Annotated in this window: 49 protein-coding genes, 1 tRNA gene and 7 pseudogenes; 21 read left to right on the top strand and 36 right to left on the bottom strand. The window is 50.9% G+C overall.

What is annotated here, in order from left to right; translation table 11 throughout:
- Positions 1-179: 179 nt before the first annotated feature.
- The 4 genes from pssA to rluD form a co-directional block, all read right to left on the bottom strand.
- Positions 180-1,124, bottom strand: a complete 945-nt coding sequence (pssA, locus tag A10D4_RS12025; protein ID WP_008489823.1) for a CDP-diacylglycerol--serine O-phosphatidyltransferase — start codon at positions 1,122-1,124, stop codon at positions 180-182.
- A gap of 212 nt (positions 1,125-1,336) precedes the next feature.
- Positions 1,337-3,910, bottom strand: coding sequence for an ATP-dependent chaperone ClpB (clpB, locus tag A10D4_RS12020; protein ID WP_008489822.1), 2,574 nt, complete (start codon positions 3,908-3,910; stop codon positions 1,337-1,339).
- A gap of 124 nt (positions 3,911-4,034) precedes the next feature.
- Positions 4,035-4,766 carry a peptidoglycan editing factor PgeF gene (pgeF, locus tag A10D4_RS12015; protein WP_008489821.1) on the bottom strand — a complete coding sequence of 244 codons (732 nt, stop codon included), beginning with the start codon at positions 4,764-4,766 and terminating at the stop codon, positions 4,035-4,037.
- Positions 4,738-5,703 carry a 23S rRNA pseudouridine(1911/1915/1917) synthase RluD gene (rluD, locus tag A10D4_RS12010; RefSeq protein ID WP_008489820.1) on the bottom strand — a complete coding sequence of 322 codons (966 nt, stop codon included), beginning with the start codon at positions 5,701-5,703 and terminating at the stop codon, positions 4,738-4,740. The genes pgeF and rluD overlap by 29 nt, the downstream gene beginning before the upstream one ends.
- A gap of 117 nt (positions 5,704-5,820) precedes the next feature.
- Between rluD and A10D4_RS12005 the strand changes: the two genes are divergently transcribed.
- Positions 5,821-6,576 (top strand): outer membrane protein assembly factor BamD, encoded by a 756-nt coding sequence (locus A10D4_RS12005; protein ID WP_008489818.1) that lies wholly within the window; start codon positions 5,821-5,823, stop codon positions 6,574-6,576.
- Positions 6,577-6,645: 69 nt separating this feature from the next.
- Here A10D4_RS12005 and glnB read toward each other — a convergent pair whose 3' ends face one another.
- The 22 genes and pseudogenes from glnB to A10D4_RS11895 form a co-directional block, all read right to left on the bottom strand.
- A complete protein-coding gene (gene glnB / locus A10D4_RS12000) occupies positions 6,646-6,984 on the bottom strand; it encodes a nitrogen regulatory protein P-II (RefSeq protein WP_008489817.1) in 339 nt (112 codons plus the stop codon).
- A 36-nt stretch (positions 6,985-7,020) separates the two neighbouring features.
- Entirely contained in the window at positions 7,021-8,661 is a 1,641-nt protein-coding gene (locus tag A10D4_RS11995; protein ID WP_008489816.1) for an NAD+ synthase, read from the bottom strand.
- Positions 8,662-8,751: 90 nt separating this feature from the next.
- Entirely contained in the window at positions 8,752-9,879 is a 1,128-nt protein-coding gene (flhB, locus tag A10D4_RS11990) for a flagellar biosynthesis protein FlhB (protein ID WP_008489815.1), read from the bottom strand.
- 45 nt (positions 9,880-9,924) lie between these two features.
- Complete coding sequence (gene fliR, locus A10D4_RS11985) at positions 9,925-10,707, bottom strand: flagellar biosynthetic protein FliR (RefSeq protein ID WP_008489814.1); 783 nt, start codon at positions 10,705-10,707, stop codon at positions 9,925-9,927.
- Positions 10,707-10,976 carry a flagellar biosynthesis protein FliQ gene (gene fliQ, locus A10D4_RS11980; RefSeq protein ID WP_008489813.1) on the bottom strand — a complete coding sequence of 90 codons (270 nt, stop codon included), beginning with the start codon at positions 10,974-10,976 and terminating at the stop codon, positions 10,707-10,709. Before fliQ ends, fliR begins: the two co-directional genes overlap by 1 nt.
- Positions 10,977-10,988: 12 nt before the next feature.
- Positions 10,989-11,735, bottom strand: a complete 747-nt coding sequence (gene fliP / locus A10D4_RS11975; RefSeq protein WP_008489811.1) for a flagellar type III secretion system pore protein FliP — start codon at positions 11,733-11,735, stop codon at positions 10,989-10,991.
- On the bottom strand, positions 11,735-12,043 hold the full coding sequence (gene fliO / locus A10D4_RS11970) for a flagellar biosynthetic protein FliO (RefSeq protein ID WP_237738550.1): 309 nt from the start codon (positions 12,041-12,043) through the stop codon (positions 11,735-11,737). Before fliO ends, fliP begins: the two co-directional genes overlap by 1 nt.
- Positions 12,044-12,113: 70 nt before the next feature.
- Positions 12,114-12,536: a flagellar motor switch protein FliN gene (gene fliN, locus A10D4_RS11965; RefSeq protein WP_008489809.1), complete on the bottom strand. Its 423-nt coding sequence runs from the start codon at positions 12,534-12,536 to the stop codon at positions 12,114-12,116.
- A 32-nt stretch (positions 12,537-12,568) separates the two neighbouring features.
- On the bottom strand, positions 12,569-13,633 hold the full coding sequence (gene fliM / locus A10D4_RS11960; protein ID WP_008489808.1) for a flagellar motor switch protein FliM: 1,065 nt from the start codon (positions 13,631-13,633) through the stop codon (positions 12,569-12,571).
- A 15-nt stretch (positions 13,634-13,648) separates the two neighbouring features.
- The gene (gene fliL, locus A10D4_RS11955; RefSeq protein ID WP_008489806.1) at positions 13,649-14,182 is read right to left on the bottom strand and encodes a flagellar basal body-associated protein FliL; all 534 of its coding nucleotides are present in this window, start codon (positions 14,180-14,182) and stop codon (positions 13,649-13,651) included.
- 112 nt (positions 14,183-14,294) lie between these two features.
- The gene (locus A10D4_RS11950; RefSeq protein WP_008489805.1) at positions 14,295-16,214 is read right to left on the bottom strand and encodes a flagellar hook-length control protein FliK; all 1,920 of its coding nucleotides are present in this window, start codon (positions 16,212-16,214) and stop codon (positions 14,295-14,297) included.
- A 156-nt stretch (positions 16,215-16,370) separates the two neighbouring features.
- Positions 16,371-16,820: a flagellar export protein FliJ gene (gene fliJ, locus A10D4_RS11945; protein WP_008489804.1), complete on the bottom strand. Its 450-nt coding sequence runs from the start codon at positions 16,818-16,820 to the stop codon at positions 16,371-16,373.
- An 18-nt stretch (positions 16,821-16,838) separates the two neighbouring features.
- Positions 16,839-18,164 (bottom strand): flagellar protein export ATPase FliI, encoded by a 1,326-nt coding sequence (gene fliI, locus A10D4_RS11940; RefSeq protein WP_008489803.1) that lies wholly within the window; start codon positions 18,162-18,164, stop codon positions 16,839-16,841.
- A gap of 2 nt (positions 18,165-18,166) precedes the next feature.
- Positions 18,167-18,928: a flagellar assembly protein FliH gene (gene fliH, locus A10D4_RS11935; protein ID WP_008489802.1), complete on the bottom strand. Its 762-nt coding sequence runs from the start codon at positions 18,926-18,928 to the stop codon at positions 18,167-18,169.
- A 39-nt stretch (positions 18,929-18,967) separates the two neighbouring features.
- A complete protein-coding gene (fliG, locus tag A10D4_RS11930) occupies positions 18,968-20,014 on the bottom strand; it encodes a flagellar motor switch protein FliG (RefSeq protein WP_040502933.1) in 1,047 nt (348 codons plus the stop codon).
- Positions 20,007-21,687: pseudogene (gene fliF / locus A10D4_RS11925) on the bottom strand (flagellar basal-body MS-ring/collar protein FliF). The gene fliG and the pseudogene fliF overlap by 8 nt, the downstream one beginning before the upstream one ends.
- 51 nt (positions 21,688-21,738) lie before the next feature.
- Positions 21,739-22,074, bottom strand: coding sequence for a flagellar hook-basal body complex protein FliE (fliE, locus tag A10D4_RS11920; protein WP_008489799.1), 336 nt, complete (start codon positions 22,072-22,074; stop codon positions 21,739-21,741).
- 87 nt (positions 22,075-22,161) lie between these two features.
- Positions 22,162-23,517 (bottom strand): sigma-54-dependent transcriptional regulator, encoded by a 1,356-nt coding sequence (locus tag A10D4_RS11915; RefSeq protein WP_008489798.1) that lies wholly within the window; start codon positions 23,515-23,517, stop codon positions 22,162-22,164.
- Complete coding sequence (locus A10D4_RS11910; protein WP_008489797.1) at positions 23,510-24,559, bottom strand: sensor histidine kinase; 1,050 nt, start codon at positions 24,557-24,559, stop codon at positions 23,510-23,512. Before A10D4_RS11910 ends, A10D4_RS11915 begins: the two co-directional genes overlap by 8 nt.
- Positions 24,560-24,671: 112 nt before the next feature.
- On the bottom strand, positions 24,672-26,150 hold the full coding sequence (locus tag A10D4_RS11905) for a sigma-54 dependent transcriptional regulator (RefSeq protein WP_040502938.1): 1,479 nt from the start codon (positions 26,148-26,150) through the stop codon (positions 24,672-24,674).
- A gap of 65 nt (positions 26,151-26,215) precedes the next feature.
- Positions 26,216-26,752 (bottom strand): DUF1285 domain-containing protein, encoded by a 537-nt coding sequence (locus tag A10D4_RS11900; protein WP_008489795.1) that lies wholly within the window; start codon positions 26,750-26,752, stop codon positions 26,216-26,218.
- Between the two features lie 3 nt (positions 26,753-26,755).
- Positions 26,756-27,382 carry a LuxR C-terminal-related transcriptional regulator gene (locus A10D4_RS11895; protein ID WP_008489794.1) on the bottom strand — a complete coding sequence of 209 codons (627 nt, stop codon included), beginning with the start codon at positions 27,380-27,382 and terminating at the stop codon, positions 26,756-26,758.
- Positions 27,383-27,526: 144 nt separating this feature from the next.
- Here A10D4_RS11895 and A10D4_RS11890 point away from each other — a divergent pair, with 144 nt between their 5' ends.
- The 4 genes and pseudogenes from A10D4_RS11890 to pdxH all read left to right on the top strand — a co-directional run bounded on the left by A10D4_RS11890 (position 27,527) and on the right by pdxH (position 31,853).
- Positions 27,527-28,498, top strand: coding sequence for a hypothetical protein (locus A10D4_RS11890; protein ID WP_008489793.1), 972 nt, complete (start codon positions 27,527-27,529; stop codon positions 28,496-28,498).
- A 45-nt stretch (positions 28,499-28,543) separates the two neighbouring features.
- Positions 28,544-30,209 (top strand): annotated as a pseudogene (locus tag A10D4_RS11885) (amidohydrolase).
- The gene (locus A10D4_RS11880) at positions 30,202-31,197 is read left to right on the top strand and encodes a DUF3369 domain-containing protein (RefSeq protein ID WP_008489791.1); all 996 of its coding nucleotides are present in this window, start codon (positions 30,202-30,204) and stop codon (positions 31,195-31,197) included. Before A10D4_RS11885 ends, A10D4_RS11880 begins: the two are co-directional and overlap by 8 nt.
- A gap of 11 nt (positions 31,198-31,208) precedes the next feature.
- Positions 31,209-31,853, top strand: coding sequence for a pyridoxamine 5'-phosphate oxidase (gene pdxH, locus A10D4_RS11875; RefSeq protein ID WP_008489790.1), 645 nt, complete (start codon positions 31,209-31,211; stop codon positions 31,851-31,853).
- Between the two features lie 16 nt (positions 31,854-31,869).
- Here pdxH and A10D4_RS11870 read toward each other — a convergent pair whose 3' ends face one another.
- On the bottom strand, positions 31,870-32,931 hold the full coding sequence (locus A10D4_RS11870; protein WP_008489789.1) for an Ldh family oxidoreductase: 1,062 nt from the start codon (positions 32,929-32,931) through the stop codon (positions 31,870-31,872).
- Between the two features lie 75 nt (positions 32,932-33,006).
- On the opposite strand from A10D4_RS11870, the gene A10D4_RS11865 reads away from it, so the two are divergent.
- The 5 genes from A10D4_RS11865 (at position 33,007) to A10D4_RS11845 (ending at position 38,777) form a co-directional block, all read left to right on the top strand.
- Entirely contained in the window at positions 33,007-34,053 is a 1,047-nt protein-coding gene (locus tag A10D4_RS11865) for an ATP-dependent 6-phosphofructokinase (RefSeq protein WP_008489788.1), read from the top strand.
- A gap of 126 nt (positions 34,054-34,179) precedes the next feature.
- Positions 34,180-35,112 (top strand): agmatinase, encoded by a 933-nt coding sequence (gene speB / locus A10D4_RS11860; protein ID WP_008489787.1) that lies wholly within the window; start codon positions 34,180-34,182, stop codon positions 35,110-35,112.
- A gap of 1 nt (position 35,113) precedes the next feature.
- On the top strand, positions 35,114-37,021 hold the full coding sequence (gene speA, locus A10D4_RS11855) for a biosynthetic arginine decarboxylase (RefSeq protein ID WP_008489786.1): 1,908 nt from the start codon (positions 35,114-35,116) through the stop codon (positions 37,019-37,021).
- Between the two features lie 137 nt (positions 37,022-37,158).
- Positions 37,159-37,234: transfer RNA gene (locus A10D4_RS11850), tRNA-Phe, on the top strand.
- 307 nt (positions 37,235-37,541) lie between these two features.
- The gene (locus tag A10D4_RS11845) at positions 37,542-38,777 is read left to right on the top strand and encodes an integrase domain-containing protein (RefSeq protein ID WP_040502937.1); all 1,236 of its coding nucleotides are present in this window, start codon (positions 37,542-37,544) and stop codon (positions 38,775-38,777) included.
- Between the two features lie 326 nt (positions 38,778-39,103).
- Here A10D4_RS11845 and cadR read toward each other — a convergent pair whose 3' ends face one another.
- Entirely contained in the window at positions 39,104-39,511 is a 408-nt protein-coding gene (gene cadR / locus A10D4_RS11835) for a Cd(II)/Pb(II)-responsive transcriptional regulator (protein ID WP_004364961.1), read from the bottom strand.
- Positions 39,512-39,606: 95 nt separating this feature from the next.
- Between cadR and A10D4_RS11830 the strand changes: the two genes are divergently transcribed.
- From A10D4_RS11830 to A10D4_RS11820, 3 genes and pseudogenes are all read left to right on the top strand, one after another.
- Positions 39,607-40,503 (top strand): cation efflux transmembrane domain-containing protein, encoded by an 897-nt coding sequence (locus tag A10D4_RS11830; RefSeq protein ID WP_008489776.1) that lies wholly within the window; start codon positions 39,607-39,609, stop codon positions 40,501-40,503.
- A 3-nt stretch (positions 40,504-40,506) separates the two neighbouring features.
- Positions 40,507-41,020 (top strand): annotated as a pseudogene (gene lspA / locus A10D4_RS11825) (signal peptidase II).
- 21 nt (positions 41,021-41,041) lie between these two features.
- A pseudogene (locus tag A10D4_RS11820) lies at positions 41,042-41,617 on the top strand (ISL3-like element ISPpu12 family transposase); the annotation flags it as partial.
- Positions 41,618-41,649: 32 nt separating this feature from the next.
- On the opposite strand, the gene A10D4_RS14595 reads toward A10D4_RS11820, so the two are convergent.
- Entirely contained in the window at positions 41,650-41,916 is a 267-nt protein-coding gene (locus tag A10D4_RS14595; RefSeq protein ID WP_008489773.1) for a MerR family DNA-binding protein, read from the bottom strand.
- 76 nt (positions 41,917-41,992) lie between these two features.
- Positions 41,993-42,067: pseudogene (locus A10D4_RS14590) on the bottom strand (hypothetical protein); the annotation flags it as partial.
- Positions 42,068-42,138: 71 nt separating this feature from the next.
- Between A10D4_RS14590 and A10D4_RS11810 the strand changes: the two are divergent.
- The 8 genes and pseudogenes from A10D4_RS11810 to A10D4_RS11780 all read left to right on the top strand — a co-directional run bounded on the left by A10D4_RS11810 (position 42,139) and on the right by A10D4_RS11780 (position 46,971).
- Positions 42,139-42,489, top strand: a complete 351-nt coding sequence (locus tag A10D4_RS11810) for a mercuric transport protein MerT (protein WP_001294663.1) — start codon at positions 42,139-42,141, stop codon at positions 42,487-42,489.
- A gap of 13 nt (positions 42,490-42,502) precedes the next feature.
- Complete coding sequence (gene merP / locus A10D4_RS11805; protein ID WP_000732292.1) at positions 42,503-42,778, top strand: mercury resistance system periplasmic binding protein MerP; 276 nt, start codon at positions 42,503-42,505, stop codon at positions 42,776-42,778.
- Positions 42,779-42,954: 176 nt separating this feature from the next.
- Complete coding sequence (locus A10D4_RS13995) at positions 42,955-43,236, top strand: MerC family mercury resistance protein (RefSeq protein WP_425541724.1); 282 nt, start codon at positions 42,955-42,957, stop codon at positions 43,234-43,236.
- Positions 43,237-43,287: 51 nt separating this feature from the next.
- Complete coding sequence (locus A10D4_RS14585) at positions 43,288-43,560, top strand: cation transporter (protein ID WP_474515757.1); 273 nt, start codon at positions 43,288-43,290, stop codon at positions 43,558-43,560.
- Complete coding sequence (gene merA, locus A10D4_RS11795; protein WP_474515758.1) at positions 43,475-44,974, top strand: mercury(II) reductase; 1,500 nt, start codon at positions 43,475-43,477, stop codon at positions 44,972-44,974. Before A10D4_RS14585 ends, merA begins: the two co-directional genes overlap by 86 nt.
- A gap of 17 nt (positions 44,975-44,991) precedes the next feature.
- Positions 44,992-45,141 (top strand): annotated as a pseudogene (locus A10D4_RS11790) (MerR family transcriptional regulator); the annotation flags it as partial.
- A 35-nt stretch (positions 45,142-45,176) separates the two neighbouring features.
- Positions 45,177-45,896, top strand: a pseudogene (locus tag A10D4_RS11785) (ISL3-like element ISPpu12 family transposase); the annotation flags it as partial.
- A gap of 328 nt (positions 45,897-46,224) precedes the next feature.
- Positions 46,225-46,971, top strand: coding sequence for a MauE/DoxX family redox-associated membrane protein (locus tag A10D4_RS11780; RefSeq protein WP_008489767.1), 747 nt, complete (start codon positions 46,225-46,227; stop codon positions 46,969-46,971).
- Between the two features lie 26 nt (positions 46,972-46,997).
- Here A10D4_RS11780 and A10D4_RS11775 read toward each other — a convergent pair whose 3' ends face one another.
- The 6 genes from A10D4_RS11775 to A10D4_RS11750 all read right to left on the bottom strand — a co-directional run.
- Entirely contained in the window at positions 46,998-48,308 is a 1,311-nt protein-coding gene (locus tag A10D4_RS11775) for an APC family permease (protein ID WP_008489765.1), read from the bottom strand.
- A gap of 21 nt (positions 48,309-48,329) precedes the next feature.
- A complete protein-coding gene (locus A10D4_RS11770) occupies positions 48,330-48,764 on the bottom strand; it encodes a YybH family protein (RefSeq protein ID WP_008489764.1) in 435 nt (144 codons plus the stop codon).
- Between the two features lie 17 nt (positions 48,765-48,781).
- Entirely contained in the window at positions 48,782-49,630 is an 849-nt protein-coding gene (locus A10D4_RS11765) for a copper resistance D family protein (protein ID WP_237738549.1), read from the bottom strand.
- Positions 49,627-49,977, bottom strand: coding sequence for a copper resistance CopC family protein (locus tag A10D4_RS11760; RefSeq protein ID WP_008489761.1), 351 nt, complete (start codon positions 49,975-49,977; stop codon positions 49,627-49,629). The genes A10D4_RS11765 and A10D4_RS11760 overlap by 4 nt, the downstream gene beginning before the upstream one ends.
- 26 nt (positions 49,978-50,003) lie before the next feature.
- Positions 50,004-50,747, bottom strand: a complete 744-nt coding sequence (locus tag A10D4_RS11755; RefSeq protein WP_008489760.1) for a copper resistance protein B — start codon at positions 50,745-50,747, stop codon at positions 50,004-50,006.
- 11 nt (positions 50,748-50,758) lie between these two features.
- Positions 50,759-51,628 (bottom strand): multicopper oxidase domain-containing protein (locus A10D4_RS11750; RefSeq protein ID WP_008489759.1); only part of this gene is annotated, 870 nt, incomplete at its 5' end.

Here is a 51,628-nt window from a genome sequence, read left to right as displayed (position 1 = left end):
ATTATAAGGATCATTGGCGTGGGTGCAAGGGGTAAATGACGATTTTTTTAAATTATTGAATCAATCGCTCAGATAATAAACAAAACGGCCAAAAATACGCTAATTCACGCACCTTTGACCGTTTAAAACTCTCGTCAGGTCAGTTGTACTCGCCTGACCTAACTATGTACTCGCTGACGTTACTCTTTACGAGACTCCTGCTTATCACTAGCGATATCACTATTGGTGTTCTCAGCTGACGATTTCTCCGCAGCAGTCTGGTGCTGTGTTGTTTCATGCTCAGACTTGCTGCTATCCTGCTGTTGATCAGCTCGCGCTGGAGCAAAGTCAGCATCGTCGTCATCGGTATCGCCAAGTACGTGCTTCAGTTCTAACTTATTAACACTCTTGATAGTTAATATTGGACCTGACAACGCATATAAGAAGAAAATCGAGAACAATACTAACGATGGTTCGGTGGCCACCACAACGAACGCCAACACAATTGCTAAAATCACTAAGAAAGAAACTTTACCACGCCAATCAATATCTTTAAACGAATGATAACGGAAGTTACTAACCATCAATAAACCGGCACAAATGGTAATCAGCGCGGCCATGTAGCTCACAAAACCGGCCTCGCCGTCGGCAACAGGGGTAACACCGTATTTACTACCGACCCATACCATACCGCCAACAATGGCGGCCGCACTAGGGATCGCTAAGCCTTGGAAAAAGCGTTTATCGGCAACGCCCAAATTGGTGTTAAAGCGAGCTAATCGTAACGCTCCGCCGGCGACAAAAATAAAAGATGCCAACCAGCCCAAATTACCTAAGCCGCTCAGGCCCCAATTATATACCACCAAGGCCGGCGCCATACCGAACGATACAATGTCCGCCATACTATCGTACTCAGCACCAAAATCACTTTCAGTATTGGTGATACGTGCCACACGGCCGTCCAAGCCATCAAAAATCATGGCGATAAATATTGCCACCGCAGCTTCTGCATAGCGGTCATTCATCGACGCTACAATGGCATAAAAACCAGAAAATAAACCGGCCGTGGTTAACAGGTTAGGTAACAGGTAAATTCCGCGGCGTTTAGCGTTTGCGTTGGCACCTTTATCAGTGTCATTCGCCATTAGTCGTGCTTCCTTTAAGAGTTGTGTAAACAGTATGCCTAGCTTCTGGTCGTTTTTTGCTCACGCAGGCGTTGCATCACGCGGCTTTGCAAGGCACGGCTATAATCAGCATAGCATAGACCGTTATCAGCTTGAAAATACTCCCGCCATACAATTAAAAACGCGGGCAAATGACTTTACCCGCGTAATACTGCCAGTTAATCATAGTCAGGCTACTGCGAAATCACCAACTGCTCATCGGTAACCGATACCTTTATCGGTTTATCCGGTGTTAACTCACCCGCTAGTATGCGCTGCGCCAACGGATTTTCCAGTTGCTGCTGGATAGCTCGCTTTAATGGCCGCGCGCCGTATACCGGATCAAACCCAGCATCGGCGATTAACGCCAGTGCGGCATCGTCCAACTGCAACTGGTAATCTCGTTCTTGCAAACGTTGCAGCAAGTTCTGTAACTGAATTTCGGCAATATGTTTAATGTTTGCTTTCGATAACGGATGAAAAACAACGGTTTCATCAACCCGGTTAAGAAACTCGGGACGGAAGTGATGCACCAAAACATCCATAACCGCCGCTTTCATTTCTTCATAAGTATGCTCATTAGCCTTCTCTTGAATTAAATCAGAACCCAAGTTCGAGGTCATAATGATCACCGTATTACGAAAATCAACGGTACGCCCTTGACCATCGGTTAAACGACCATCGTCCAACACTTGCAGCAAGATATTGAAGACGTCGGGGTGCGCTTTTTCGACTTCGTCCAATAAAATAACGGAATAGGGTTTGCGCCGTACGGCCTCGGTCAAGTAGCCACCCTCTTCATAACCGACGTAGCCCGGAGGCGCTCCAACTAAGCGCGCCACCGAATGTTTTTCCATAAACTCGGACATATCGATACGTACCATAGCGCTGTCGGTATCAAATAAAAACTGCGCTAACGCTTTCGACAGCTCGGTCTTACCGACACCCGTCGGCCCCAAAAACAAAAACGATCCAATCGGTCTATTCGGGTCGCTCAACCCCGCACGTGAACGCCGAATCGCGTTAGCAACGGCATCGACTGCCTCATTCTGTCCGACCACACGGCTATGCAGTTGCTGTTCCATCTGCAATAACTTCTCGCGCTCGCCTTCCAGCATCTTGTTCACGGGAATACCAGTCCAGCGCGATAGCACCTCAGCCACTTCTTCATCAGTGACACGATTTTTCAGTAGACTCATGTCTTGCATCTCAGCCTGCAAAGCCAGATCTAACTGCCGCTCTAGCGCCGGAATACGACCATACTGCAACTCCGACATACGGTTTAAGTCACCCGCGCGGCGCGCAATATCCATATCAGTTCGAGCTTGTTCCAACTGCGCTTTGATATTTTGCGTGCCCTGCACCGCTGCCTTTTCGGTATTCCAGACTTCTTCCAGCTCTTTAAACTTACGTTCCTGTTCATCCAATTCTTCTTGCAACAGGTCTAAGCGCTTTTTACTGGCATCGTCTTTTTCTTTCTGTAACGCTTGTTGCTCAAGCTTTAGTTGAATAATACGTCGCTCTAAACGGTCTAAATCTTCCGGCTTAGAATCGATTTGCATGCGAATACGAGAGCCCGCTTCGTCAATTAGGTCGATCGCTTTATCCGGTAATTTACGGTCACTGATATAACGATGCGACAGCGACGCCGCCGCGACAATCGCCGGATCGGTGATTTCGACCGCGTGGTGTAATTCATAACGTTCTTTTAAACCACGTAAAATGGCGATGGTATCGGCTACCGTTGGCTCATCAACGAGCACTTTTTGAAAGCGACGTTCTAGCGCTGCATCTTTTTCGATGTACTGGCGATATTCGTCTAACGTGGTAGCCCCAACGCAATGCAACTCACCACGCGCCAGCGCTGGTTTGAGCATATTACCGGCATCCATCGCGCCGTCGGCTTTACCGGCACCGACCATGGTGTGTAACTCGTCGATAAAGAGGATCACTTGCCCTTCTTCTTTGCTCAACTCGTTTAACACCGCTTTTAAGCGCTCTTCAAACTCACCACGGAACTTGGCACCGGCCAGTAGCGCACCTAAATCCAACGATAATACCCGCTTATTTTTTAAACCCTCGGGCACCTCGCCATTAACGATACGTTGTGCCAGCCCCTCCACAATGGCGGTTTTACCGACACCGGGATCACCAATCAATACCGGGTTGTTCTTAGTACGGCGTTGCAATACCTGAATCGTACGGCGAATTTCTTCGTCGCGGCCAATGACCGGATCGAGCTTGCCTTGCTCAGCGCGTTCGGTCAGATCGATAGTATATTTATCTAAAGCTTGCCGTTGTTCTTCGGCGTTTTGATCTTCAACCTTTTCGCCCTTACGAATATCGTCGATGGCTTTTTCCAGTGCGTTCTTAGTAATACCCACTTGTTTAAGTATGTCGCCCAACTTGCCCTTGTCTTCGCATGCCGCTAATAAAAACAGCTCGGACGAAATAAATTTGTCCTGGCGCTTTTGCGCGTACTTATCACACAAGTTAAGTAGCGTTGCGGTTTGTGGTGACAGCTGCACTTCGCCACCCGCACCAGATACCGTGGGTAGCGCCTCTAGCGCTTTAGCCAATTGTCCACGTAGCGCCGAAAAATCAGCACCAATCATGGTCAATAACGGACGAGTAGAACCGCCTTGCTGATCGAGCAAGGCCTGCATCATATGCACCGGCTCAATGAACTGGTGATCACGGCCTAACGCCAACGACTGGGCGTCGGCAATCGCCATTTGAAATTTGCTAGTTAAACGATCGAGTCTCATGCTCTATACTCCACGAGTTAACATCTATGTTTAACAATGTGGGTACTTTTTCGCCAACTTCAAGCGTCAGACGAGAGAAATTACACTGCTAATTGAGGATTATTGACGCCGATCAAAATGATACTTAAGCGCGCCATATCAAACTCAGCATTCGCCCACAGTCTGGCTGGCGTCGGTAGGAGTAAAAACGAGAGTCAGCATAGCTGCATAATTGACTTTGCTTGATCAGCGATACGCCAATCGCGCGTAAGCGTAGCTCCGCCAGCAGCGGTAAATTACATAGCCATTTTGCCGCTTGTGGTAACGCTTGAAAGGCTGTCGCCGCGGTTTCATCTCGTTGCACGAAAGCTTGGTACACATCGTCACCGACTTCGAAATGCTGAGCCGAAATGGCGGGACCAATCCAGGCTGACAACTGTTTTGCTGCACCGCTAAAACGCGCCACAGCTTGCTCGACAACACCCTGATATAAGCCTCGCCAGCCAGCGTGCACAGCCGCTAGCTGTTGACCATCTTGGTGGCAGAGCAAAATAGGCAAACAATCAGCGGTTAATATACCGCACGGTTTACCGCTATTACTGTATACCGCATCCGCTTGTCGCTTATCCAAACCTAGTCGACCGTACTGCGCCACCTCGCTACCATGCACTTGCTGCAGCCAGCTAGGAGCAGCCGGCAACGCCAGTAATTGCGTAAGGCTAATACGGCGACGCATCACCGAGCTAATGTCGTCGCCAACATGCGCCGCGAGATTACCAAAAGCCGCGCTTGAGTAGAATGCCTTAACACCGTCAGGCAGTTGCCAATCAGCTTGGTATAACCCCCGCTTAATCAGCGTGTTGGCGGCGGTCTTCACGCAATACCTCCAACAGTGCCACCATGTCGTCAGGCGTTGGCGCCTGCCATGATAACCACTCACCGCTAAGCGGATGATGCAGCGACAATTGTGCAGCATGCAATGCCTGCCGTTTAAAACCACGTAATGCGGTTAAAAAGGCCTCGCTAGCTTGTTTCGGCGGACGCGGCCGACCACCATACAGCGCGTCCCCAATTAACGGATGCCGAATATGCGCCATGTGCACGCGAATTTGGTGAGTGCGGCCGGTTTCTAAGCGTAACCGCAGGTGGCTATGGGCACGAAAACGCTCTGCCACCCGGTAATGCGTAACGGCAGGCTTGCCCATCGGATTTACCGCCATTTGCGTGCGCTTGGTACTGTGTCGGCCTATCGGTTCGTCGACCAAACCGCCGGCCGTCATCACGCCATTGCATACGGCTTCATATTCGCGGGTAATTTCCCGCGCCTGCATCGCACTGACCAGATGAGTTTGCGCCGGTAGCGTTTTCGCCACCACCATCAAGCCTGTGGTGTCTTTATCTAGACGATGTACGATACCCGCTCGTGGCACTTGGTCTATCGCAGGATGATGCGCTAATAGTGCATTTAATAACGTGCCATCGGGCTGTCCCGCTCCGGGATGAACAACCAAACCAGCAGGCTTATTGATCACCAAAATATCGTCGTCCTCATAAACGATATTGAGCGGAATTGCCTGCGCGACAAAGCGCTCCTCGCTCTCAATCTCGGCATCGACCGAGACCAACATCCCGACCGACACTTTCTCTCGAGGTTTATCAATCACCTGATTATCGATACAAACACTGCCGTCGAGGATCCAAGCCTTCAGCCGAGAACGCGAATAGTCTGGGAACAACTCCGCTAACGCTTGGTCTAATCGTTTGCCCGATATGCTGTCGGGAACTACTGCTTCTAAAGAAATTGCTTCGCTCATAATGTGATATTGGACTGTGCAAGCCTGAATGGCTGCGTTAGAATGCCGAATCACTGTAGTGTACCTGTTTGGCGCGCAACGCCAAAGCCTTAAATCATAAGGGACTTAGCAGCACCTATGAAAAACCGTATTATTTTAGCGCTGGCTGCCAGCGTCATGTTAAGCGCTTGCTCTGGCACACCGGACGAACCGCAAGCTCAAGCCAGTGGCCCCGAAGTGGCCTACGAACGCGCCCGCGAACTGATGGCGCAGGGTAATCTATCGATGGCCCGCGATGCGCTTAACAATTTGTCTAGCCGTTATCCATTTGGCGCTTATGCCAACCAAGTACAGTTAGACTTGATCTATTTAAACTACAAATTAGACGATACCGATAAGGCGTTAGCCACTATCGACCGTTTTATTCGGCTAAACCCCAACCATCAGGATATTGATTACGCCATTTATATGCGTGGCTTGGTCAATCAACGTGCCGAACATAACACCATTCAAGAGTTGGTCGGCGTTGAGCGTTACGACCGCGACCCGTCGCGCGCCCGCGATGCGTTTAAAGACTTTGCTGATTTAATTCGCCAATACCCTGACAGCAAATATGTGCCCGACGCCAAACAGCGTTTAGTCGCACTAAAAAGTCGCTTGGCTAAATATGAACTAGCCGCCGCCAGATACTATATGGACCGCGCCGCCTATTTGGCCGCCGCTAACCGCGGTAAATATATATTGGAATACTATCCAAACACTCCCGAGGTGGAGGAGGCATTAGCCATCATGGTAGAAAGCTATGATCAGCTTGATTTGCCAAAGATGCGTGATGACGCGCGTAAAGTATTACAGCTTAATTATCCCGAGAACCCGATGGCTTCGGCTGACTAAGTTAAGCGAGTTGAGAACCAAAAAGAGCGCCGAAAAGGCGCTCTTTTTTTATTCGTAACGGTCAATTAGCTACACCGCATCTTCGTTTTCTTCTCCAGTACGAATACGTATCACGCGCTCAACCGCGCTGACAAAAATTTTACCGTCACCGATTTTACCCGTTTGCGCAGTATCCATAATGGCCTCGATACAACGTTCAACTTCATCATCAGCAACAACGACTTCGACCTTAACTTTTGGTAAAAAATCGACCATATATTCAGCACCGCGATAAAGTTCGGTATGCCCCTTTTGCCGACCAAAGCCTTTCACTTCAGACACGGTCATACCGTTAATACCCACCTCGGATAACGCCTCGCGAACGTCATCTAATTTGAATGGTTTAATGATTGCTTCAACTTTTTTCACGGCTATACTCCTTGCTGTGCCTACACTCGGTCCAAATCACGCGTCCTGACGCTGCAGCTCATAACGATAATGGCTAGTTATCGGATAACGACGGTCACGACCAAAGTTCCGAGTTGTAATTTTTGGTCCTACCGCCGACTGCTTACGTTTATATTCGTTCAAATCAACCAAACGCACAATGCGACGAACGTCTTGGTCGTTAAAACCAGCAGCGATGATATCAGTAACCGACCAGTCCTGTTCCACATACAGAGCAAGGATACGATCAAGATCACTGTACGGGGGTAGCGAATCTTCATCAACCTGATCCGGCGCAAGTTCTGCCGATGGCGGACGCGAAATAACGCGTTCAGGAATGCAAGGCGATAAGCTGTTGCGATACTTCGCCAACTCAAACACCAATAATTTAGGCACATCTTTTAACGGTGCAAAGCCACCACACATATCGCCGTACAAGGTGGCATAGCCAACCGCCATCTCGCTTTTATTACCGGTGGTCAATACCAGCGCCCGATGTTTATTCGACAACGCCATCAACAGCACGCCACGGCAACGCGACTGCAAATTTTCTTCGGTCGTATCAACCTCGGCATCGCCAAATAGCGTCTGCAATTGCTGCATAAATGCATTAAACATCGGCTCGATAGATACTACCTGATAATCGACCGCTAGCTGGCGAGCCTGTTGTTCAGCATCTTCTAAGCTCATGCTTGAGGTATATTTGAACGGCATCATCACCGCGCGCACCTTATCCGCACCCAGCGCATCGACCGCCAACGCCAGCGTTAAGGCCGAGTCAATGCCGCCCGATAGCCCCAATACCACGCCGTTAAAACCGTTCTTTTGTACATAATCACGCACGGCCAAAACCAGCGCTTGATAAACCAACGCCTGACTGCTCAATGTGCTAGCCGCTGTTGGCCACTCGCCGACAAGTTGGACACTAGCAGCGTTGATCTCAATACTCGCGCACAACGTCTGACAATGCGGTAACTCGGCAGCTACCGAACCATCACTGGCAAGCACGAGCGAATGACCGTCAAACACTAACTCGTCCTGGCCACCACAGTTATTTAAATAAACGATCGGCTTACCACATTCGCTACTACGTTGTTGTAGTACCGATAACCGTTGTTCATGCTTATCCAGCTGATAAGGTGACGCATTAATCGATAACACCCAGTCGATATCGTCTTCCAGTAAACGTTGCAGCGGTAATGGATGCCATAAGTCTTCACAGATCAACAGACCGATGCGTTGACCTTGCCATTCAAACACCGCGTTTTGCTGACCCGGAATAAAATAGCGCTGCTCATCAAAAGTGTCGTAGTTCGGTAAACGCTGCTTGTGGTAGCGCTGTAAACATTCGCCACGATGCAAAACAGACAAACTATTGAAGGTTTCCTCGCCGACACGTTGCGGGTGACCGACAATAACCACCGCATCGGAAGCTGCCGCACTAATTTGCTCTACCGCATTATCAACGGCGGCGTATAGATCATCCCGTAACAGCAGATCCTCGGGCGGATAACCGGTAATCGCCAACTCGGGAAATACGATAATATCGTTATCGTTACCGTGACGGCGAATAGTCGCTAAAATTTTTGCTGTATTTTCGTGAATCGCACCGACTGTAAAGTCTAGTTGTGCAAGACAAACCGTTAATGCTGTTGTCATAACGCCCTTACAATAAAAAGCCTGGGTCAGTGGCACGGCATAATATAGCAGCACGCGAATCGGCGCAAATAGCGAACTATAGCGCGCTGCTTAATGTTGTAAATCGTTCGGAATATGCCGATCAGCGCCCGGTTGTTGTGGACGCTTCCCTCGCCCACGGTGGTACTCACGCAGCTGATACACATAAGCTAAAATCTGTGCCACCGCGACGAATAGTCCTTGCGGAATTTCTTGGTTAAGTTCGGTAGTGTGGTAGATCGAACGTGCTAAGCCGGGTGAAGCGACCAAAGGAATTTCGTACTCGAGTGCAATTTCTCGAATTTTAGCGGCGGTTTCATCGGTACCCTTGGCTAATACCTGCGGCGCACCACGACCATTGCTGTCATATTTTAAGGCAACCGCATAGTGCGTCGGGTTAGTGACCACCACATCGGCTTTCGGTACCTCTTGCATCATACGCCGGTTCGCCATTTCCATTTGCAAGCGACGAATACGACCTTTCACCTCAGGGCTACCCTCAGAGTCTTTATGCTCGTCTTTGACCTCTTGTTTGGTCATTCTTAAGTCTTTGTTGTGCTTCCACAACTGAAACGGCACATCAATAACGACGATAAAAAACATCGAGCAACACAGCAGTAAAAACATCCACAATAAGACTTCTACCGCCTCTTTCATCATGGTCGGCATTTGCGAGGCAGCAATGGTCAAAATATGCTCATATTGCCACCACAACAGCAATACTGCAGCGCCGGCTACCACCGCAAATTTGGCAATGCCTTTCACCAATTCAATCAGCGCTTGTACCCCGAACATGCGCTTAAAGCCTTTTAAAGGGCTAATTTTATTGAGCTTCGGTGCCATCGCTTGCCAGCTAAAATTAAAACCGCCAAGCCAAGTGTTACCCCAAAATGTGGCGACTACCACCACCGAGAAAATTCCCAATAATGGCCAGAATAGTTCTTTTAACGGCATTGCCAAGGCTGCCATCATTTTGCTGGTATCGAAGATTTGCTGCCGATCGAGGGTAAACAAGTCACGCATGACGTGCGCTAAGCCGATAGCTAACGAACTACCAAACCACATTAACGCTACCGCCATACTGACTAAAACAAACGCGGTACCGAGCTCTTTTGAGCGCGCTATCTGACCTTTTTCACGGGCCTGTCGTTTTCGTCGTTCCGTGGGGTCTTCTGTACGTTCCTGATCGGTCTCAGCCATTGTACTTACCTATGTACTTACCTATGTACTTACCTATGTACTTACCTAACACTGCTGATTAATAACCACGCACATACTTGTCACTGCGCGCTGCCATTGAGCTTCAAAATGGAACATAAAGCCGCCGATGGTCAACCATAATACGATGAGACCACCGACCATCGTAATGGGAAAGCCGATAGAGAAGATATTTAGCTGTGGCGCTGCGCGTGTCATCACACCAAAACTCAAGTTAACTAATAATAGCGCGATGACGCCCGACAATACCGTCGCTAACGCCGCGGAGAACATCGTGCCGCCCCAATTAAACACTTCTTGAATGGCAATATCGCTTAACCCGGTCATGCCCACCGGAATCGCATTAAAGCTTTCGACCACCATGCGGATCATCAGTAGGTGTCCATCGACCGCTAAAAACAGCAAACTAGCCAACATTAAAAAGAATTGCGCAACTACCGGTACCTGTTGGCCATTACTGGGGTCGACCATTGAAGCAAAGCCCAAACCGATCTGCATGGCCACCATCTGTCCACCCAGAATAAAGGTCTGTAAAAACAAGTTAGATAGCAGGCCTAACGCCACACCGATGACAATTTGCTGTGCAATAATCAGCATGCCTGCCACCGACACCATCTCGACTTGCACATTAACGGCGGGTAAAGCCGGCGATACTGCCAGCGTAATAGCGATTGCCAACGGCGCTTTAATACGTTGATTAATGAGGGTACCACTGAATAAAGCCATGCTCATCAGCATCGCCGAGACCCGCGTCAACGGATACAAATGCTGCGCCAGCCAGTCAAGGATGGTACTGGTGGCGATGTCCATTAACTGACCACTTGCGGGATCTGGTTAAAAATGCCGATGGTATAATCCATCAGTACTTGCACAATCCAATGACCGCCAATACCGATAGCCGCCAGCGTGACCAATAAGCGTGGTAAAAAGCTCAGCGTTTGCTCGTTAATCGAAGTCGCAGCCTGAAACACCGCGACCACCAAACCGACCAACAAACTCGGTACAATAATGGCACTGACCAGAATAACAATAACACCTAGCGCCGAACGGAAAATATCAACAAAAACTTCGGGACCCATGTTTCACCTCCGTCACACGCCAAAACTACCGGCGAGCGTGCTCATGGTCAAATTCCAACCGTCCACGAGTACAAACAACATCAATTTAAAGGGTAACGATACCAACATCGGTGACAACATCATCATCCCCATCGCCATCAACACACTGGCGACAACCAAGTCGATGATCAAAAACGGTAAGAACAGCATAAAACCGATTTGAAAGGCGGTTTTTAACTCGCTGGTAATAAACGACGGAATTAACACTGTCATCGGCACATCCTCGGGCGAATCGACGCCCTCGGTGCCAGAAATATCGATGAACGTTTCTAAATCAGTGACGCGCGTTTGCGCCAGCATAAAGGCTTTCAGCGGGGCTTTGGCACGTTCTACCGCCTCTAATGAGGTGATGTCCTCAGCTAAATATGGCTGCAATGCTTGGTCATTAATATCGTTTAATACCGGTGTCATGATGAACAGCGTCAGGAATAACGAAATACCGATTAGCACCTGACTTGAGGGCGACTGCTGTAAGCCCAACGCCTGTCTTAAAATCGCCAAAACAATAATGATACGGGTAAAAGAGGTCATCATAATGACCATCGCTGGAATAAACGTCAGCGCGGTCATAATGGCAAGAATTTGCAAGGTTACCGAATATTCCTGACTACCATCAGGGTTAGTGGTCACGGTAATCGCGGTTAAATCTTCTTGCGCGAAGGCTACGTCAGGCAAACACCAGCACAATAAAGCAATAGCAAGGGGCAACAAGCGCATCATTAGGAACGTTTCTTTTTTAATTGTTGTTTGAGTTGTTCGGTAAAGGGCAGCGACTGCTGCTCAGTACTGACTGCTTTTATAGCAAAATCTTCGGGCAGGGTCTTTAGCAGCTGTACCGCATGAGGGGTAACCCCCAACAACAATTTATCGTCGCCCACCTGCACCACTAACAGCCGTTCTTTTTGTCCCAGCGAAAGGCTACTCAACACCTGCATGCCACCACCGCGTTGCATGCGAGTATTCAATTTCCGTAGTGCCGCCGCCAACACAAAAATCAGCGCTAGTACTACCAACAACGATAGCAACATAGCGCCAATATCTTTCCCGTTAATGGGCCCCGTTTGCGCTTGTGCATAAGCGGGGCTGCCCAATAATAAGCTAGCGCAGCTTACGAATACGTTCGATCTGACTGATAACATCGGTTAGCCGTATCCCAAATTTGTCGTTAACGACGACCACTTCACCGTGGGCGATCAAGGTGCCGTTGACCAGCACATCCAGCGGCTCGCCAGCAACACGCTCTAATTCTACCACTGAGCCTTGGTTTAACTGCAACAGGTTACGAATACTGATTTGACTGCGACCAACTTCCATCGAAATCGTCACCGGAATGTCTAAAATAGCATCCAACTTACGCTTTTCTTCGCCATTTAAGCTTTGCTCGTCATGACTCAGCTCTTCCAGTTCGGCGGTACGTACCGCTGCACCGTCGGCATCATCATCGCCTTCGCCCGCTTCTGCAGCAGCCTGCTCGGCCATTGCCGCTTCCCACTCATCCATTTCTTTATCATCACCGCTCATAATTGCCTCATTAAACGCTGGCCAGTCACTGGCTATAAATCAATATCTTCTTCGAGCTTTTGTAGCTCAGCATCACCACCGATGCGGCGGCCACCACGGGTTAACATATGAATATCCGATTTCACCGTTTCAGGGCGCTTGATCTTATCGGTGACCTTAAGCGCCAAGTTTTCTCGTGAACGTCCCAATTTGGCATGGAAAGTTGGTAAGTCTTCGATGAACACCGTTAAATCATCGGGCATTTCGATCGGAATAATATCGCCTTCCTGTAAGTCCATCACTTCGCGTAACGACAGCTCGCAATCCGCCAACTTAGCCATCATCTCTACCGGCACATCCATGATTTCGTCGCGTAGCGCCTTACTCCAACGCATGTCGGTATCTTCTTTATCAGATTGTACGCCGGCATCAAGCAGCTCACGGATGGGCTCCAGCATTGAATAGGGTAAGGCAATGTGGAAGTCGCCACCGCCACCATCCAATTCAATGTGAAAGGAGCTGATCACGATCACTTCGGTGGGACTGACGATATTGGCCATCGCTGGGTTCACTTCAGAGTCTAAATACTCAAAACCAACGTCCATGACCGGTGCCCAGGCCTCTTTATAGTCCTCAAACACCAGTTTTAACAGCATTTGAATAATACGGCGCTCGGTCGGGGTAAATTCCCTGCCTTCAATTTTTGCATGGTAACGACCATCACCACCAAAAAAGTTATCCACCAAAATAAAGACTAAACGAGCCTCCATGGTGATTAGCGCAGTACCTTTTAAAGGACGAAAACGCACCATGTTCAAACTCGTAGGCACGAACAAGGTATGTACATATTCGCCAAACTTGATCATCTGCACGCCATTAATCGACACTTCAGCGGTGCGCCGCATCATATTGAATAGGCTTACTCGCATGTGCCGGGCAAAGCGTTCGTTAACGATTTCCAGCGTCGGCATACGGCCACGAACGATTCGATCCTGCGACGAGAAATCGTAATCAAGCGCATCCGACGCTAATTCCGAGGAATCAACATCTTCTTCATCGACGTCGTCAACACCGTGTAACAGCGCATCAATTTCGTCTTGTGATAATAAATCGCTCACAGTTCTGGCCTTTTGTTATTGCAGTACAAAGCCGGTAAATAGCACTTTTTCTACCACTTTATTACCGGCTATCTCTTGCATGACATCTTGTACTTGCGCCAACGCGAGTTCGCGCAGTTTATCTTTACCTTCAGCGGTTTGCAGGGCTTCTGCTGTGGTTGATGAGAACACTTGCAGTAACGTACCCTCAATCAACGGAATATGCTTCTTAGCTGATTCTTCGTTATCGACACCGCGCACCATTAGTTGCACATTAATCTGTACTAAGCGATCTCGTTTATCGCCCGGCACATTAAATACGAACGGTCGTGGCATACCGACATACAAAGCGGTGCCCAGCTCTGCCGCTGGACCGCTAGCCGCGGCGGCGGTTGGGTCGCTGCTGGCACTGTTTTCAGCAATTGTAGTGCTGCTGTCATCACCACTAAATAGCCATAACAGCACCACCACGAGCAACACCACGACAACCCCACCGGCACCGATCAGCAGCCATTTCTTTTTACCGCCTTGCTCGTTCTTTAGTGCCAGTTCTTCGTCTTCTTCAGCCATCGTTATTATCCGTTAATGGTTATTCACCGTTATTATGGGTGCAGTATCGCATGTTTTGCGGCAAATTCCTGCCACCGATTGTTTGCTTGCGCAACAACCCCTCGGTTACCGGCTAAATATAAAAATCGACCCGCCCGACGCCCAATGGCTGTCCGTCATTAATCATGACCTGCGTCAGTTCACCCTCGGTAGCACTCAGCTCACCCTGAGCAGCAGCTGCCGTCGATTGCGGCTGAGCATCGCTATCGTTGCCTTGTTGACGCTGCTCACTGACATTACTATCGGCTAATTGTAGTCCCTGCTGTTCCAACATCTCTTTTAGGCGCGGCAAAGCCTGCTCAACGATCTCCCGCGACTGCTGATGCTGTACTTGAAAATGCACACTAGCCTGATCATTTTGTACATGCAAACGAATGTGCAAACCACCTAGCTCCGGTGGGTCCAAGCGAATATCGGCCCGCTGTACGCCTTGATTGACCATCATCAATACACGTTCGCGCAGCTGTAAAGCCGCTTGCGGGTCGTTGCCATCAAGCGACTGCTGCGATTGCCTTAACGCTTGCGCAAACGATGTCGAGGCATCGGCTACACGTTGCTGTTGTTGCTGCGCCAAACTATTGTTCTCGCGCGCTGCTGACATTAGCGCAGCGCTGGTATTGAGCGAGCTACTAGTGCTATCTACCGACGCTTTGTCCGATTGTTTATCCGACTGCCCCGTTTGCGCGATGACTTGCTGCAACATTGCCTCACGCCCACTTACTGACGCTTGCTGACGATTATCCGGTGTTGCTTCGCTCTGTTGCTGATTGCGTGCGGCGGCGCCATCAGTATTCGCTTTCAGATCCCGTTGCGAGTCTTGCTGACCATTCATAGCAATGCTCTTGTCGGTGTTACCCACCAGCTCTGAACGCGCATTATTGGCGCTCGATTGTCGATGAGATTCTGCCTGTGATGCCATCAACGCCTTATCGTTATTCTCGCTGGTCGATGCTGACACCGGAGTTTGTGGCATGGGTTGTTGCGAAGTTTGTTGCGAGGCTTGTTGCAATTGTACCAGCGCACGCAACAACGCCACTGGCTTATCGGCAGCACTGTGGTTATCGGCTAGCCTAGCCGTCTTATCCATAACACCATCGGTTTGCTGAGTTAACCAATCACCGAGCTGTTGCAGCTGTCGTTGCTGGCTCGCTGTCAGTTCACCGCCCTCGGCGCTTTGTAATTGCTGTTTCAGGCTGGCCAACCATTGCTCAACATCGGCCTCAGGTTGCTGTTCGGCGATTTGCAGCAACTGCTGACTTAAAGCCGCTAATTGCTGCAAAGACTGATTATCATGATTAGCGGCAATTAACTGCCGCGCCGCATCGCGTATGGCAGGATCAAGCTGTGCCAAAAACTGCTCAAGACGTTGCTCTAGGCCTTTATCACCAACCGCTAGTAAGCCATCACCATCACGCTCTACCTCAGGATTTAACTGTTCGCGCATGGCTTCCAACAATGCCAACCATTGCTGTGCAGCCTCGTCGGTAGCGGCGCTGCTTTGTTCTGTTGCGCTATCTGTAGCGTTATCTGTCGCTGCTTGCTCAAGGGCTTCGTCGCCTTGTTCAGCGGCATTTTTAATCGTGTCCTGTTGAGCATTTGCGTCATCGCGCTGTGTCGCCGTTGACTCAGCTTCCTGCGCATTATCGGTAGACGATGACTTGTTGGTTTCGGTGGCCGGCTTTGCCGAGCTATCGGAAGGTTTATTGCTATCGTGTTCGGGCTTAGCATGCGCATCAGCGCGACGCTCCGCTGCCTGCTGTTCGCTGGTGCGCGCTTGGCGCTGTTCGGCATCAGCTTGTTGTGCACGTAATTGCTGGTTACGGCGCTGCTCAGCATAAACTTGCTGTTGATGTTGCTGAGCTTGCTGCTCTAACGTACTGGCAAATTGCTCCGTCCGTTCGCTACTGGTTCGTTCATTAGACGACAGACCTAGCGGCGACGACGTCGAATTATTGGCAGTACGGGCAGGCTGTGGCATCACTGGTTGTGGCATAGCAAATTCTCGACGTTATCCTGCAATTCATTTTGTTCGCGCATACTGACAACAACTAGTGACAACAGATAGTGACTATCTGACATGCTGCGAACGCCTGACGAAAACTAAGCAATTTTTGTTCCAACTATTCTGCAACGGTCACCTTATCTAGTGTCAACCGCTTTGCTTAATGCGCGCAAACTTGTTGCTATTAAACTCATCCATTAATTTCTGTTCACGGCGCTCCGCCTCACGCTGTTGACGCAAACGCTGCTGCTCTAGTAAATGTTCTACCGACTGGCGTTTGCGCCGCTGTGCAAACCAACGTTGCTGACGCTGCTCAACCACTTGCTGTAGCTTGCTTAAACTGGCATGAATCTGCTCGACACCGGCATCCAGCTTGCCGACAAAGGCATGGTACTGACCGAACTGATGAGAGTGTAAGCCTTGATTGCCGCGCTGTTGCAGCTGTTGTAAGTACTGCAGCCGGTATTGCTCCATACCTTGTAACCGTTGTTGCTGTTGCTGCAAGGTCTGGCGTACCTGAGCCAGTTCAGCCGCTGCTTTATCTTCACGCCGCTGCTCTAACTCGAGTAGCATTTGTAGGGCTCGCATATCGGCCATGACTTACCTTCGCTTCAATTAAGACTGACGGCTACCCGTCAATTGCTGCAACTGCCCCAAGCATTCGTCGTAAGGCACCACTTCACGCATCCCCTGCTGTAGGAAGTTGTCAATTTTTGGACGCATATTGATGGCTTGGTCGATACGCGGATCGTTACCTTTGGTATAAGCACCGATGGCGATCAAATCCTGATTGCGGCGATACTGTGAAAACCATTGCCGCACCTGTACCGCGTCCAGCATATGTTGCTGCGACACAATTTGCGGCATCACCCGGCTGATAGATGCCTCGACATCAATGGCGGGGTAGTGGCCGGCATCAGCCAACTCGCGGGACAACACAATATGACCATCTAAAATCGCACGAGATGAGTCAGCAATCGGATCTTGTAGGTCATCACCCTCGGTTAACACCGTGTAAAAAGCCGTGATCGAGCCCTGATTTTCACCACCGTTACCAGCCCGTTCAACTAATGCCGGTAACTTGGCAAACACCGAAGGCGGATAGCCTTTAGTCGCCGGAGGTTCACCAATGGCTAGGGCGATTTCCCGTTGCGCCATCGCATAACGGGTTAACGAGTCCATCAACAACAGTACGTTCATGCCTAAATCACGAAAATACTCGGCAATTTCTGCCGCCGCTTCGCAACCGCGTAAGCGCATTAACGGTGATTGGTCTGCCGGCGAAGCCACTACTACCGAGCGCTGCCGCCCCTCTTCACCAAGAATTTCCTCAATGAATTCTTTCACCTCACGGCCACGTTCACCAATCAAGCCCACCACGATAACATCGGCGGTCGTGCCCCGGGTCATCATGCCCAATAGGACACTTTTACCCACCCCACTACCGGCAAATAAGCCCATGCGCTGACCTTGACCAACCGTCAATAAGCCGTTAATGGCTCGAACGCCGACATCTAAGGGTTGTGAAATAACACGGCGCGCCAGCGGATTGATTTTCTCACGTTTAGCGGTGCCGGTTTGTTCGCTATGAATACGCCCTTTGCCGTCGAGCGCCTGACCATTGGCGTCAATCACTCGACCCAACAATCCCATGCTTAGCGGTAATCCTTGTTGTCTTTGTAACGGCCTAACTTGCGCGCCGGGTAAAACTCCATGAGCATCGCTGATCGGCATGAGATAGGTGATATCACCGGCAAAGCCAACCACCTCAGCGCGGATCTCGCCCTGTGCCGATTCCACGCCACAGAGACTACCAATTGGCGCTCGGCAGCCCACCGCTTCAAAGGTTAAGCCAACCACACGTGTTAAATAACCTGAAACCGCCACGCGCGGTGTCTGAATACGCTTTTGATAAGCTTTTAAGCGCTCGGCCAGCGACATATTTAACCATCCTCACCGGTCAATTGCGCGAACACGGTTTGCATACGACTACTTAATGTGTAGTCGACGCGCGAACGTTCGGTGGTAATTTCACAGCCACCCAACTCGATTTGCTGGTCTTTAGCAAGTAACCAGCCACGCTGTTGCAACTCATCGTCATTCCACACCTGCTTGATACGCTCGACATCGTCGGGATGTAGGTGAATAACGACTTTTTGGTCAGTCACCGGTAACGCTTCGATGCCCTGCCGCAGGGCGTTTAAAATGGTATCTTGACTGACATTGACCTGATGTAAGCAGATAGCTTCGGTTAACGCTTGTACCAACTCAATCAATGCTTGTTCGACGCTTTGATCAATTTGCTCTAGCGGCGCTGTCACCGCGTCAATTAACGCCTGCCAACGTGCGTGCTGTTCTGTTATTGCTTGCGCAGCAGCCGCTTCACCAGCGGCATAGCCTTGCTCATGACCGGCTTGCTTAGCCTCAGCAAAACCAGCCTCATAACCTTCGCTATGGCCGGCTTCACGACCCTGTTGTAGGCCCTCTTGATAACCCTCATCACGCGCCGCCTGGCGGATCGCTTCCAGTTGCTCGGCGGTTAACGGCTGGGGTTCATCGGTGGCCTGCGGTAAATCGGCTTCAGGGGGTTCATATTGCCAACGTTTCGGTTTATTCAAGGCGTTGGTTTCACTACCCCGTTTATCATCCGGGGTAATGTCGGGATAAGACCATTTAGCTGTCGACATGTCTTGATCGGAACCCATGCTAGGCTACCTCTTGCGTTATCGGTTGCACTGTTGCGGTTAGAGGAACTCTTCGCCGCCACCGCCGCCCAGCATAATTTCACCGGCATCGGCCAAACGTCGGGCCGTCGCCAGAATGTCTTTCTGCGCCGCTTCAACGTCGCTAATACGTACCGGTCCCATCGCTTCCAAGTCGTCTTGTAGCATTTCTGCAGCACGTTTTGACATATTGTTGAAGACTTTATCTTTCAGGGCATCGTCAGCGCCTTTCAACGCTTTTTGCAGCACATCACCCTCGACTTCACGCAGCAAGTTCTGAATGCCACGGTCGTCGACATCGATCAAGTTTTCGAACACAAACATCAGATCCTGAATCTGCTGACTCATTTCTTCGTCTTGCTCGCGGATGGCGTCCATCAACTGACCTTCGATATTGGTATCGAGGTAGTTCATAATGTCTGCCGCCGCTTTCAGGCCGCCCATCTTTGCCGATTGCGCACCGGCTTGACCAGCGAACTGCTTTTCCATGATCTCGTTTAGCTCTTGCAGCGCAGCTGGCTGAACTTCTTCTAAGTTGGCAATGCGCATCATCAAGTCGAGGCGAACTTTTTCTGGGAACTGCGCCATGATTTCGGCGCTTTGCTCCGGATCGAGATAACTCAACACGATGGTTTGAATTTGCGGGTGCTCGTTGCGAATAATGGTCGCCACTTGTTTCGAATCCATCCACTTCAACGAATCCAAACCACGTGAGCCACCACCCATAACGATTTGCTCGATCAGGTTACCGGCTTTATCTTCACCCAAGGCAGCAGTCAACGCGCGCCGCACAAACTCTTCACTCTTGAAGCCAATGTTGGTGAATTTCTGAATTTCTTCTAAGAACAAGTTATGCACCGCATTAACTTTGTCTTGGCTAAAGTCATCCAGGCTTGCCATCGCCATGCCCACCTTTTGCACTTGCTTTGGCTCTAAGTGCTTAAGGATTTGCGCAGCGTCTTCTTCAGACAAACTCAGCAACAGAATGGCAGCCTTTTCAACGCCCTCCAGTTTGTTAACGTCAAACTTTTGGTCGCTGCGGCTTTTTGTGACTTCCATACTAGGCATCTTCATTTAACCACGCCTTAACCACTTGTGATGACAATTCAGGCTCATTGGCAACCAATGCGCGAACCGCCTTCAACAGGTCTTCATCTTTATGCAGGTCTGGTAATTGTAAGCTGCCATCCGGTGCAAAGCCAACCGCATCGGAATCAAACTCGTTTGACAGCATATCAATGGTTTCGTCACCCAAGTCACGTTCGCTCGCCATCATGTCATCCAGCTCATCGCGATCGGCTGCTTCAGGGTTGATTAACTTACGTAGCATCGGTTTCACCACGGTCAGGATCAACACCCCCCGCCAGTAAGCGCATTGCTCGCCAGAACCAAGGTTCTTCCCAAACCGCAGGCTCGGCGCCGGCTAAATCAGGTACTGCAGCAAAAGGTACAGTCACCACCTCAATGGTATCACCGCGGTTAATATCAAAACCTAAACCCCCCTCTAACAAGCGTCGAATATTGGCTAACTCTTCTGCGCTACGTGGGGTTAACTGAGCTTCGCCCTCAGCATTAGTGGCGTTAGCATAATCGACCGCGACCGAAACGCTCAAACGTTTAATGACACCGCTTTGTTGACGGGTATAGCTGACCGAGCTATCCAACTCATAATTACGGGTTGCTTCGTTATGTACCGACGTTGGTGTGGCCGTTTGCGCGTTAGTAGCGGTCGCTTGCTCTGGGATATTAGCGTCCAGCGGCGGCTGATTTGACAACGCCCCCGGGATCCCCGCCATGGTATCGCCAACCGAGCGATTCTCAACGGTCATTTCGCTACGAATAGCCGGCATGTCGGGGTTATAATTACGTTGTGTGCGCTCGGACTGAGTAAAGTCCATGGCTAAATCGACTTGCGCGGTGTAATTGTCATAGCCCAAAATCGGTACCAAAATGCGGTCGATCTTGTTCATGTATTCGTCTTCGCGCTTGCGTTCTAGCTGATACTCACGCGAACTGCGCGCCGACAGTGCGCTTTGTGAACCAGAATTCAGCAAGCGTCCGTTTTGGTCGGTCACCGTAACTTGTGACGGCTCTAACTCAGGTACCGCAGACGCGATCATATCGACTACGGAGGCAATTTCTTCCTCATCTAAACTATTGCTACCGCGCAGAGTCAGCAACACCGTCGCACTGGGCTTTTTCTCACGGCGTGCAAATACGTTGTGTGGCGGGATCGCCAGTAACACTCGGGCGCTGGCGACCGCGCGCATTTCTTCTAAGGTCCGTGCAAGCTGTTGTTCACGAGTATGTTGTAAACGCTCACGCTCTAACCGTTGACTGACGCCAAAGCCCGGATCTTGCATCAACATTTGGCTCGGGTCAGACTGCCCTGAATAGTTCAAACCAGCGCGTGTCATTTGCAGTTTGATGGCGTCAAAATCTTGTTCTTGCAAATAGACCGTATTGCCTTCGACTTTATAATCGATTTGGTTAGCATCTAAATAGTCTAGCGTGGCCACCAACTGCTCGGTTTCCATTTTTGCCAACGGTCGGTAAGTCGGTTCTTGCGCCCACATCATGATGAACACCGCGATAGCGACACAAATCGCCAACGCTAACACCAGAATCACCTGACGCAGTACATCAATATTGCCTAGCACCGCCATGATGCCCGATTTTTGTTGCTCATTGCCATTGCCGTAGTTGTCGTTATCCGACCCTAGCGACTGATTGCTGACCATGAGTTCTGTTGATTCTGCCACGCGCTGCTTCTCCAACCGTTAGCTACCGGATCAAACCGGCATCGCCATGATTTCTTTGTATGCTTCGACCAATTTATTGCGCACCTGCACGGTTGCCTCAAAGGCAATACCGGCTTTTTGGCTAGCAATCATGGCTTGTTCCAGACTGACGTTAGGGTCGCCCAATTCGACGCGATTTTTTAACTCGCCAGAACTTTGTTGCAGGGCATTAACGTTATCTAACGCGCCTTTCAGTAAGGTTGAGAAGTCATTTTGAGATGTGTTGCCGACCCGTAGATTGTCGGCCGTATCTAAAGCGCCTGGCTTGCGAGCTTGAGCCGCCAGGCTCTGCAGTTCCGCGTACATATCGCTTGCTTGAATTTTCATGCGCTAACCTCACCGTCAAATTTCAGACATTGGTCTTTCTTAGGTAAAGTTATGCAAAGGAAGTGCCAACATTAAAGCCGGGGTAATTTAACCCGGCAATTGCACGCCTTCATCACGGATACGCGCCAGCTTATAGCGTAAAGTTCTGGCGCTAATACCCAATTGCTCGGCTACCGCTTTGCGCTTGCCATTGTGACGTTTTAACGCGTCGATGATAATTTGACGCTCCTGCTGCCACAGCTCACCGCCCAAATTGCCCGGCTTATCCACTTGCTCTGGCACCACCACATGTTGCGGCACACTAATGCCATGATTGCTGTGGCCTTCAAGCATCAAATCGGCCACCTCAATCACGCCGTCTTGGTGCAGGATCAGGGCGCGTTGAATAACATTTTCTAACTCACGCACATTACCCGGCCATGCTTGCGCTAATAAACACTGCTGCGCAGCCTGACTCAGTTCTGCGCGCGCGATACCAGCACGTTCGCAATGACGGGCCAGCAGGTGTTCGGCTAATGGAATAATGTCGCCAGGCCGTTGCGCTAGCGGCTTCCAGGTGAGCGGAAAGACATTCAGGCGATAATATAAATCTTCACGAAAATCACCCTGCGCCACAGCTTGCTTTAAATCACGATTACTGGTGGCTATTACGCGCACATCCAAATGAATGGTTTTACGTCCACCCAGACGCTCTACTTGACGCTCTTGCAGAACGCGCAGCAGCTTGGCTTGCAGTGCTAAATCCATCTCGGTGATTTCATCTAACAATAAGGTGCCGCCCTGCGCCAACTCAAACTTGCCCGGGCACGCCTGCACGGCACCGGTAAAAGCACCCTTTTCGTAGCCAAACAACGTCGACTCCAGCATATTCTCGGGAATAGCCGCACAGTTGATCGCCACGAACGGCTGTTGTGCGCGGCTTGAGCGTCGATGAATATACTGGGCTAAAACCTCTTTGCCCGATCCGCTTGGGCCGTTGATCATCACCGTCGCCTGCGTCGCCGCCACTTTTTTTGCTAACGTCAGTAACGCGTGGCTGTCGCTATCGCCAACGATAGGCTCGTCTTGCGGTTGCTCAGTAAGTGGTAGATAACGTGTCATCAACTGCTGCAATTTTTCGGTCGAAAATGGCTTACTCAAGTAGTCAACAGCGCCCTCGCGCATGGCAATCACAGCATCGTCGACTTTCGCATAAGCAGTCATCATAATGGTCGGAATATCATAGCCCTGCGTATGCAAACTACGTAACAACTGCAAACCATTCATGCCCGACATTTGCACATCGCTCAGAATCAAATCGACGTCATCGTGTTTTAACGTGAGTAAGGCTTGCTCACCGCTGTCGGCTTCTAAACACTGATAGCCATTAAGCGTTAGCGTATCGACAATTGCCTCGCGTAAGGCTGGATCGTCTTCGACAATAAGGATCGTTGGTTTAGCCATAATGATGCATGACCTCTGCTAAGGAATCGGAAACACAGTGTTGGGCTGGCAGAATAACGCTGAAGCAGCTGCCCTGACCGACTTGACTGGTAACACTGATTTGACCTTGATGAGCTTTGATAACCGCTTGCACAACCGCTAGGCCAAGGCCTGTGCCGTGCGCTTTGTCGGTATAAAAGGGGGTAAAAATGCGTTGTTGTTGAGCACTATCGATACCGCAACCGTTATCCTCAACCTCAAGCTGTAACTGCTGTTCACTAAAGCGCAGACGAACAGCGACTTGCGCCGCGTTTACCGGAGCCGCTTGTAGTGCATTAACCAGTAAGTTTTGTAATGCACCCGACAGTGCCGTGAGGTTACCGGTTAGGCTGGCCGCTGGTACGTTACTAGGCCAGCTAATCTGCGTCTGGTAACGTTTTTCGACAGCTTCAAGCTGGCCCTGAACGTGCGTTAATAAGTCGACGAGTTCAATTTTTTCAACAACTTGTTGCTCACCACTTTTCGCGAAAAGCAGCATATCGTTGACTTGGTGTTCGATAGATTGCAGTCGGTTTACCAACTTGTCAGAAAAATTTAAGCGTTGCGATTCGTCTAACAGCGACGAATTCAAATTATGTGCATACAGCATCGCTGCCGACAATGGCGTTCGGATCTGATGAGCAAGCGCAGCCACGGTGCGGCCTAACGACGATAATCGTTGCAGCTGTCCGATCCGCGCTTGCAGCGCACGAGTTTCGGTTAAATCGGTAAGGACAATAAGCTGGCCCGGATCGGGCGCCAGCGAGGAAATATCGACGCGTACACGACGACCATTAAACAAGCTCAATTCATGGCCATCATCGGCCTTAGGAGCAAACAGGCGGCTCACGACTTCACGCCACAATTGTCCGCGTAACTGAGTTTCAAATAATTGGCTAGCTGCAGTATTTTGGTAGCGAATAACACCATCGCTGTCGAGTAATACCACCGCGTGCGGCAGCACATCGAAACTACGCTGTAAGCGCTTTGGGCAAAACGCTTCGGTAATCGGTTGCGAACTCATAAGCCATTCCTGAATCAATCATTACTGAACAACAGGAATGCAAACTTTGTGCCACTTAAAAACCTTTATTTTTCAGTCTATTACAAAAAACTAGCGTGTCATTATTTTGGCGTCAAAGTTCATCACGAGCGAGTTGATATTTACGCATTTTTTCCACTAACGTGGTGCGCCGCATACCGAGCTTTTCCGCCGCGCGCGCCACGACCCAGTCTTCAATTTCGAGCGCTTGGCGGATCAAGTCTTTCTCTAAATTGCTGAGCATATCTTTTAAGTTAACCCCCTCTGGCGGCAGGTCCTGTATCGACTGGCTATCGGCTAAAGCACTGGCTACCGCGGCGCTAATCGCTGCGGGTTCGGGTTGCGGAGGCTCGCTGCCATCGTCGTCAGTCGCAAAAATCTCACTTAACGCTTGCCGTTCTAGCAATTCTTCAGGATATTCGGGTTGCACTTCGGGCGCGTCGATGTGCTGATAACGCGGCGGTAAATCGCTAACATCAACGATACTATCAGGGTAAATAATCGCCATACGTTCAACCAGATTCGCCAATTCCCGCACATTACCTGGCCAGCGATGTAGCGATAGTGACGCCATGGCATTATCGGTAAAGCGTACTTGCGCCCCATTCTGCTGACTAAAGCGCGATACCAACTCCTGCAAAATTAATGGTACATCCTCTTGCCGCTCGCGTAACGCGGGCATTTCGATAGGAAACACATTTAACCGATAATATAAATCTTCACGAAAGTCGCCATCGATGATCATCTGCTCCAGTTCGCGGTGGGTCGCCGCCACAATGCGCACATCGGCTTGAATCGGTTTATTACCACCGACACGCTCATAGCAACGCTCTTGTAGCACCCGCAGCAGTTTCACCTGCATGTTTAATGGCATATCACCAATTTCATCAAGGAACAGGGTACCGCCTTGGGCAAGCTCAAAACGTCCTTTACGGGTGCTGATGGCGCCAGTGAACGCGCCTTTCTCATGGCCGAATAGCTCACTTTCTAATAATTCAGCAGGAATAGCGCCACAGTTAACCGGCACAAAAGGACCATCACGCCGCTTTGAAATATCATGGATATTGCGTGCCACCACCTCTTTACCAGTGCCGGATTCGCCTAAAATGAGCACGCTGGCATCGGTATCAGCCACTTGAGTAATCAATTTTCGCACGATATTAATCGACCGACTCTTGCCGACTAAGGTGCGTAACAAGCGCGGGCTTTTAGGTTGTCCTTGGCGAGGTTGTTGACGGTGATACTGCTGACAATAGTGCAGCAATTGAGTCAACATAGGGTACTGCACGTTATCGTTAATTTCGCCGACGACGTTGGCTAAACTTAATGCGTTGCTATGTTTCTCGTGAGCTGAAATGAAGGGAATAGCGGGATGCTCTTTAGCGATCTCGATTAATTCGCGCGCACAATCGCCCGCAATGACGCATAACGGTGCCTGACTATCTGATTTTTCCGCCAACGCGGCCGGTTCTATGCGCTCAACGCGCTCGCCGACGAACTCCAGCAAGGTCTGTAACTGCTGGCTACGCTGGTGGGTTTCTTCAAGCAAATAAACGGTTTGCGGTTTTAGCATCGGGCTATCAACATCGGCTAACAACGAACGTACCTGTACTTTGTATTGTACCCTAGCCTTATCAGTTAGCAACTCATGTTATCGCTTCCGATAACAAACTTTTCACCTGCGCTACTGATTAAATACTGGGTAACACCGAACTGAAACTCGGCTTCGGCGAATTCAGCCCACTGATACAAGACATTACGATGCACTTTGGCAAGTAATCCTTTACCCATATCAACATAAGGTACTTGATGGTGCAATAATAAAGGGTGAGATTTTGCTAGCGGTACTTGTTCACCAATATTAGAAGTCAATATCATTACCGCGGGCTTAGCTCCTTCTTGCCAATGCCACTGAGTGATGACAAAAGGCGCGTCTTCGACCTGAATTTTAACTTTTTCGGCGGGAGTTATTAAAAAATAATCGTCGTTTTCGCGAGATAAGACCGAGGCAAATAATTTCACCAGCTTTTGGCGTTTAATCAGCGAGCCTTGATAAAACCAGTCACCGTTAGCCTTAATGACTAAAGGAATCTCACCACAATACGGCGGATCCCAGCGTTCTGTTGGCGCCCTGTCGGTTTGCTCAAGGGCGCGTAACATTTGCTCTAACGACAAAACCTAGCTCACCAATTTCTTTTGCCGTAGCAAATACCAAAGCGTTGCTTCGGTGCGGTTTGACACCTTGATGGCTTTAAATATTGCCGATAAATGCACACGAATGGTGCCTTCGGTAATGCCAAGAATATTGGCAATTTCTTTGTTCGATAGGCCTTGCGCCAACAATTGCATAATTTCTAACTGGCGTGGCGATAAAAAGTTTTCCGCACCACCTTGAGATGCCGATACCTCACTTAGCTGAGGCTCATCTGGCAGATAACGGTCGCCATTTAAAATGGCTCTAATGGCCAGTTTAGCTTCTTCGGCAGTACTATCTTTAGGTAAGTAACTACGTGCGCCAGCGGCTAACGATTGGCGAATGTCGGTCACCGGTTTACGCCAAGTGAACAACACCACATGTGCTTGCGGCGCCGATTTTTTTAAGCGCTGCAAGACTGGCCGTATTTCGCCGTCAGGTAACTGTAATTCGACAAAAATAATATTATAGTCACCGTCACCAGCTAAGTAGTCTTGCGCGACGGAAAAACTTGCCGCTTCGTATATGGCGACATTAGAAGAATAGCTCGTGATCAACTGAATCAAGCCGGCACGAACAAAAAACTGCGGGTCAATTATTAAGATTTTCATTTTTTGTTATCAACGTTGGCACTCAATTACTATAATAACTTTTAGCATATTAGTCAGAGGTTGACTACATTTTTATTCACAAATTAGTGCTAATCATGCTAACTAAACCACTAAATCCTTAGCCGATGAATGACCGAGAGCGCGATGACTAAACACTATATCAGTTGCCTGGTGCTATTAAGTCTATTGTTAGGATGCACACCGCAACCCTCCGTTGCGTTACAACAACAGCGCTTAACCGAGTATCCAGTGCTAGCTGCGAGTATCAGCGCAGAAACACTGGTTGTCATTGACACCAGTGGTTTACGACAATTTGATTTACAGGGCAAAAGACAGGCCGAACAAGGCCTACCGGACGCCGACGGTAGTTATCAATTGAGCGCATCAGCACAGCAATATCTGGCTTATGACCGGCACAACTTGTACTTTTGGCATAGCCAACAACAACGTGTTAGCGACCACTGGCAGCTCAATGACACCGTAATACTCGCCCAGCTAGCTAATGACCAAGTGGTGGTCGCTACCGAAAATCAACAATTGCTATGGCTGCAACAAGCCGAAGTGAGTCAACGCCAATCCCTTTCGAGCACGGCAACCAGCATCCATTATTGGCCGTCACAACAAGCTTGGCTAGTGACCACCCGCGCTGGTGAGCTGCTCTTATTTAGCCAAGATGGCAGCGCGCAACTGCAGCACTGGCAATGGCGAACCGGTGTCATCGTGGCCAGCGCCTTTAGCAACGAATATGGCTTATTAAGCTACGCCGACTTAGCCAGCAATCCGTTCAGTCAATCCAACACCGCTTGGTTAATGTTGCATTGGCAAAACCATGACTGGCAGCCACAGCCATTACCACCAACCAATGTCGAGGGTTTTAGCGCAATCCCACTCAGTCTGCCACAGCAGCAACCTCAGTGGTTGGTTGCGGGACCAAGACGCAGCTTATACGTGGTCAATGCCGAGACTCGCTACACGCTACATGAGGGCGCCGAGAATAGCGGTCTTTATGCGGCGCTAGCCGACCACGGCGATGAGCTGTTGGCAGTAACCAGCCACGGCTACCTGCAACGTTGGCAAAAAGGCGATATAGTAAAACGACTTTCAGCACAACATTGAGTGTTCGTTATGCCGTCTATTTGTTTGCGACGATTACTACCATCGATGCTGCTGGCTACTCTACTGACTAGCCCGCCGCTAACCGCGCACGCCGACACCACGCGTTACTTTAATGTCAACGGCTATACCCTAGTTAGCCCCCCTGGCAACGACGCCGAGTTAAAATCATTTTCAAGTTTTGTGGTACGTGACGGACGCTTTATCGCTGTCGGCGGTGAGCACTTAGCTGAAGCTTATGCCGAGGCGACCGCCGTCGATCTGCAACAGCAGACCGTCCTACCCGGCTTAATTGACGCACACGGTCATGTGATGGGTTTAGGCATGCGCTTATCGCAAGTCGATTTACGCGATAGCGAATCGGCTGCGGCGGCGGTTAATCAACTGGTGCAGTTCGCGCAGCAGCACCCACAGCAAAGCTGGCTGCAAGGCGGAGGTTGGAACCAAGAAAATTGGCCAGACAAACGCTTTCCCACGGCAGCCATGATCGATGAACAAATCGCTGATCGGCCAGTTTGGTTAATGCGTGTCGATGCCCACGCCGGTTGGGCCAATCAAGCGGCGCTAGACGCTGCTGGCATTGATGCCAGTAGCATCGATCCTGATGGCGGTGAAATTGTCCGTGACCAGCACGGTAACCCGACTGGGGTATTGATTGATAACGCCATGAATTTGGTCAAGCGGGTTATTCCGGAACCCACCGTGGCCGAGCAGCAACAAGCCTTACAGTTAGCCTTTCAGCGATTGTTATCACTGGGTATCACCAGTACCCACGACGCCGGCGTTAGCGCCGAACAAATCGCGCTTTATCAACGTTTAGCGGCAAACCAACAACTGCCGCTGCGAATATACGCCATGATTGCGGCTACCGAACCACGCCTGCCAGAACTGCTGGCACAAGGGCCGATCACGAGCGCTGATGATAAGTTTCAGCTCAACAGTGTCAAAATCTACGCCGACGGCGCGCTAGGCAGCCGTGGTGCAGCATTGCTCGAACCCTATAGCGACGCGCCACATCAACATGGCTTGCTGGTCACGCCAGTGGAAGATATCGCAACCCTATTTAATCTGATCCTTCCTTATGGCTTTCAAATTAACATCCATGCCATTGGCGATCGTGCGAACCGTATCGCCTTAGATCAATTTGCCCGCAGTTTTGCCGAAATTGGCGGTAAGAACCTGCGTAATCGTGTAGAACACGCACAAATTGTCAACAAAAGCGATTTGAAACGCTTCAAATCACTGAATATTATTGCTTCGATGCAGCCCACACACGCGACCTCAGACAAGAACATGGCTGAAGATCGTTTAGGTAAAGCGCGTATGGCTGGTGCTTATGCTTGGCAAACCTTATTACAGCAAGGCACCATCGTTGCCGCGGGCTCAGACTTTCCGGTAGAGCCAGCTAATCCATCACGCCGCCGTTACCCGCCAAGATCGACACGATCAACCTGCCGGGGGTTGGTATGCTGAACAAGCCATGACCTTAGCGCAAGCATTACGCGCTTTTACTCTGGACGCTGCCTATGCCGCGTGGCAAGAACATCGTCTCGGCTCCATTGAACCGGGTAAATGGGCTGACTTTATCGTGCTCGACCGCGATCCGTTTGCCATTGAGCCAGCGCAGCTCTGGCAAGTCACCGTCAGACAAACCTATGTCGCCGGAGAGCTTCAGTACACGCGAGAAACGGAGTCGAGCAACGCCGATGAATGATACCTTTTTATTTGCCGATGATACGCCGCCAACAACGCCCGCAGAAAGTCTGCCGGGCAAAGATGCGTATCAAGTGTTGATTGTGGATGACGATGAAGAAATCCATACCATCACCCAAATGGCGTTAAGCGAATTTACCCTTGATGGTCACCCGTTACAGTTTTTGTCGGCCTACTCGGGCGCGCAAGCCAAGCAACTATTACAGCAGCATCCGAATATTGCCATGATGTTATTGGACGTAGTGATGGAAACCGACCATGCCGGTCTGGATGTCGCACACTGGGTTCGTCATGAACTCAAAAACCGTATTGTCCGTATTGTTTTACGCACCGGCCAACCCGGCCAAGCGCCAGAAGAGGAAGTCATCTCTGGCTATGACATTGACGACTATAAAGAGAAAACCGAACTGACCTATCGCAAGCTGGTCACCTTAATGTACTCGACCCTGCGAGCCTACCGCGATTTACGTGCCATCGAACGCAATAAGTTAGGTTTGGAAAAAGTCATCAGTGCCTCGGCGGAAGTGTTTAGCGCCCGCTCAATGCAGGGCTTATGCCAAGGCATTCTGGAGCAGTTAGTAGCACTTATTACACGAGCTGACGATGCCCTGTATTGCCGTGAGCAACAATCGACCTTAACGGCCAGCGGTGAGCAGGGTCACCCATACGAAATCATCGGCGCCACTGGCGAGTATGCAGATAAGGTAGGGCAACCGGTCAGTGGTGACGTAAATCGACAAGTGATTGCTAACTTACAAGCGCGCCAACAAACCGTTAGCTTTTGCGTACATGAGCACTGCTATTACGGGCTCTATCAAACCCACCAGCAACGTCGATATTTACTCTTTATTCGTGGAATTCGTGAACTCAGTGAGTTAGATCAACACCTGTTACAGCTATTTGTGAATAATTCATCAATAGCCATTGATAACGTAATGCTAATGGAAGCGATGCGCCAGCCTTCAGCTGACGCTAGCTCGTCGTCATGAGATAAAGCCCTATGGACCTACACAATATTCGTCGCGATTATCAACGCGCAGAACTGACTCAGCAACAGCTTGCCAGCGACCCTAACCAACAGTTTGATCGGTGGATGGCCGAAGCGATTGCCGCCTATACCGATGGCGACCCCACAGCAATGACGTTAGCGACGGTCGATGCCGACCATAATCCCCATCAGCGGGTGGTGCTACTCAAAGCCAACGACGCCAGCGGCTTTTACTTCTACACCAACCTAGGCAGCCAAAAGGCCCAAGACATCGGCGACAATCATCGCGTTAGTTTGCATTTTTCTTGGTTATCGATGGAGCGTCAAATCAGCATTCGCGGCCATGCCCAGCCTGTTGACCGTGAACACGTAGCAACCTACTTTCACAGCCGTCCGCGTGCCAGTCAAATCGCGGCGTTAGCCTCGCAGCAAAGCCAACCTATCGCCAGCCGCGAGCAGTTGATGCAGCGTTATCAGCAGTTGCAAGAAAAATATGCCAACACCGAGCAACCTATCCCGTTACCCGACAGTTGGGGCGGGTTCTGTGTTGAACCCCATTATTTTGAGTTTTGGCAAGGCGGTAGTCATCGCTTGCACGACCGTTTTTGCTATCGGCGTAGCGCCGATGGTTGGACCATCCAACGCTTACAGCCTTAACTGTCGAGCCACGCCGTTACCGCTCTGCGGGTAACGGCAGTTGGCGGTCATCGGCACAGCGCTGTAATACACGTAAAATCGCATCGCTAAATTCGACACCATGGCGTAATTGCCGCTGTTTATGGGCATGACTTTGCTGGCCGGGCAAGCGCACCGGGGGGTCGATAGCCGCCGAATTCAGCGCCGCTTGTAATAATTCGTCGGTTACTGCTTGGAAGGCCGCGTAATCGCCTATAGCCGCCGGGTCGATAACTTGTATCCAGACGCTATTGGCGTCACCATCATCAGCACCTGCCTGACGCCCGTGCAGCGATAGCGCCATACTCCAAATTTCGCTGAACAGCGTCAGTCCGTAACCTTTATAACCTAACTGTGCGCCCCCCAACGGCGCGATGGCGCTGGCGTTTTCAGCAAAAAAGGTATGCGGATCATCGCTCCACTCACCATCAGCGGTGACTAACGCCGCATAGGGTAAGCGTTGACCGTTGGCTTTTGCCTGACGCACCTTACCCGCGGCAGTCATCGATAAACTAATATCAAAGATCAGCGCTTGCGACGAGGTAGGTACCCCAATAGCAAACGGATTAGGCGAAAACACCGCTTGTTTGCCGCCATGTGCCGTTACCGCACGTTGCCCGGGAGACGACGCCATAACGCTAATCAGTAACTGCTGTTCGGTCGCCAACGACAAATAGGCGGCTAGCGACGCGACGTGTTGGCTACGCCGTAGCAGCATAGTACCAGTGCCGCATTGCTTGGCTTTATCAATTGCTACTTGAATGGCTTTTGGCATGACATAGGGTCCGGGTAAAAATCCCGCGTCCCAGCACGCTATGGCCGGTCGGTCGCTAACCACCGTCACCTCGCCTTCGGTACGACTTTTACCATCTCGTAGCCAGCGCATATTGTCGTATAAACGCACCAAGCCATGGGTGCGATAACCTAACATATCGCCCTCAAGCAAATAGTACGCGGTGGTACGCGCAACCTCGGCGCTGGCACCGGCACTTTGCAAACAAGCAATGGCCCAATCTAGCATCGCTTGATAATCAAACTTATGCGTATTTTCAGAATTCATCGCTAGCGCCTCTTGGTCAATCCGCACAGGTCGGATAAGCTTAGCAGAGTCATTTATTAATTGGAGTAGTTCGACGTGCCTGCACCTGCAAAAATTGGCCGTATTGGGGTATTAACCAGCGGTGGTGATGCGCCTGGTATGAATGCCAGCCTGCGCGCAGTAGTTTTAGCCGCTAAACATCATAGTATTGATGTCGTTGCTTTTCGTCATGGTTACGAAGGGTTGCTTAACGACGACTGGCAACACATGAACGAGAGCGACGTACTGCACATTTTGCAATATTCCGGCACCATCATTAAAAGTGCGCGCAGTGAGCGCTTTCGCGAAGCCGACGCGCCGGCGGCCGCAGCGCAGGTATTAGATAAACATCAAATTGATGCGCTGATCGTCATCGGTGGCGATGGCTCGTTCCGCGGTGCCGGTCATTTGGGTAGCGTTTGGCAAAAACCGATTGTCGGCATTCCCGGCACCATCGATAACGACTTATACGGCACCGATGCCACTATTGGCTATGCCACCGCGGTCGAAACTGCAATGGACGCGTTAGATAAGATCCGCGATACCGCCGAAGCCATGGATCGCGTCTTCATCGTCGAAGTCATGGGTCGTCACGCGGGCTTTATCGGTTTAAGCAGTGCTATGGCGGCGGGTGCTGAGCGGATGATCCTGCCGGAGCTGCAAAAACAAAAGCCGTTGACGGTCGAAGCCTTAGTTAAACACATCGAAAACGTACAAAAAGTCCGTGGCGACAGTTCTTACGTGATGGTCTTGAGCGAAAACCAATGGCCCGGTGGCGCCGTACGTTTAGCTGAGCAACTTGAAGATCGTTTACACCTGCCCTGTCGTCCTTGTCTGCTGGGGCATATTCAGCGTGGCGGTCGGCCAACCGCTAGTGACCGTATTTTAGCTACCCGTATCGGGGTGCACGCCGTGAATCTGGTCATGGCCGGGGCGAATCAAGTGATGGCGGGTATTATCGCCGATCAACCGGTGGCCACGCCGTTGGCCGATACTTGGCAACAGCGTAAGGGCTTGAGTGAAGAAATGATTCAAATTCAACAAACGCTGTTTAATCCGGTTAAACGCACCGCGCCAACATCGGTTGCAGAACCGCAAGCCTAAATCGGCATTTAAAAATCGCGAAAAAATTATCGGTTCTGACGCTTTTCGCTTGGCAAAAGCGTCAGCTAGCTACGATAATATTCGCTTTATGTGTTTGCCAACGACGAATTTGTGAGGTTGACCACTTTGTCGAAAATTGTATCTTTGCCGGTCTCGACGACCTCTCCTGCGCGCGAGTTTTTTGGCGCCACCCGTAGCACCGATGTGTACGCCCATGCGACTCATATTATTGGTTTTGGCTTTGACGGTACGGCTTGCTTTCGTAAGGGAACACGCAATGGGCCGGACGGTCTGCGTGCGGTGTCGGAGGACATTGAGTCCTACTCGCCTTATCTGGATGCCGACCTACACGACCAAACCTTTTACGATTTAGGCAACCTGTCGCTGGGTAACGAGGCAGACGTTGAAGCGCAGTGGCAACATGCTAGCGACGATTTTGCTGCTATTTTTGGCGAGCTTGATTTAGCCGCCGAGCAAGTGAAGGTATTGACCTTAGGCGGTGAACACTCGATTTCTTACGCGCCGATCCGTAAATATCTGGCACAGTATCCCGATTTAGTCATTTTGCATCTGGATGCACACGCCGACTTACGTGACGGCTTTTTAGGCTACCATTATTCACACGCTTCAATCATGCGGCGCGCCGTTGACCATTTTGGTGCCGGGCACCAATTGATTCAATATGGTATTCGTTCGGGTACACGCGAAGAGTATCAATGGATGAATGAGCACGGCACGATCCGCAAATCGCGTCAGGCGTTTTTAGATAGCGTTGCCGCTATTGCCGCCGAGCGGCCGATTTATCTGACCTTGGATCTGGATTATTTCGACCCATCGTTCTTACCCGGTACCGGTACGCCAGAACCGGGCGGTGAAGACTTTCATTCTTATGTCAGCTTGATGAAGCTATTACGACAGAAAAACTTGGTTGGTGCCGACGTTGTCGAGTTGTCGCCAGAGATTGACCCCACTGGTAACTCGGATGTGTTCGCGGCGAAAATCGTGCGCGAATTGTTAATCGTCCTCAATCAATCCTTCTCGAATCAACAAGGAGCCTAGCATGCAGTCAAGCTGGAGCATCGACGACGCCGAAGAACTTTACGGCGTTAAGCGCTGGGGCGCGGGTTATTTTTCGATCGGTGAAAACGGTAATATTCAACTTGCGCCTAATCATCGCTATCCCGATGTCACTATCGATATGAAAGACGTGGTGGATGAAATTTTGGCGGAGGGTATTCAGTTACCGGCGGTCATTCGTTTTCATGACATTCTGCGTTCGCAGGTCGAAATTCTAAATGAGACTTTTCAACAGGCTATCGACAATGCCGATTATAACGGCAAGTACATCGGCGTATTTCCGATCAAAGTGAATCAGATGCGCGAAGTCGTCGAAGAGATCATTGATGCCGGCGAACCCTACAATTATGGCTTAGAAGCCGGTTCAAAGCCCGAGCTGATGGCCGTCATGGCTTACAATGAAAATCCCAATGCACTGACGATTCTGAACGGCTATAAAGATGAGGATTACCTCACGCTGGCATTACTGGGACGCCACTTACAGCGCAAGATGATCATTGTTATCGAAAAATACAGCGAGCTGGAGATGCTGATCCCGTTAGCGCGCAAGCTGAATGTCGAACCGATGATCGGCCTGCGTAGCAAAATGATGGTGAAAAGCGCGGGTAAGTGGGCTAGTTCAAGTGGCGACCGTGCCAAGTTCGGACTCAGCATTACCGAAATTCTGAATATTATCGAACGCTTAAAAAGCGAGGATATGCTGCATTGCGCCAAATTACTGCACTTTCATATTGGCAGCCAACTGTCGGACATTCGCAAGATTAAAGAAGCGGTAACCGAGGGCGCCCGTTTATACGCAAAACTGGTACAAATGGGTGTGCCTTTAGAGTACTTAGATATCGGCGGCGGCTTAGGTATCGACTATGACGGCACCAGCTCAACCACCGACTCGTCACGTAACTATTCGACCGAAGAGTATGTTGCCGATGTGGTTTATGGGGTGAAGCAAATCTGCGACTTAGAAGAGGTACCGCACCCTAACCTAGTCAGCGAAAGTGGTCGCGCCATCACCGCCCACCACAGCTGTGTGGTCACCAATATCGTCGGCGAAATCAGCCCGACCGGTACGCAGTTCGATATTTCAGCCGAAGATGGCGAGCATATCCTAGTCGCTAACATGCGCGAACTGGTGAACGCCGAAGAGATCCACCCGCAAGAACGCTATAACGATGCTGCATCGTTTAAAGCTAGCGCTTATGAGGCGTTTAAATTAGGTATTTTATCGCTACCCGAGATGGCTAAGCTCGATACCATGTATTGGCAGATCTTGGCCGATATCCATCAGTCATTGGATCGTGACAGCTTTGTCTTTCAAGAACTGGCAGAATTGGAAGATATGCTGGCTAGCCAATATCTGGCGAATATGTCGATTTTCCAATCGGCAGCAGATACTTGGGCTATTGGTCAGGTGCTTCCGATTGTGCCAATTTCGCGCTTGAACGAAAAACCGCAAGTGCGCTGTTCGATGGTCGACATTACTTGCGATAGCGATGGTAAGCTCAGTAAATACATCGAAGGCACCGAAATCAGCGAAAACATCCCCATGCATACGCTGAAAAAAGGCGACAATTACGTGGTCGGTATGTTTTTGACCGGCGCTTATCAAGACGTGATGGGCGATATGCACAACCTGTTTGGGCGTTTAACCGAGGTGCACGTGTACGCACACGATGATGAGCCGGGCGATTTCTATATCGAAGAAGTGGTACCGGGCACGTCGGCAGAAAAAGTACTCACTACCATGCAATACAATACCGATTATATGGCCAAAGTGGTTAAGAAAAGTATCGACCGCCAAGTCCGTAAGGGTAATATTGCACCACGTGAGGGCGTACGCTGGACCGACTTTTATGAGCAATGCTTGGCCGGTAGTACTTATTTAAAGGTGTGATTAGAGGTTAATTAACGGGTAAAAGGCGAGCAAACTGGGTTAAAAACCGGCAAAGTGCATATTTACTGACCAAACAGTTAAAAATCACATAAAAAGCGGTTGACTCAACCCAGAGAAAATCGTTTAATACGCCCCACGCCCGGATAGCTCAGTCGGTAGAGCAGAGGATTGAAAATCCTCGTGTCGGTGGTTCGATTCCGCCTCCGGGCACCATTATTCAGAAAAAGCCAGTCTTCGGACTGGCTTTTTTGTATCTACGGATCGTTGAATCGAATGATGATTCGGTGCAAAGCACCTCACCCCTACGGGGCCAGCGCTAAAGCGCTGTTCAACTGCGCTGCGCGCAGTAGTCCGCCTCCGGGCACCACCATCCCTTCCAATGCCGTCCATACTTGTACTTTAAGCCTTTATTAATCAAGTACTTGGACGGTATTGGAGTCTTTTTTAGTCTTTTCTGGTTCAGTAACATCCACACTGTTTAGTAACACAGAACAAAATGTACAAAAGGCGTGTTACTAAAATACCCCGTATAACTAAACCATTGAGCGCTAGAGAAGTTAGCGAGGCGAAGCCCAAAGACAAAGAATACAACCTTTCTGATGGTCAAGGACTGCACCTAAGAGTCAAACCATCGGGCAAAAAAGTTTGGATCTTCAATTATTTCGAGCCCTTCACCAAACGCCGCAGAAACTTAACACTTGGCAACTTTCCTGATTTGTCTTTAAGTTTAGCACGTGAAAAGCGCCAGCAGAATCGGGAGTTACTTGCACAGGATATTGATCCCATATTTCACCGTGACGAACAGTTCGAAGCAGAACGGGCTGCGGCGGGCAATACATTCAAAGCAGTGGCTGAGCGTTGGTTCGAAACGCACCAGAAAGAAGTAAAGCCCGACACAGCCAAAAAGATTTGGCGTTCACTTGAAAATGACGTATTCCCACGAGTGGGCTCAATTCCAATCAAAAAATTAATAGCACCGAAAGCAATAGAAGTCATTGAAGCCCTTACCAAACGGAATAGCCTTGAGATGGCGCGTAAGGTCGCTCGCCGGATGAATAACGTCATGTCGTTCGCTCTTAATGTAGGATACATCGATCATAACCCTCTGACAGGCATCAATCGGGTAATACCTTCATCAAGGGTTCAGAACATGCCATCACGCGCCCCTGATGAATTACCGGAGCTCATGCGGGCTTTAAACTTTGCCAATATCAAATACGTAACTCGGTGTTTGATTGAATGGCAATTACACACCATGGTCCGCCCAGGCGAAGCCGTGCAGACCCGTTGGCAAGAGATCGACTTTGACAAAGCAATATGGGCAATCCCCGCAGAGAGAATGAAAATGGGACGACCTCATGAAGTGCCGTTAACCAAGCAGTCATTAGCGCTACTAGAGTTCATGCAGCCAATGAGCGGCCACAGAGAGTTTATATTTCCTTCTGATAGGGCTCCCCTTAAGCATGCTAATAAAGAAACCGCTAACATGGCTCTCAAGAGGATGGGCTTCGAAGGTCGCCTGGTAGCTCACGGCCTTAGGGCTCTAGCCAGCACTACGCTTAACGAGAGAGGTTTTGATAAAGACGTAATTGAAGTTGCGCTGGCGCATATCGACAAAGACAAAATTCGAGGGGCATATAACCGCGCTACTTACATAAAGCAGCGCAGAGAAATGATGGAATGGTGGTCTGAGCATATTGAAAAAGCGTCTCAGGGATCTATGAGCCTTTCCTCAACTGGAAAGGATAATATTTGATCTGATTGCCCGTAGGGTCAGGACGCATATATGTGGTTATTTTTTGATATAACGGACAATAACTGACTTTTCTGAACGAAATGAGCCCTTATAAGTGATGTGCACTCATCACCTGCATTAAAATGTAGGCACTTTCCTATTTTCGCCAGCTTGTTTCTAGTTCTGCGATAAGCGCCGATATCGCCATATTCGTGTTTATCCAACTTCTCAACTTCCCACTTATTGCCTCTGAAATTTTCGGGTAAGCGGATTAAATGGTTGATCTTACCTTTGCATGAGAGTGAGACAGACCGGCATCTCATCGGATTATCTGGTTGATGCTTCACCTACTGCTGGTGCATGTTTCCTTCGCTAATTCCAGCAAGAACCCCACACGCCTCAACTTCCCGGTCATCGTTGCAACTCGCTCTCAGTGAAACGAGTTGTTTCTCAAGCGCTTGCAGAGCGGTTATCTGCGACCGCACATGAGAGATGTGATCATCGAGCAAGGCGTTGACGGCGGTACAAGGCTGATGAGGGTCGTCCTGATAGCTCTGTAGTTCGTGAATCTCAGCCAGTGACAGGCCCAGGATTCTGCAGCGACGGATGAAGGCCAGCCCCTCACCATGCTTCTCGGTATAGACACGGTAACCGTTGTCCTGCCGATCAGGCGGCGGCAACAAGCCCTGCTGTTCATAGAAGCGGATCGTCTGTGTTTCGACCCCTACCAACTGCGCCAACTGACCAATGCGCATCAGCCTCCTCCCCAACGGATTCTTTACTCTATTGACCTTATAGTAGCTTTATAGTTTTAAATGGTACCACAACATTGTTCAAGTGGAGTCGTATCATGAGCAAATCCTGTGGTGGCGCCTGTGGCGGTGATGCAACGTCCGCAGCGGATACCGATATACAGGCCTCCTCCGAGGCGCCAGGGAGATGGGTCAGTGTTTATGCCGTGCCGAAGATGGACTGTCCATCAGAAGAACGAATGATTCGCCTAGCCCTGAACGGCTTTGAGGAGATTCGGGCGCTGTCCTTCGACTTGTCGAACCGCCGGCTGAAGGTCGTGCATGACGGCGAGGTCGAGCCCGTCACCTCGAAACTGAAGACCTTGGGGCTAGGCGCCTCGCTTCAGGAAACCGTCGCTGCAAATTCGGAGACCATCAAGGCCGCCGAGTTTTCGGCAGCTTCTGCTAAGCAAGAATCCGGGACCCTGCGCTGGTTGCTCGGCATCAATGCACTTCTGTTCGTGGTGGAAATGACTGCCGGTCTGATCGCCCAGTCCACCGGCCTGATTGGAGAATCCCTGGACAATTTTGCCGATGCGGCGGTGTACGGGCTTGCCCTTTATGCGGTTGGACATAGCGTGAAAATGCAGGTACGTGCCGCGCATCTTGCTGGTGTACTGCAACTGATCTTGGCTGTGGGCGTGCTCGTAGAGGTGGTGAGACGCTTTGTATTCGGTAGTGAGCCTGAATCGCTGGTGATGATGGCTATCGCATTCGTCGCATTGATTGCCAATACCAGTTGTCTGCTGCTCATATCCAAACATCGGGAAGGCGGGGCGCACATGAAGGCAAGCTGGATATTCTCGGCCAACGACGTGGTGATCAACCTGGGGGTCATCACCGCCGGCGCCCTGGTCGCGTGGACCGGTTCCAATTATCCGGATCTGATTATCGGCACCATCGCGGGGGGCATTGTACTTAACGGTGCCAGACGCATTTTGGCGTTGAAGGGTTAAATAATGCTCATTATTGGCAAAAAGCTCTCGCCGTATGCCCTATTGTCCATATCGGGCCTGCTGGCAGCGTCTGATCAGGCTGTAAAGTGGCTGGTGCAGCAATCAATGGCCTATGGCGAGTATGTTTCGGTGACCCCGTTCTTTAACTGGGTGCACCTATGGAACACCGGTGCCGCATTCAGTCTTTTTGCGAATGGTGGAGGCTGGCAGCGCTACTTTTTTATCGGAATCGCGGTAGTGGTCTCGATTTTTCTGATCAAGCTGATCCTTGAAAATCGTCATAAAGGAGAAGCCATCGCTTACAGTCTTATCCTCGGTGGCGCCATGGGCAACCTGATTGACCGGGTCTTTCGCGGCTATGTTGTGGATTCCTTTGATTTCTATTGGCGAGACTGGCATTGGCCGGCCTTCAACCTGGCTGATATTGCAATTGTCCTCGGTGCCTTACTTTTCGTTTCCAGCAGCTTGTTGGGTAAAAAAAGCAAACACCAATGCCGAGTCGGATGGATCTGACTGACACCTACGCCTATACAACACCATGACCGAACTTCCCGACAACATCCTTCACCTGCCGCAATACCAAGTACTGGGCTGCAAATCAACCGACGACGAAATGCACTTCCAGGTGGACGTGCCCGATCCCATCGCCTGCGAGGAATGCGGCGTGCAGGGTGAGTTCGTACGGTTCGGCAAGCGTGACGTTCCCTATCGTGATCTGCCCATCCACGGCAAGCGGGTCACTCTCTGGGTGGTCCGCCGCCGATACACCTGCCGGGCCTGCAAGACAACATTCAGGCCCCAGCTACCGGAGATGGTGGACGGATTCCGTATGACACTGCGGCTGCATGAGTACGTGGAGAAGGAATCCTTCAACCACCCCTACACCTTTGTGGCGGCACAGACCGGCCTGGACGAGAAGACGGTGCGCGACATCTTCAACGCCCGCGCCGAGTTCCTGGGGCGCTGGCGCCGCTTCGAGACGCCCCGCATCCTGGGCATTGACGAGCTATACCTGAACAAGCGCTACCGCTGCATTCTGACCAACATTGAGGAGCGAACCCTGCTCGACCTGCTGGCCACCCGCCGCCAGGACGTGGTGACCAACTACCTGATGGGGGCACCTCAGAAAACGGAAAATAAAGCACGCTAAGGCATAGCTGACCTTGCCAGGCCTGCTTCGCCCTGTAGTGACGCGATCAACGGGCAGGAAACATTCCCCTTTCGTGCATGGCAGGCGCACACGAGTTCAGACAGCACGGTTTCCATGCGCGCCAAGTCGGCCATCTTCTCGCGCACGTCCTTGAGCTTGTGTTCGGCCAGGCTGCTGGCCTCCTCGCAGTGGGTGCCAACGTCGAGCCGCAACAGCTCGGCAATCTCGTCCAGACTGAACCCCAGCCGCTGTGCCGATTTCACGAATTTCACCCGAACCACGTCCGATGCTGCCGTAAGGCTTGTCCGGTTCCGGCAACAGGCCCTTGCGCTGATAGAAGCGGATTGTCTCCACGTTGACCCCGGCCGCCTTGGCAAAAACGCCAATGGTCAGGTTTTCCAAATTATTTTCCATATCGCTTGACTCCGTACATGAGTACGGAAGTAAGGTTACGCTATCCAATCCAAATTCAAAAGGGCCAACGTATGTCTGAACCACAAAACGGGCGCGGTGCGCTCTTCGCCGGCGGGCTGGCCGCCATTCTTGCATCGACCTGCTGCCTGGGGCCGCTAGTACTGGTCGCCCTGGGCTTCTCCGGTGCTTGGATCGGCAACCTGACGGTGCTGGAACCCTATCGACCGTTGTTCATCGGCGCGGCGCTAGTGGCGCTGTTCTTCGCCTGGAAGCGGATTTACCGGCCCGTGCAGGCATGCAAGCCAGGTGAGGTCTGCGCGATTCCGCAGGTGCGCGCCACCTACAAGCTGATTTTCTGGATCGTGGCCGTGCTGGTCCTGGTCGCGCTTGGATTTCCCTATGTCGTTCCATTTTTCTATTAACCAGGAGTTCATCATGAAGAAACTGTTTGCCTCCCTTGCCCTCGCCGCCGCTGTTGCCCCGGTGTGGGCCGCTACCCAGACCGTCACGCTAGCGGTTCCCGGCATGACTTGCGCCGCCTGCCCGATCACAGTCAAGAAAGCGCTCTCCAAGGTCGAAGGCGTGAGCAAGGTCGATGTGGGCTTCGAGAAGCGCGAGGCCGTCGTCACTTTTGACGACACCAAGGCCAGCGTACAGAAGCTGACCAAGGCCACCGCAGACGCCGGCTATCCGTCCAGCGTCAAGCAGTGAGCCAGCAAGCCAACGACAACAGCGAGAGCCGCTTCATGGGACTGATGACACGCATTGCCGATAAAACCGGCGCGCTCGGCAGCGTCGTTTCCGCGATGGGCTGCGCCGCCTGCTTTCCAGCCCTCGCCAGCTTCGGCGCGGCCATCGGGCTGGGCTTCTTGAGCCAGTAAGAGGGACTGTTCATCAGCCGCCTGCTGCCGCTGTTTGCCGCGCTGGCCTTCCTGGCGAACGCGCTGGGTTGGTTCAGTCATCGGCAATGGCTGCGCAGTCTGCTCGGCATGATCGGCCCGGCCATCGTGTTTGCGGCCACGGTCTGGCTGCTCGGCAACTGGTGGACGGCGAACCTGATGTACGTCGGCCTGGCCTTGATGATTGGGGTGTCGATCTGGGACTTCGTGTCGCCGGCGCATCGCCGTTGCGGACCGGACGGCTGCGAACTCCCCGCCAAGCGCTTGTGAAAGACGGCTGACCGTGCGACACGGCGGCCCACACGAATAAGGAACGATGGTATGAGCACTCTCAAAATCACCGGCATGACTTGCGACTCGTGCGCAGTGCATGTCAAGGACGCCCTGGAGAAAGTGCCCGGCGTGCAATCAGCGGATGTCTCCTACGCCAAGGGCAGCGCCAAGCTCGCCATTGAGGTCACCCGACGCGCTGACGGCCGCTGTAGCTGGACTCGGTTATCGGGCCACGCTGGCCGATGCCCCCTCAGTTTCGACGCCGGGCGGATTGCTCGACAAGATGCGCGATCTGCTGGGCAGAAACGACAAGACGGGTAGCAGCGGCGCATTGCATATCGCCGTCATCGGCAGCGGCGGGGCCGCGATGGCAGCGGCGCTGAAGGCCGTCGAGCAAGGCGCACGTGTCACGCTGATCGAGCGCGGCACCATCGGCGGCACCTGCGTCAATGTCGGTTGTGTGCCGTCCAAGATCATGATCCGCGCCGCCCATATCGCCCATCTGCGCCGGGAAAGCCCGTTCGATGGCGGCATCGCCGCTACCACGCCGACCATCCAGCGCACGGCGCTGCTGGCCCAGCAGCAGGCCCGCGTCGATGAACTGCGCCACGCCAAGTACGAAGGCATCTTGGAGGGCAATCCGGCGATCACTGTGCTGCACGGCTCCGCCCGCTTTAAGGACAATCGCAACCTGATCGTGCAACTCAACGACGGCGGCGAGCGCGTGGTGGCATTCGACCGCTGCCTGATCGCCACCGGCGCGAGCCCGGCCGTGCCGCCGATTCCCGGCCTGAAAGACACTCCGTACTGGACTTCCACTGAAGCGCTGGTCAGCGAGACGATTCCTAAGCGCCTGGCCGTGATTGGCTCATCAGTGGTGGCGCTGGAGCTGGCGCAGGCGTTCGCCCGACTCGGAGCGAAGGTGACGATCCTGGCTCGCAGCACGCTGTTCTTCCGCGAAGACCCAGCTATAGGCGAAGCCGTCACGGCCGCATTCCGCATGGAGGGCATCGAGGTGAGGGAACACACCCAGGCCAGCCAGGTCGCGTATATCAATGGTGAAGGGGACGGCGAATTCGTGCTCACCACGGCGCACGGCGAACTGCGCGCCGACAAGCTGCTGGTCGCCACCGGCCGCGCGCCCAACACACGCAAGCTGGCACTGGATGCGACGGGCGTCACGCTCACCCCGCAAGGCGCTATCGTCATCGACCCCGGCATGCGTACAAGCGTGGAACACATCTACGCCGCAGGCGACTGCACCGACCAGCCGCAGTTCGTCTATGTGGCGGCAGCGGCCGGCACTCGCGCCGCGATCAACATGACCGGCGGTGACGCGGCCCTGAACCTGACCGCGATGCCGGCCGTGGTGTTCACCGACCCGCAAGTGGCGACCGTAGGCTACAGCGAGGCGGAAGCGCACCATGACGGCATCAAAACTGATAGTCGCACGCTAACGCTGGACAACGTGCCGCGCGCGCTCGCCAACTTCGACACGCGCGGCTTCATCAAACTGGTGGTTGAAGAAGGCAGCGGACGACTGATCGGCGTGCAGGCAGTGGCCCCGGAAGCGGGCGAACTGATCCAGACGGCCGCACTGGCGATTCGCAACCGGATGACGGTGCAGGAACTGGCCGACCAGTTGTTCCCCTACCTGACGATGGTCGAAGGGTTGAAGCTCGCGGCGCAGACCTTCAACAAGGATGTGAAGCAGCTTTCCTGCTGCGCCGGGTGAGGACAAGGAGGTGTGCGATGAGCGCCTACACGGTATCGCAACTGGCCCATAACGCTGGGGTGAGCGTACATATCGTGCGCGACTACCTGGTGCGCGGCTTGTTACGGCCGGTGGCCTGCACCACGGGCGGCTACGGCGTGTTCGACGATGCGGCCTTGCAACGGCTTAGCGTGCTTTATTTTCCGTTTTCTGAGACGACCCCCTGATGAAGCTGAAAGACCGGCAGAAGGTCGAGATCGTCAGCATGGACATGTGGAACCCCTACCGGGCAGCGGTCAAGGCTGTGCTGCCCCAGGCCCGTATCGTGGTCGATAAGTTCCATGTGGTGCGCATGGCCAACGATGCCCTAGAGAGAGTGCGCAAGGGCCTCAGAAAGGAGCTGAAACCGTCCCAGAGCCGGACTCTCAAGGGAGACCGGAAAATCCTGCTGAAACGCGCTCACGAAGTCTCAGACCGGGAGCGCCTCATCATGGAGACCTGGACAGGCGCGTTCCCGCAACTGCTGGCCGCCTACGAGCACAAGGAGCGCTTCTACGGCATCTGGGACGCCACCACACGGCTCCAGGCAGAAGCCGCCCTGGACGAGTGGATAGCCACCATCCCGAAGGGCCAAAAGGAAGTCTGGAGCGATTTGGTCAGGGCAGTGGGAAACTGGCGCGAAGAGACCATGACCTACTTCGAGACGGACATGCCCGTCACCAACGCTTACACGGAGTCCATCAACCGACTGGCCAAGGACAAGAACCGTGAAGGGCGCGGTTACTCCTTCGAGGTGATGCGGGCACGAATGCTCTACACCACGAAGCACAAGAAGAAGGCACCGACTGCGAAGGTCTCTCCTTTCTACAAGAAAACCATCGGTTACGGACTGCCGGACTTCGCAGAGGAACTCAACTACGGAGTCGATCTATCAACCATCTGAGGGTGGTATCAGATTGATGGGGTGAAGGTGCCCCATCAACCATTAAATCCGTATACCCAAAAAAACTAAAGTTGTATACAAAGCTCTTTAATAGCAGCGCTTGTAGAGCTTGTATATTCAACTTTTACCCCCCTTAAATATCCTAACTCTTTTAAAATCAGCTCTTATAAACGGTTAAAAAGCCATCAAAAAAAGTTGTCCAGTTTTTCAAAATTTAAAATATATTTTCAATTTTTATGAATTTTTAATCTCACAATTAGAGATGCTAATCCTCCAGCGACTATAATGCGTATATAGATGTACCATTTTTAAGTAAGGAGACGTCACTATGAGTCAATCAACTCAAAAAGCCACGCTTTACAGAATGTCGACACCTGACCACCAATGCCCTTTTGGTTTAAAAACCAGGCACTTACTTAAAGCCAACGGTTACGATGTGGACGACAACCTACTGGAAAGCCGCGAGGAAACCGACATATTCAAGGAAAAACACAACGTCGATACCACTCCACAAGTGTTTATTGGTGATGAACGCATCGGTGGGTACGAAGAGGTTCGAGCCTTTCTTGGAAAACCTCTTCCTGACCCTGACGCAACCAGTTACCGACCCGTTATTGCATTATTTATTATGACAGCGCTCCTCTCCGTAGCCACGTCGTGGTTGTCTTTTGGTCGCGCATTTACCGGACAAACCATCGAGTGGTTCATCAGTTTCTCGATGGTGGTTCTGGCCTTGCTCAAACTCCAGGACGTAGAGAAATTCTCTACCATGTTTCTCAACTACGATCTTCTCGCCAAAAAATGGGTGCCTTATGGCCGTGTTTACCCCTACGCCGAAGGCTTGGCGGGTCTGTTAATGGCAGCGGAATTTGCTCATGTCATTTCCATCCCTATTGCGTTATTCATAGGCATCGTGGGTTCTGTCTCCGTTTTTAAAGCCGTTTATGTCGACAAACGTGAGCTAAAATGTGCCTGTGTCGGTGGCTCAAGTAATGTGCCGTTAGGCTTCATTTCGCTCACTGAAAACCTCATGATGGTCGCTATGGCTATCTGGATGTTTTTTACAATGAACTAGAAAAGGAGCGCTATGCGCTCTTTTTCTTAACGCTTTTTACGTAAAAACAAAATCTCACCAGCGGCAATCAATGCCATACCGATAAGAGACGCCCAAATAACCAGCGGATCGCTTGTCCATTTCACCCATATAAAAGCGGCTAAAACAATGACATCTAGCGCGATTGCGCTGACAAGTATGTAAATATTGGCATTCACTTTTTGTCTAAGATGTCTCAATACCCCCCAGTGGATCGCAATGTCCATAACGATATAAAAAATAGCACCAAGCGAAGCGATTCGGTTCAAATCGAAAAAAGCAGCTAAGACCATAGCCATCACGATAGTGTAAACCAGTGTGTGCTTCTGAATGGAACCTGGCATCCCAAAATGACTGTGTGGCACAAGTTTCATATTGGTCAACATAGCCAACATTCTCGAGACGGCAAACGCGCTCGCGATCACACCGGATACCGTTGCGACAATTGCAAAAGCGACCGTCACCCAAAGTCCAGTCTCGCCATAGACGGGTCTGGCAGCTTCAGCAAGCGCATAATCTTTCGCTTTCACAATCTCATCTATGGACAGGCTCGAGCCAACCGCCAGAGTGACCAGAACATATATTAACGCGCAGATAATCAACGAAATAATAATGGCACGCCCGACATTTTTCTTGGGCTCAACAATTTCACCGCCACTATTGGTTATTGTTGTAAACCCTTTGTACGCAAGTATGCTTAAAGCAATCCCCGCTAAAATACCGCCGCCGGTAGCTTCTTCTGGAATAGCCGATATCGATTCAAACTGAATGCCTGAGGCCCACAAACCACCAGCCGCTAAAATCACCAATCCTAAAGCCTTAACAAAGGCCATAAAAAACGAGAACGTTTGAATAAACTGATTACTCAAAATATTGATAAAAAACGCAAAGACCAGCAAACCAACCGCCAACAACGGGACAAGCCACTGCGCTTCAAAAGAAATTAATTGGCTGGTATAGGACGCAAATGTCCGAGCGACTAAACTTTCATTAATCACCATAGAAAAGTACATCAAGAGTGCGAATATTGCCGTCACACTTCCTTTCCCATAGGCTTTACTGAGGAACATCGCAATGCCCCCCGCTGACGGGTATGCTTTGGCCAGTTTCACATACGAATAGGCGCTGAAACCGGCAATGATACCGCCGCACACAAACGCCAGTACAAACCACTCTCTTGCTAGCTGAGCAACTTGTCCTGTCAGTGCAAAAATACCAGCGCCAATCATGACACCAGTCCCCAGCGACACCGCCCCCCAAAGACTAAGGCTTCCTTTCTGATAACCCTGATGTCCGTGTTCGTGATCGTGTTCCGCCATAATCAGCTCCTGTGGTTGACGTTAGTTGGACCAGTGAATCCGGATAATTTTCCAGCCAGACTCCGGGGTATGTGAAACGGTTACAGTTTCATTCATCGTTAAATCAATCTCACGCCCGTTGTACGCCCCGGAAATACTATATCGAGAAGTGATCACAGCAAGGCTAGCCACTTCATATCGTGTTCTTTCAATCAGCTTGGAAGGAACCGCCTGGCTAAATTTGATATCTGACTTAAGATGATGAGCACTGTATTCAGCCAGGGACCGTTCAACGCCACCACCTTCAAAGATAAGCACATCATCGGAAAGCACGTCTTTAACGACCTCCGTGTCACCTTCAGTTAAAGCAGTTCGAAATGCATCAAGCACAGCGGTCGGCTCAGATAGTTTTTCGGCGCTACTGGGCGCTGAAATAAACATTACCGAAACCATAAAAACACTCACAAGTAATTTCATTCTTCTTATTCCTTACATTAACCGGGGGAAAACACGCTGCTTAGCGCAGAGGCCAGGATAAAAATAGTGACAGCCAATACCATTTCTACCGTTATCGATTGCTTCAGTCGCTTCGCAGCCGACTCATTATTCAACTGGGGTACCAGCTTTAATTTATGCAGTGCGGCGACAAGAAGAATCAACGCCACAAACACAAGCTTCACCAGCAATACCGTGTCGTATGAAGTTAATGGCAGCTTTGGTACCCATTGTCCGGTTGCACTTCGATACATAACCACACCCGCAATCAAGAGTATCGGAACCGCTGCAGACATGTGCCCTCCAAAACGTTCCATAATAATTTTCGCTTTATTAAGTGATACGGAGGTTGCCAGCTTACGCAGTGAATTCAGACTGCCAAACCAGACCCAGGCGACTAACAGATGTGTTAAAAGCGCTAGCTTTCCCCACCAGACCGCGTCACTGCCGTGCCCGATACTTAAAAAACTCCATCCCATGAGTCCAATCGCCACAACATATAGCATCCACTGTATGCTTGTTACCTTAACAACAGAGTAAATAATCCAGGCAACAGCAACGGTTACCTGAAGTTGGATGAACAACCCCACAGGGCCGGTCCATATAAATTGCATGTAGGTCGTGTCAACCACTCCGGCAAAGCCTTCAGCAGCAAAACTACCGACTTTAAGAAAAAAATACATAAGGCTTGCCAGTAATAGAAGCAACGCAACAAGGCTATTCTTTCGTTCAGACTGCTTTTTAAAACCGGACAAATAAACGATATAAGGCGAGGCGGTCATCACCGCGTTAAGCCAGAATATAAAGGCCAGCGTTAAAACGCTGGCCACACTCCAAAGGGTCATCATTTCACCTCAAAGCTAAAATCACCCGATATTTTATGACTGTCCCCACCCATGGCCGTCCAGTAAACCGTGTAACCACCGGACGCCAAGTTATTTTTAACAGCAATTTCGTACGCTGCTTTAGGAGTCATGCTCATCGAAAAGCCCAACGGATGCATTTTACCGTCATCTGAGTGCAGCATAATTTTAGCCAGACGAACATCACCGGAAAAATTCATCGTAATTTCCGTTGGTGACTCGGACAAAGTCGCACCGTCCTCCGGGCTACTGGATGTCAGACCGACGTGGGCGCTGGCCCATGCACTAAAAAATAACGCGGTACCGAAGGCTAATTTAAGTACGTTTTTCATATTGTTTCCTCTTTGTTTATTATCAATTAAAACCAAACTCTGGCCCCAAGGACCACGCCTGTTTCTGTGGTGTCTTCACCCATTCGTTTCATTTCATCTGCCGTATTTCCTAACGCCCCGTTCCAATACACACCGATGTAAGGGGCAAATTCACGACTTATTTCATGGCGATATCGCAACCCCACGCGCAAGTTGCTCAAGCCACTTTGCCGTTCATATTTGTCTGAGTCTGTCAGGTTGGCTGTTAACTCAATGCGAGGTTGTAAGTACGAGGTTTGTGTTAACTGCCACTCGTACTCGGTTTCGCTAACAAATTGGACATCGCCTTCTTCGTTCATCATCAAAGAATTATCCATTTCAAACCAGTACGGCGCCAAGCCCATAAAACTTAAGACCGCATAGTTTTCCATCGAGGCATCCGACGATAAGGTGCCTCGCGTACCAATACCGGCCTGAAACGACCAAAATGGAGACACCAAGTATCCATACAGCAGTTCTGCACTTTCAAGGTCAGTTGGCTCACCGTCATCTTGAACGTTTTCACCTTCACTTTTGAAGACAACCCGGTGATAATCTCCGCCATACCAAGCCATCACGTCCCAGACAGCAAGATTCTCCTCCTCGTTGGTTCGCGTTAACTCCAACCGATCGAACAGTACTTGCCCGGTGTAATATTCTTTGACGGGTTCAGGCCAGTCCTCTTTCGCATGTCCGGCGACTGCTAAACCTGGCAACAACGCCGCACCCACTAATAATGATTTACCGTACATAATTGTCCTCCTTATGCGACATTGACCACACGGAACATACCCGCTTTCATGTGATACAACAGGTGACAGTGGAACGCCCAACTACCCGGCGCGTCTGCCGTTATCAATAACGACACTTTTTCGCTCGGCTTCAGGCTAATCGTATGTTTGCGTGGGCGTGGATACTGTCCGTTTTCAAGTTCCATCCACATACCGTGTAGGTGTATGGGGTGGTCCATCATCGTATCGTTTACCATCACCAACCTCAGTCGTTCTCCATGATGAAACTGAACCGGGCCATCCACTTCGGTAAACTTCTGACCATCAAAAGACCACATGTAACGCTCCATATTACCCGTTAAGTGCAGCTCTATCTGTCGTTCGGGATCCCGCGTATCCGGCCATTCATGCGCGCCGACCAAGTCGGTATACACTAAGACTTTATGATCAACGTCTTCCAATCCAATCCCGGGTTCATGCAAACGGCTTACCGGGTTTGTAGCAATCATAGCCGCCCCGGCGCCATGTCCGGACTCACGGTGTTTGATTTTAATGTTTTCGACCGGGAGCTCTTTTTTATGTGTCATTTTATGCGTCATATGACTGTTATTGCCGCCCATATGCTTCATATTCATGCTATTGCCTTTCATATCACCGGACATCGCCATCGCTCCCATGCCCATAGCGGCCATGCCTCGCTCAGGAACTTGCCGTAGTTCAGGCACTTCAGCCTCAAGACCAAGTTCCGGCGTTAACGTACCTCTGACATAACCACTTCGATCAAAGCTCTCAGCATAAATAGTGTACGGCTTGTTTTGCTTAGGCTGGACAATTACATCATAGGTTTCCGCCACACCAATGCGGAACTCGTCAACTGGCACCGGCTTCACAGGCTGCCCGTC

The sequence above is a fragment of the Idiomarina xiamenensis 10-D-4 genome (assembly GCF_000299895.1).
Classification (GTDB): domain Bacteria; phylum Pseudomonadota; class Gammaproteobacteria; order Enterobacterales; family Alteromonadaceae; genus Idiomarina; species Idiomarina xiamenensis.
Note: the sequence above shows the minus strand (reverse complement) of the source record. Positions and strands in the feature narration are given on the sequence as shown.

Coding starts and splice junctions, on each gene's coding strand:
- A10D4_RS11880 (WP_008489791.1), top strand. CDS start 30,202: ATGAATGATACCTTTTTATTTGCCGATGATACGCCGCCAACAACGCCC.
- fliJ (WP_008489804.1), bottom strand. CDS start 16,820: ATGGCCGATATGCGAGCCCTACAAATGCTACTCGAGTTAGAGCAGCGG.
- A10D4_RS11830 (WP_008489776.1), top strand. CDS start 39,607: ATGAGCAAATCCTGTGGTGGCGCCTGTGGCGGTGATGCAACGTCCGCA.
- A10D4_RS11755 (WP_008489760.1), bottom strand. CDS start 50,747: ATGTACGGTAAATCATTATTAGTGGGTGCGGCGTTGTTGCCAGGTTTA.
- pssA (WP_008489823.1), bottom strand. CDS start 1,124: ATGGCGAATGACACTGATAAAGGTGCCAACGCAAACGCTAAACGCCGC.
- merP (WP_000732292.1), top strand. CDS start 42,503: ATGAAGAAACTGTTTGCCTCCCTTGCCCTCGCCGCCGCTGTTGCCCCG.
- fliP (WP_008489811.1), bottom strand. CDS start 11,735: ATGATGCGCTTGTTGCCCCTTGCTATTGCTTTATTGTGCTGGTGTTTG.
- A10D4_RS11890 (WP_008489793.1), top strand. CDS start 27,527: ATGACTAAACACTATATCAGTTGCCTGGTGCTATTAAGTCTATTGTTA.
- fliE (WP_008489799.1), bottom strand. CDS start 22,074: ATGAAAATTCAAGCAAGCGATATGTACGCGGAACTGCAGAGCCTGGCG.
- A10D4_RS11870 (WP_008489789.1), bottom strand. CDS start 32,931: ATGAATTCTGAAAATACGCATAAGTTTGATTATCAAGCGATGCTAGAT.
- A10D4_RS11760 (WP_008489761.1), bottom strand. CDS start 49,977: ATGAAAAACGTACTTAAATTAGCCTTCGGTACCGCGTTATTTTTTAGT.
- flhB (WP_008489815.1), bottom strand. CDS start 9,879: ATGGCTGAGACCGATCAGGAACGTACAGAAGACCCCACGGAACGACGA.
- clpB (WP_008489822.1), bottom strand. CDS start 3,910: ATGAGACTCGATCGTTTAACTAGCAAATTTCAAATGGCGATTGCCGAC.
- fliG (WP_040502933.1), bottom strand. CDS start 20,014: ATGCCTAGTATGGAAGTCACAAAAAGCCGCAGCGACCAAAAGTTTGAC.
- A10D4_RS11780 (WP_008489767.1), top strand. CDS start 46,225: ATGAGTCAATCAACTCAAAAAGCCACGCTTTACAGAATGTCGACACCT.
- fliL (WP_008489806.1), bottom strand. CDS start 14,182: ATGGCTGAAGAAGACGAAGAACTGGCACTAAAGAACGAGCAAGGCGGT.
- fliH (WP_008489802.1), bottom strand. CDS start 18,928: ATGGGTTCCGATCAAGACATGTCGACAGCTAAATGGTCTTATCCCGAC.
- fliQ (WP_008489813.1), bottom strand. CDS start 10,976: ATGGGTCCCGAAGTTTTTGTTGATATTTTCCGTTCGGCGCTAGGTGTT.
- A10D4_RS11915 (WP_008489798.1), bottom strand. CDS start 23,517: ATGGCTAAACCAACGATCCTTATTGTCGAAGACGATCCAGCCTTACGC.
- A10D4_RS11895 (WP_008489794.1), bottom strand. CDS start 27,382: ATGAAAATCTTAATAATTGACCCGCAGTTTTTTGTTCGTGCCGGCTTG.
- A10D4_RS11770 (WP_008489764.1), bottom strand. CDS start 48,764: ATGAAATTACTTGTGAGTGTTTTTATGGTTTCGGTAATGTTTATTTCA.
- A10D4_RS14585 (WP_474515757.1), top strand. CDS start 43,288: ATGAGCACTCTCAAAATCACCGGCATGACTTGCGACTCGTGCGCAGTG.
- fliI (WP_008489803.1), bottom strand. CDS start 18,164: ATGTCGCTGGCCGAGCGCTTAAAAGCTTATCAAAAGCGTATTCAGACA.
- speA (WP_008489786.1), top strand. CDS start 35,114: ATGCAGTCAAGCTGGAGCATCGACGACGCCGAAGAACTTTACGGCGTT.
- A10D4_RS11995 (WP_008489816.1), bottom strand. CDS start 8,661: ATGACAACAGCATTAACGGTTTGTCTTGCACAACTAGACTTTACAGTC.
- pdxH (WP_008489790.1), top strand. CDS start 31,209: ATGGACCTACACAATATTCGTCGCGATTATCAACGCGCAGAACTGACT.
- A10D4_RS11810 (WP_001294663.1), top strand. CDS start 42,139: ATGTCTGAACCACAAAACGGGCGCGGTGCGCTCTTCGCCGGCGGGCTG.
- A10D4_RS11905 (WP_040502938.1), bottom strand. CDS start 26,150: ATGCTAAAACCGCAAACCGTTTATTTGCTTGAAGAAACCCACCAGCGT.
- A10D4_RS11950 (WP_008489805.1), bottom strand. CDS start 16,214: ATGCCACAACCAGTGATGCCACAGCCTGCCCGTACTGCCAATAATTCG.
- rluD (WP_008489820.1), bottom strand. CDS start 5,703: ATGAGCGAAGCAATTTCTTTAGAAGCAGTAGTTCCCGACAGCATATCG.
- A10D4_RS11910 (WP_008489797.1), bottom strand. CDS start 24,559: ATGAGTTCGCAACCGATTACCGAAGCGTTTTGCCCAAAGCGCTTACAG.
- fliN (WP_008489809.1), bottom strand. CDS start 12,536: ATGAGCGGTGATGATAAAGAAATGGATGAGTGGGAAGCGGCAATGGCC.
- cadR (WP_004364961.1), bottom strand. CDS start 39,511: ATGCGCATTGGTCAGTTGGCGCAGTTGGTAGGGGTCGAAACACAGACG.
- A10D4_RS11765 (WP_237738549.1), bottom strand. CDS start 49,630: ATGATGACCCTTTGGAGTGTGGCCAGCGTTTTAACGCTGGCCTTTATA.
- fliO (WP_237738550.1), bottom strand. CDS start 12,043: ATGTTGCTATCGTTGTTGGTAGTACTAGCGCTGATTTTTGTGTTGGCG.
- fliR (WP_008489814.1), bottom strand. CDS start 10,707: ATGGACATCGCCACCAGTACCATCCTTGACTGGCTGGCGCAGCATTTG.
- A10D4_RS12005 (WP_008489818.1), top strand. CDS start 5,821: ATGAAAAACCGTATTATTTTAGCGCTGGCTGCCAGCGTCATGTTAAGC.
- A10D4_RS11775 (WP_008489765.1), bottom strand. CDS start 48,308: ATGGCGGAACACGATCACGAACACGGACATCAGGGTTATCAGAAAGGA.